50 protein-coding genes, 1 tRNA gene and 1 riboswitch (2 of these 52 cut by a window edge) are annotated in these 56,874 nt (G+C 63.7%); of the genes, 31 read left to right on the forward strand and 20 right to left on the reverse strand.

The features are described 5' to 3' along the window. Positions 1-314 carry the final stretch of a S24 family peptidase gene (locus QFZ88_RS16770; RefSeq protein WP_024925960.1) on the forward strand. Its footprint begins 337 nt before the window's first position, so 314 of the gene's 651 nt are visible here — the last part of the coding sequence; its start codon lies beyond the left edge, outside the window; the stop codon is at positions 312-314. Positions 315-322: 8 nt separating this feature from the next. Continuing rightward, positions 323-1,312 carry a thermonuclease family protein gene (locus QFZ88_RS16775; RefSeq protein ID WP_024925961.1) on the forward strand — a complete coding sequence of 330 codons (990 nt, stop codon included), beginning with the start codon at positions 323-325 and terminating at the stop codon, positions 1,310-1,312. Here QFZ88_RS16775 and QFZ88_RS16780 read toward each other — a convergent pair. Then, the gene (locus QFZ88_RS16780) at positions 1,275-2,927 is read right to left on the reverse strand and encodes a lysine--tRNA ligase (RefSeq protein WP_024925962.1); all 1,653 of its coding nucleotides are present in this window, start codon (positions 2,925-2,927) and stop codon (positions 1,275-1,277) included. The genes QFZ88_RS16775 and QFZ88_RS16780 overlap by 38 nt on opposite strands. A 156-nt stretch (positions 2,928-3,083) precedes the next feature. Between QFZ88_RS16780 and QFZ88_RS16785 the strand changes: the two genes are divergently transcribed. Further along, entirely contained in the window at positions 3,084-3,497 is a 414-nt protein-coding gene (locus QFZ88_RS16785) for a tellurite resistance TerB family protein (RefSeq protein ID WP_024925963.1), read from the forward strand. Between the two features lie 4 nt (positions 3,498-3,501). Here QFZ88_RS16785 and QFZ88_RS16790 read toward each other — a convergent pair whose 3' ends face one another. Further along, entirely contained in the window at positions 3,502-4,350 is an 849-nt protein-coding gene (locus QFZ88_RS16790; RefSeq protein ID WP_024925964.1) for a transporter substrate-binding domain-containing protein, read from the reverse strand. Positions 4,351-4,899: 549 nt separating this feature from the next. On the opposite strand from QFZ88_RS16790, the gene QFZ88_RS16795 reads away from it, so the two are divergent. Beyond that, positions 4,900-6,801 carry a glycosyltransferase family 2 protein gene (locus tag QFZ88_RS16795; protein WP_065998145.1) on the forward strand — a complete coding sequence of 634 codons (1,902 nt, stop codon included), beginning with the start codon at positions 4,900-4,902 and terminating at the stop codon, positions 6,799-6,801. Here QFZ88_RS16795 and ppk2 read toward each other — a convergent pair. Beyond that, positions 6,794-7,705, reverse strand: coding sequence for a polyphosphate kinase 2 (gene ppk2, locus QFZ88_RS16800; protein ID WP_024925966.1), 912 nt, complete (start codon positions 7,703-7,705; stop codon positions 6,794-6,796). The two genes, QFZ88_RS16795 and ppk2, sit on opposite strands and share 8 nt — an antisense overlap. 100 nt (positions 7,706-7,805) lie before the next feature. On the opposite strand from ppk2, the gene QFZ88_RS16805 reads away from it, so the two are divergent. From QFZ88_RS16805 to QFZ88_RS16815, 3 genes are all read left to right on the forward strand, one after another. After that, on the forward strand, positions 7,806-9,068 hold the full coding sequence (locus QFZ88_RS16805) for an ATP-binding protein (protein ID WP_024925967.1): 1,263 nt from the start codon (positions 7,806-7,808) through the stop codon (positions 9,066-9,068). 118 nt (positions 9,069-9,186) lie between these two features. Beyond that, positions 9,187-9,912: a phosphate signaling complex protein PhoU gene (phoU, locus tag QFZ88_RS16810; protein WP_024925968.1), complete on the forward strand. Its 726-nt coding sequence runs from the start codon at positions 9,187-9,189 to the stop codon at positions 9,910-9,912. A 92-nt stretch (positions 9,913-10,004) separates the two neighbouring features. Further along, positions 10,005-11,012 (forward strand): magnesium and cobalt transport protein CorA, encoded by a 1,008-nt coding sequence (locus QFZ88_RS16815; RefSeq protein WP_024925969.1) that lies wholly within the window; start codon positions 10,005-10,007, stop codon positions 11,010-11,012. Positions 11,013-11,102: 90 nt separating this feature from the next. On the opposite strand, the gene QFZ88_RS16820 is transcribed toward QFZ88_RS16815, so the two are convergent. Beyond that, a complete protein-coding gene (locus QFZ88_RS16820) occupies positions 11,103-11,624 on the reverse strand; it encodes a GcrA family cell cycle regulator (RefSeq protein ID WP_024925970.1) in 522 nt (173 codons plus the stop codon). A 354-nt stretch (positions 11,625-11,978) separates the two neighbouring features. Between QFZ88_RS16820 and QFZ88_RS16825 the strand changes: the two genes are divergently transcribed. The 3 genes from QFZ88_RS16825 (at position 11,979) to QFZ88_RS16835 (ending at position 15,204) form a co-directional block, all read left to right on the forward strand. Then, the gene (locus QFZ88_RS16825) at positions 11,979-13,175 is read left to right on the forward strand and encodes an aspartate aminotransferase family protein (RefSeq protein WP_024925971.1); all 1,197 of its coding nucleotides are present in this window, start codon (positions 11,979-11,981) and stop codon (positions 13,173-13,175) included. Between the two features lie 13 nt (positions 13,176-13,188). Then, on the forward strand, positions 13,189-14,100 hold the full coding sequence (gene argF / locus QFZ88_RS16830; RefSeq protein WP_024925972.1) for an ornithine carbamoyltransferase: 912 nt from the start codon (positions 13,189-13,191) through the stop codon (positions 14,098-14,100). Positions 14,101-14,202: 102 nt separating this feature from the next. Continuing rightward, positions 14,203-15,204 carry an Hsp33 family molecular chaperone gene (locus QFZ88_RS16835; protein ID WP_024925973.1) on the forward strand — a complete coding sequence of 334 codons (1,002 nt, stop codon included), beginning with the start codon at positions 14,203-14,205 and terminating at the stop codon, positions 15,202-15,204. A 317-nt stretch (positions 15,205-15,521) separates the two neighbouring features. Here the strand turns inward: QFZ88_RS16835 and QFZ88_RS16840 are convergent, their stop codons facing one another. Beyond that, positions 15,522-16,073, reverse strand: coding sequence for a TetR/AcrR family transcriptional regulator (locus tag QFZ88_RS16840; protein ID WP_024925974.1), 552 nt, complete (start codon positions 16,071-16,073; stop codon positions 15,522-15,524). Positions 16,074-16,163: 90 nt separating this feature from the next. Here QFZ88_RS16840 and QFZ88_RS16845 point away from each other — a divergent pair, with 90 nt between their 5' ends. After that, entirely contained in the window at positions 16,164-17,633 is a 1,470-nt protein-coding gene (locus tag QFZ88_RS16845) for an MFS transporter (RefSeq protein ID WP_024925975.1), read from the forward strand. A 162-nt stretch (positions 17,634-17,795) separates the two neighbouring features. Here the strand turns inward: QFZ88_RS16845 and apaG are convergent, their stop codons facing one another. Continuing rightward, complete coding sequence (gene apaG, locus QFZ88_RS16850) at positions 17,796-18,188, reverse strand: Co2+/Mg2+ efflux protein ApaG (RefSeq protein WP_024925976.1); 393 nt, start codon at positions 18,186-18,188, stop codon at positions 17,796-17,798. 178 nt (positions 18,189-18,366) lie between these two features. On the opposite strand from apaG, the gene QFZ88_RS16855 reads away from it, so the two are divergent. Together QFZ88_RS16855 and QFZ88_RS16860 are read left to right on the forward strand one after the other, a co-directional pair. Beyond that, a complete protein-coding gene (locus QFZ88_RS16855; protein ID WP_024925977.1) occupies positions 18,367-19,518 on the forward strand; it encodes a glycosyltransferase in 1,152 nt (383 codons plus the stop codon). 62 nt (positions 19,519-19,580) lie between these two features. Next, complete coding sequence (locus QFZ88_RS16860; protein ID WP_024925978.1) at positions 19,581-19,916, forward strand: MmcQ/YjbR family DNA-binding protein; 336 nt, start codon at positions 19,581-19,583, stop codon at positions 19,914-19,916. Between the two features lie 24 nt (positions 19,917-19,940). Here the strand turns inward: QFZ88_RS16860 and QFZ88_RS16865 are convergent, their stop codons facing one another. Beyond that, the gene (locus QFZ88_RS16865) at positions 19,941-21,128 is read right to left on the reverse strand and encodes an O-succinylhomoserine sulfhydrylase (protein ID WP_024925979.1); all 1,188 of its coding nucleotides are present in this window, start codon (positions 21,126-21,128) and stop codon (positions 19,941-19,943) included. Positions 21,129-21,183: 55 nt separating this feature from the next. After that, positions 21,184-21,260: riboswitch (SAM riboswitch) on the reverse strand. Between the two features lie 108 nt (positions 21,261-21,368). On the opposite strand from QFZ88_RS16865, the gene QFZ88_RS16870 reads away from it, so the two are divergent. The 3 genes from QFZ88_RS16870 (at position 21,369) to QFZ88_RS16880 (ending at position 24,304) form a co-directional block, all read left to right on the forward strand. After that, the gene (locus QFZ88_RS16870) at positions 21,369-22,463 is read left to right on the forward strand and encodes a 2'-deoxycytidine 5'-triphosphate deaminase (protein ID WP_024925980.1); all 1,095 of its coding nucleotides are present in this window, start codon (positions 21,369-21,371) and stop codon (positions 22,461-22,463) included. Positions 22,464-22,622: 159 nt separating this feature from the next. Next, positions 22,623-23,351, forward strand: a complete 729-nt coding sequence (locus QFZ88_RS16875; RefSeq protein WP_373426407.1) for an ABC transporter substrate-binding protein — start codon at positions 22,623-22,625, stop codon at positions 23,349-23,351. A gap of 182 nt (positions 23,352-23,533) precedes the next feature. Beyond that, positions 23,534-24,304, forward strand: coding sequence for a transporter substrate-binding domain-containing protein (locus QFZ88_RS16880; RefSeq protein ID WP_081766958.1), 771 nt, complete (start codon positions 23,534-23,536; stop codon positions 24,302-24,304). 75 nt (positions 24,305-24,379) lie between these two features. Here the strand turns inward: QFZ88_RS16880 and araD1 are convergent, their stop codons facing one another. The 4 genes from araD1 to chvE form a co-directional block, all read right to left on the reverse strand. Further along, complete coding sequence (gene araD1, locus QFZ88_RS16885; RefSeq protein ID WP_024925983.1) at positions 24,380-25,372, reverse strand: AraD1 family protein; 993 nt, start codon at positions 25,370-25,372, stop codon at positions 24,380-24,382. A gap of 199 nt (positions 25,373-25,571) precedes the next feature. Further along, positions 25,572-26,864, reverse strand: coding sequence for a multiple monosaccharide ABC transporter permease (gene mmsB, locus QFZ88_RS16890; protein WP_024925984.1), 1,293 nt, complete (start codon positions 26,862-26,864; stop codon positions 25,572-25,574). Next, positions 26,861-28,393, reverse strand: a complete 1,533-nt coding sequence (gene mmsA, locus QFZ88_RS16895) for a multiple monosaccharide ABC transporter ATP-binding protein (protein ID WP_024925985.1) — start codon at positions 28,391-28,393, stop codon at positions 26,861-26,863. The genes mmsB and mmsA overlap by 4 nt, the downstream gene beginning before the upstream one ends. A 122-nt stretch (positions 28,394-28,515) precedes the next feature. Continuing rightward, positions 28,516-29,586 carry a multiple monosaccharide ABC transporter substrate-binding protein gene (chvE, locus tag QFZ88_RS16900; RefSeq protein WP_024925986.1) on the reverse strand — a complete coding sequence of 357 codons (1,071 nt, stop codon included), beginning with the start codon at positions 29,584-29,586 and terminating at the stop codon, positions 28,516-28,518. Between the two features lie 278 nt (positions 29,587-29,864). Between chvE and QFZ88_RS16905 the strand changes: the two genes are divergently transcribed. Together QFZ88_RS16905 and QFZ88_RS16910 are read left to right on the forward strand one after the other, a co-directional pair. Then, a complete protein-coding gene (locus QFZ88_RS16905) occupies positions 29,865-30,854 on the forward strand; it encodes a LysR family transcriptional regulator (protein ID WP_024925987.1) in 990 nt (329 codons plus the stop codon). A 123-nt stretch (positions 30,855-30,977) separates the two neighbouring features. Then, positions 30,978-31,295, forward strand: coding sequence for a hypothetical protein (locus QFZ88_RS16910; RefSeq protein WP_139116506.1), 318 nt, complete (start codon positions 30,978-30,980; stop codon positions 31,293-31,295). 20 nt (positions 31,296-31,315) lie between these two features. On the opposite strand, the gene QFZ88_RS16915 is transcribed toward QFZ88_RS16910, so the two are convergent. Beyond that, entirely contained in the window at positions 31,316-31,978 is a 663-nt protein-coding gene (locus QFZ88_RS16915; protein WP_024925989.1) for an outer membrane protein, read from the reverse strand. A gap of 408 nt (positions 31,979-32,386) precedes the next feature. Between QFZ88_RS16915 and QFZ88_RS16920 the strand changes: the two genes are divergently transcribed. Next, entirely contained in the window at positions 32,387-33,094 is a 708-nt protein-coding gene (locus QFZ88_RS16920) for an outer membrane protein (protein ID WP_024925990.1), read from the forward strand. A gap of 220 nt (positions 33,095-33,314) precedes the next feature. On the opposite strand, the gene QFZ88_RS16925 is transcribed toward QFZ88_RS16920, so the two are convergent. Then, a tRNA-Gly gene (locus QFZ88_RS16925) sits at positions 33,315-33,388 on the reverse strand. Positions 33,389-33,499: 111 nt separating this feature from the next. Here QFZ88_RS16925 and QFZ88_RS16930 point away from each other — a divergent pair. Next, on the forward strand, positions 33,500-33,763 hold the full coding sequence (locus tag QFZ88_RS16930) for a DUF6460 domain-containing protein (RefSeq protein WP_024925991.1): 264 nt from the start codon (positions 33,500-33,502) through the stop codon (positions 33,761-33,763). A 3-nt stretch (positions 33,764-33,766) separates the two neighbouring features. Here the strand turns inward: QFZ88_RS16930 and QFZ88_RS16935 are convergent, their stop codons facing one another. Next, positions 33,767-34,669 carry a histone deacetylase gene (locus QFZ88_RS16935; protein ID WP_024925992.1) on the reverse strand — a complete coding sequence of 301 codons (903 nt, stop codon included), beginning with the start codon at positions 34,667-34,669 and terminating at the stop codon, positions 33,767-33,769. 125 nt (positions 34,670-34,794) lie between these two features. Between QFZ88_RS16935 and QFZ88_RS16940 the strand changes: the two genes are divergently transcribed. Further along, positions 34,795-36,132 (forward strand): MATE family efflux transporter, encoded by a 1,338-nt coding sequence (locus QFZ88_RS16940; protein WP_024925993.1) that lies wholly within the window; start codon positions 34,795-34,797, stop codon positions 36,130-36,132. On the opposite strand, the gene QFZ88_RS16945 is transcribed toward QFZ88_RS16940, so the two are convergent. Together QFZ88_RS16945 and QFZ88_RS16950 are read right to left on the reverse strand one after the other, a co-directional pair. Continuing rightward, positions 36,129-37,205, reverse strand: coding sequence for a quinone-dependent dihydroorotate dehydrogenase (locus tag QFZ88_RS16945; RefSeq protein WP_024925994.1), 1,077 nt, complete (start codon positions 37,203-37,205; stop codon positions 36,129-36,131). The genes QFZ88_RS16940 and QFZ88_RS16945 overlap by 4 nt on opposite strands. After that, positions 37,202-37,552, reverse strand: coding sequence for a DUF952 domain-containing protein (locus tag QFZ88_RS16950; protein ID WP_024925995.1), 351 nt, complete (start codon positions 37,550-37,552; stop codon positions 37,202-37,204). Before QFZ88_RS16950 ends, QFZ88_RS16945 begins: the two co-directional genes overlap by 4 nt. A 110-nt stretch (positions 37,553-37,662) precedes the next feature. Between QFZ88_RS16950 and QFZ88_RS16955 the strand changes: the two genes are divergently transcribed. Continuing rightward, positions 37,663-38,097, forward strand: a complete 435-nt coding sequence (locus QFZ88_RS16955) for a hypothetical protein (RefSeq protein ID WP_024925996.1) — start codon at positions 37,663-37,665, stop codon at positions 38,095-38,097. A gap of 163 nt (positions 38,098-38,260) precedes the next feature. Continuing rightward, positions 38,261-38,917 (forward strand): response regulator transcription factor, encoded by a 657-nt coding sequence (locus QFZ88_RS16960; protein WP_024925997.1) that lies wholly within the window; start codon positions 38,261-38,263, stop codon positions 38,915-38,917. A 1-nt stretch (position 38,918) separates the two neighbouring features. Here QFZ88_RS16960 and QFZ88_RS16965 read toward each other — a convergent pair whose 3' ends face one another. Continuing rightward, the gene (locus tag QFZ88_RS16965) at positions 38,919-42,413 is read right to left on the reverse strand and encodes a NahK/ErcS family hybrid sensor histidine kinase/response regulator (RefSeq protein ID WP_024925998.1); all 3,495 of its coding nucleotides are present in this window, start codon (positions 42,411-42,413) and stop codon (positions 38,919-38,921) included. Positions 42,414-42,659: 246 nt separating this feature from the next. On the opposite strand from QFZ88_RS16965, the gene mscL reads away from it, so the two are divergent. The 4 genes from mscL to QFZ88_RS16985 all read left to right on the forward strand — a co-directional run bounded on the left by mscL (position 42,660) and on the right by QFZ88_RS16985 (position 46,089). Next, positions 42,660-43,082 carry a large conductance mechanosensitive channel protein MscL gene (mscL, locus tag QFZ88_RS16970; RefSeq protein ID WP_024925999.1) on the forward strand — a complete coding sequence of 141 codons (423 nt, stop codon included), beginning with the start codon at positions 42,660-42,662 and terminating at the stop codon, positions 43,080-43,082. 109 nt (positions 43,083-43,191) lie between these two features. Then, positions 43,192-44,358, forward strand: a complete 1,167-nt coding sequence (locus QFZ88_RS16975) for a pyridoxal phosphate-dependent aminotransferase (protein WP_024926000.1) — start codon at positions 43,192-43,194, stop codon at positions 44,356-44,358. A gap of 80 nt (positions 44,359-44,438) precedes the next feature. After that, a complete protein-coding gene (locus QFZ88_RS16980; protein WP_024926001.1) occupies positions 44,439-45,518 on the forward strand; it encodes a branched-chain amino acid aminotransferase in 1,080 nt (359 codons plus the stop codon). Positions 45,519-45,600: 82 nt separating this feature from the next. Then, the gene (locus QFZ88_RS16985; RefSeq protein WP_024926002.1) at positions 45,601-46,089 is read left to right on the forward strand and encodes a molybdopterin-dependent oxidoreductase; all 489 of its coding nucleotides are present in this window, start codon (positions 45,601-45,603) and stop codon (positions 46,087-46,089) included. Positions 46,090-46,107: 18 nt separating this feature from the next. Here the strand turns inward: QFZ88_RS16985 and QFZ88_RS16990 are convergent, their stop codons facing one another. After that, on the reverse strand, positions 46,108-47,193 hold the full coding sequence (locus QFZ88_RS16990) for a SecDF P1 head subdomain-containing protein (protein ID WP_161777454.1): 1,086 nt from the start codon (positions 47,191-47,193) through the stop codon (positions 46,108-46,110). Between the two features lie 565 nt (positions 47,194-47,758). Beyond that, complete coding sequence (gene hemA, locus QFZ88_RS16995) at positions 47,759-49,036, reverse strand: 5-aminolevulinate synthase (RefSeq protein WP_024926004.1); 1,278 nt, start codon at positions 49,034-49,036, stop codon at positions 47,759-47,761. A gap of 260 nt (positions 49,037-49,296) precedes the next feature. Between hemA and galE the strand changes: the two genes are divergently transcribed. The 4 genes from galE (at position 49,297) to ggt (ending at position 54,983) form a co-directional block, all read left to right on the forward strand. Beyond that, positions 49,297-50,295 carry a UDP-glucose 4-epimerase GalE gene (gene galE / locus QFZ88_RS17000; RefSeq protein WP_024926005.1) on the forward strand — a complete coding sequence of 333 codons (999 nt, stop codon included), beginning with the start codon at positions 49,297-49,299 and terminating at the stop codon, positions 50,293-50,295. Positions 50,296-50,417: 122 nt separating this feature from the next. Next, on the forward strand, positions 50,418-51,668 hold the full coding sequence (locus tag QFZ88_RS17005) for a D-amino acid dehydrogenase (RefSeq protein WP_024926006.1): 1,251 nt from the start codon (positions 50,418-50,420) through the stop codon (positions 51,666-51,668). Between the two features lie 261 nt (positions 51,669-51,929). Next, the gene (locus QFZ88_RS17010) at positions 51,930-53,093 is read left to right on the forward strand and encodes a dipeptidase (protein ID WP_024926007.1); all 1,164 of its coding nucleotides are present in this window, start codon (positions 51,930-51,932) and stop codon (positions 53,091-53,093) included. 144 nt (positions 53,094-53,237) lie between these two features. Further along, positions 53,238-54,983, forward strand: coding sequence for a gamma-glutamyltransferase (gene ggt, locus QFZ88_RS17015; protein WP_024926008.1), 1,746 nt, complete (start codon positions 53,238-53,240; stop codon positions 54,981-54,983). Between the two features lie 35 nt (positions 54,984-55,018). Here ggt and QFZ88_RS17020 read toward each other — a convergent pair whose 3' ends face one another. Then, positions 55,019-56,874, reverse strand: the 3' portion of a protein-coding gene (locus tag QFZ88_RS17020; protein ID WP_024926009.1) for an efflux RND transporter permease subunit. 1,243 nt of this gene lie beyond the right edge of the window; only the last 1,856 of its 3,099 coding nucleotides appear in the window; its start codon lies beyond the right edge, outside the window — the gene reads right to left on this strand; it ends in the stop codon at positions 55,019-55,021.

Raw genomic sequence — 56,874 nt, forward strand, 5'->3', positions numbered from 1 at the left:
TCGGCCAGGGCTGGGACCTTGTCGAATTGCCGGCGCAATCGACCGATACGGCATACGCCCTGAAGGTCCAGGGCGATTCGATGCTGCCGCTTTACCGCAATGGCGACGTGCTGATCGTGGAACCGGGCGCCGTCGTGCGCCGGGGCGACCGCGTCGTTGTCAAGACCGGCTCCGGCGAGGTCATGGCCAAGGTTCTGGAGCGCCAGACGGCGGCGTTGATTTCGCTGCTCTCGCTCAATCCGGATCATCCCAACCGCGACATTGCCATGGTCGAGGTCGAGTGGGTGGCGCGGATCGTCTGGGCAAGCCAGTAGGCGCCGGCGTGAGGCTGATCCACGCCACCGCCGCCGTGCTTTTTCTGGGCGCAGCCGCGGCAGCTATCGTCGCAGGCGGGCGTATCGCCGACCATGGCACGAAGATCGCGATTTCATCGGAAGACATTCCGTCGCTCGATGCGTTGGGCGACGCGCCGACGGGCGATGGTAGTGCAGAAACCGGCGAACCCGTTGCCGAGACAAATCAGCAGCCCGCGGCCGCCGTCAAGGAAGGGAGTGGGCAGCAACCCGGCGAAGCCGCGGCTACACCACCTTCGCAACAGTCGGGACAGCCGGAAACATCGCCTCCGTCGCGTTCCATCGATCCGATGACGGCGCCGCCGCCGAGCGATACCGGGGCGCTGCAGCGGATCGAGCCGCGCGCGCCGCTGAGCAAGCTCTCGCTCGCGCTGCCACCCAAGCCCAAAATGCCGGACGAATGGAAAGGCACGCCGCTCTATCAGCCGGTTGCGCCGGCGGCCGGGCGCATCGACGCGAAAGGCTATTCGGTGGCGGTGTCGGGCATCGACATCGTCGCCGAGGACGAGACCTGCACCGACGAGGCCGGAAAGTCCTGGCCGTGCGGCTTGCGCGCGCGCTCGGCCTTCCGGGCGTTCCTCGGGCATCGCGCGGTGACCTGCACCGTACCGCCGGAAGGCGGGCGCGACCTGATCTCGGCCGATTGCCGCGTCGGCAAGGTTGATATCGGCCGGTGGCTGGTTTCGAACGGCTGGGCACGCGCCAGCGCCAGTGGTCGCTATGCGGAAGCCGGCAACAAGGCGCGAACCGAGAAGAAGGGCATTTTCGGCAAGGCACCGGATCTCGGCGGGTTGCCGCCGTCGCCGGCGCCGGTTTCAGCGCCGGCGACGGTACCGGACACGATCCTGGACGAAACCGGTGTCGCCGATCCGACGGCACCGGATGTTCGTCCTCCTGCCGGGCAGGTGCCCGGCGGCGATCCTACGCTGCGAGCTTTCCCGCCAGCGCCCGCGCAATGAGGTCGCGCGTCTCGGCGATGCCGTAGAGTTCGGCGAAGGAACCGAAGCGTGGGCCGCGCTCCTGGCCGATCAGCACCTGGTAGATCATCTGGAAGAAGGCGACCGACACGCCCGGCCCGCCTTCCGGGCTCTGCTTGGCATGATCCTGGTAGCGCTCGATGTGGCGCGCCACATTGAGGGTCGCGTTCTGGATCGCCTCGCCATTGGCGCCAGCCGGCAAGGCGCCGAGCGTATCCGACAGCTTGGCCAGCGCATCCTGTTCCACCTCGTCCGGCGCGCGGTAGACCTTGGTCGGTTTGACGAAGTCGTCGAAATAGCGGATCGCGTAGCCGGTCAGCCGGTCGAGCTCGGGATGGGTGGCGGCCGTCACACCCGGCGCATGGCGCGAGATGAAACCCCACAGCACATCCTTGTTCTGCGCGTTCGAGGCGCTGACCAGGTTGAGCAGCAGTGCGAAGGAGACCGGCATGTCGACGACAGGCGGGTTGCCGTCATGCATATGCCAGACCGGGTTGCCCAGCCGCTCCTTCCACTCCTGGCGCGGATAGGCGGCGAGGAAGGAATAGTACTCGTCCACCGCCTTCGGGATGACGTCGAAATAGAGCTTCTTGGCCTGGCGCGGGCGCTGGTACATATAGAGCCCGAGGCTCTCGGTCGGCGCATAGGTCAGCCATTCGTCGATGGTCAGCCCGTTGCCCTTCGACTTCGAGATCTTCTGGCCGTTCTCGTCCAGGAAGAGCTCGTACACGAAGTGCTCGGGCGCGCGGCCGCCGAGGATGTTGCAGATCTTGTCGTAGATGACGGCGTTGGTCTGGTGGTCCTTGCCGAACATCTCGAAATCGACGCCGAGTGCCGCCCAGCGCATGCCGAAATCCGGCTTCCACTGCAGCTTCACCTTGCCGCCGGTGATCGGCAGCGTCGTTTCCGTACCGTCCTCGTCGTTGAAGGTGATGGTGCCGGCCTTGGCGTCGACATGCTTCATCGGCACGTAGAGCACGCGGCCGCTGGTGGGCGAGATCGGCAGGAACGGGCTGTAGGTCGCCTGGCGTTCTTCGCCGAGCGTCGGCAGCATCACCTTCATGATGGCGTCGTATTTCTCCGCCGCGCGCAGCAGCACTTCGTCGAAGCGGCCGGACTTGTAGTAGTCCGTCGCGCTGGCGAACTCGTAGTCGAAGCCGAACGTGTCGAGGAAGCGGCGCAGCATCGCGTTGTTGTGATGGCCGAAGCTTTCGTAATCGCCGCCGAAGGGGTTCGGCACGACCGTCAACGGCATGTGCAGGTAGGGCTCGAGGGCTGCGCGGTCCGGCACGTTGTCCGGGATCTTGCGCATGCCGTCCATGTCGTCGGAGAAGCACAGCAGCTTGGTCTTGACCTTGCCTTGCGTCAGCACGTGGAAGGCGTGCCGCACCATGGTGGTGCGGGCCACCTCGCCGAACGTGCCGATATGCGGCAGGCCCGACGGGCCGTAGCCCGTCTCGAACAGCACTGTCTCGGGGAAGTCGCGGCCTTTATAACGCTCGACGATCTTTTTCGCTTCCTCGAACGGCCAGGCTTTGCTTTCGGCGGCCGCCGCGAGGAGTTCGGGATTGAGATCGATCGAGTTGGATATGGCCATTTCGTCTGCCTTGAAACAAGCCCGGCCACGCTGCCGGACGGCATGCTCTAGGCGCGCTGCACCGGAGCGTCAACGATTTCGGGCATTTTTCCTTGTTGCGGGCGGGTGGCGTTCCTAGCTTGGGAGGACCGACCCACCAACCCGAACGGAGAAACCATGCCCGGCCTGACCCCGCACGAAGCGCTGATCCATCTGATGGTGATCACCTCGGCTTCCGACCGCGACATGACCGACGTCGAGCTGGCACGGATTGGCGACGTCACCGGATCGTGGCCGGTGTTCGAGGACTTCAACCAGAGCCGCCTGATCTCGATCGCCCAACATTGCCAGCGCCTGTTGCACGAAAAGGACGGCTTGGACGGTGTTCTGGCCAAGGCCGCGGTGGCGCTGCCGGAAAGGCTGCACGACACCGCCTATGCCGCCGCCTTCGAGGTTGCGGCGGTCGATCTGGAAATGCGGCTGGAAGAGGTCCGTGTGTTGCAATTGATCCGCCGCGCGCTCGACCTCGACACGCTGACGGTTGCCGCCATCGAGCGTTCCGCCAAGGCGCGGCATCGGATGCTGACCTGATCGTCTAGTAGAAGCTGACCGGGAAATAGCGCAGGTAGAGTTCTGCGAAGGTGCCTTTGAGCGCGATCTGCTGCAGGGCGTAGTCGAGCGCTGTGGCAAGCGCCTGGTCTTCCGGCTTGACCGCGATGGCCAGCCCCGTGCCCAGATATTCAGGCGCCAGATAAGGCCCGCCGGCGAAGCGGCAGCAATCGGCAGCCTCCGATCCTGCCAGCCAGAAGCCGAGGCGCATGCCGTCGCCGAAGGCGGCATCGACCTTGCCGGCCTTGAGATCGGTGAGCAACGCTTCCTGGGTCGGGAAGGGGGCGATCGTCACCATGCCGAAATCTTCGCGCAGCATGCGTTCATGCGCCGAGCCCGTCACCACCCCGACACGCTTGCCCTTCAGTTTTTCATAGAGCGGCTCGGTGACGGTCTGCGCCTTGGGCATGATGAAGCGCGCCGGAAACTGCAGGTAGGAACGCGAGAACGCATATTGGCTGCGCGTCTCCTTGGTCACCGCGATACCGGCCATGATCGCTTCGCCATCGCCCTTGCGAAGGGCCGCGTCCAGTTCCGCCCAGGGCAGGGCCTGGATCTGGCATTTGTCGGCGACCGCAAGCTCGGCGCAGATGGCACGGGCGAGATCGACATGGAAACCGGAAAGCCGGCCGGCGGTGTCGAGGAAGTTGAACGGCGGAAAATCCGTGGTCGTCAGGAAGCGCAGGCGCGGCAACTGCGACAGATCCGGTTTCGGCAGGCGTTCATTGCCATCCCACAACATCGGCGGCTGCGGTTCGGCGGCGCGAACGGTGCCGGCGACGGGCAGCGTTGCCGTTACTAGCGCCAGTGCTGCGATCAGCCAGCGAAACGTCACGTCGGAACTCCCGGCAACAATGCTTGTCCGCTTTTCATATGAAACCGAGGCAACGACAATCCTTTTCCGCGAGGAATACGCTCATTTGAGTGCGCGCCGGCACGTCATTGGGCCGCCAGGCGGAAAAGATCGCGCTCGTCAGCTCCGCTCATCAAGACTCGAATACCGTCCGCAAGCACACAATTGCAACCATCAGTATAGTCTAATATGATCGGGTTGTGCCTCGGTTCGGTGCGTCTTGTGGTGTGCCCCATGTATCGTAGTCGGCTTTTCTTCCAGGAAGGAAGAAACCAGCGTCCTTTGGTCGACGCGATGGCGCGCCCGTCAGGCACTTTCGATTTTATTTCACGACAGCGATGCAGTCGCGCACAGCAAAGCGCGCGGCTGCCATCGGCACAATCTGCATAGGGGTGAACAAAGCAAATAATTCTGTTCGCGTTGATCGAACAGCAAGCTGGGGAGCTTGGGGGGAACATGCGGTCGATCGATTTCGAGGGCGGCGCTGCGGCGCCGTTCCCTGACGGGATGTTTGGGCAAACGGATGTCGCGATGGATCGCGATATTCATCTCGCCGAGGCCTTCTTTCCCGAACTCGCCGAATGGGGCGGCGTGTTGTCCAGATTGCGGATGCCGACCGATCTCGCCATCAGGATCGCCATCCGCGCCCGCCAAGAGGAAGGCGGCGATTTCGCCTCCGCGCTACTTGCTGCCGGCTTCTTTGAAGCGGGCATCATCGTGCAGGCGATCGCCGCGGAACTCGGCATCAAGGTGGCGACCGACATTGCCACGCAGCGGCTCGTCCTCAACGACGAACAGGCCCTGGCGCTGTTGCGACGCGACGATGCCCGCGCGGCGATCAGGCTGATCGAGCCCGACGGTGCCGTCTCCCTCCTGATCACGCCCCGGCACCTACGGCTCGAAGCCATGCGCAACTGGCTTTCCTTGCGGCCCACCTCCGCTGCCCGCCTGAAACTCGCCGATCCCCGGCTTTTGCGGGCTGCTGTTCTAGAAAGGGTCCGGCCCATCCTGACCAGGACCGCGGTCGCTGGCCTGTCCGACCGTTTCCCGGACATGTCCGCCCGCACGGTTTTGACCGGCTGGCAGGGCGTGGTTTTCGGTGGCGTCTCGATCGCGGTGCCGGTTGCTCTCATCCTGGCTTACGAACTTCTCCTGCTTGTCCTGCATATCCTGGCGACGATCTTCTTCTTCGGCTGCGTTTTGCTGCGGGTGACTGCGATGGCCGCCTTCAGGAAACCGGCCCCGGGCCGTTCGGATATCCCACGTCCCGGCGAGGACGCCCCAATCTTTTCGGTCCTTGTGGCGCTTTATGACGAGGCGGAAATGGTGCCCGATCTGCTGGCTGCCATGGATCGCCTCGAATGGCCGCGATCGCGCCTCGAAATCAAGCTGGTCTGCGAAGCCGACGATGTCGCGACACTGGCCGCGATCCGCCGGCATGGCCTGCCTGCCCATGTCGAAGTGGTCGAGGTGCCGCCGGTCGAGCCGCGCACGAAACCCAAGGCTCTGGCCTATGCTCTGCCGTTGTGCGCGGGTGAGTATGTCGCGCTCTACGATGCCGAGGACCAGCCACACCCAATGCAGCTCGCCGAAGCCTGGCAGCGGTTCCGCGCGGGCGGGCTGGATCTCGCCGTCGTCCAGGCTCCGCTGGAAATCTCGAACAAGGGTTCCGGCCCGATCGCCCTGATGTTCGGCTTCGAATATGCGGGCCTGTTTCGCGGCCTTCTGCCCTGGCTTGCAGGTTTGCGGGTGATGCTGCCGCTCGGCGGCACATCCAACCATTTCCGGCGGTCCGCGCTGGACGAAGTGGGCGGCTGGGACCCGTTCAACGTCACCGAGGATGCCGATCTCGGCTTGCGGCTGGCGCGCTTCGGTTATCGCGCGGAGACGATTTCCAGCCCGACCTACGAGGCGGCACCGCAATTATTCAGCGTCTGGCTGCCGCAGCGCAGCCGCTGGCTCAAGGGATGGGCGCATACCTGGCTGGTGCATATGCGCGAACCGATGGGACTGCTGCGTCAGGCAGGCCCTGCCTCCTTCCTGGTGGCGCAGGTGCTGTTTGCCGGCATGCTGATATCGGTGGTGATGCACCCCATACTTCTGGTCACGCTTCTCTGGAGCATGTTCCACATCCTGCAGGACAGTCCTGACAGTCCGTTGCGTTCGTTTCTGCTGACTGTCGACATCATCAACATCGTCGGCGGTTACCTGTCCTTCCTCCTGCTCGGCTGGCAGGCGTCGTCGCCACGCGAACGGAGCGATTTCTGGAAGGTGGTCCTGCTCACGCCGGTCTATTGGGTGATGATGTCGTGGGCCGGCTGGCGCGCGATTTGGAAGTTGTGGCGGCTGCCGCATCAATGGGAAAAGACCCATCACGAGCGGGCGGCCGCGCGGCAGTTCGCCGACGGCCAGCCCGCGCAAGCGTCTATTTGAGGCCGACGAAGGACGGACCTTCGCCAATGATCTTGCCGTCTTCCTTGCCGATCACGTCGAGGTCGCGGCCTTCATAGGGCAGTGCGCGCAGGATGCGGCGGATGACGGCCAGCCTGGCGCGGCGCTTGTCGTTGGCGCGCACGATGATCCAGGGTGCGTGGTTGGTGTGGGTGCGCCTGAACATTTCGTCACGCGCCTTGGTGTAGTCGTCCCACTTGTTCACGCCGGCGATGTCGATGGGCGAGAACTTCCAGTTCTTCAGCGGGCTGTGGCGGCGGTCGTAGAACCGGGCGAGCTGTGTCTCGCGTCCGATGTCGAGCCAGATCTTGAAGAAGTGGATGCCTTCATTGTGGATCATCTTCTCGAAATGCGGCACCTCGTCGAGGAAGTTCTCATGCTGCTCGGGCGTGCAGAACCCCATCACCGGCTCGACGCCGGCGCGGTTGTACCAGGAGCGGTCGAAGGAGGTGAGCGAACCGGCGGAGGGGAAATGGACGACATAGCGTTGGAAATACCATTGCCCCCTTTCGGTTTCGGTCGGTTTGGTCAAGGCCACGTTGTGGGCGCTGCGGGGATTGAGGAACTGGTGCAGCGCGAAGATCGTGCCGCCCTTGCCGGCGGCGTCGCGGCCCTCGAAAAGCGCCATCACGCGTTCGCCGCTCGCCTGCAGCCAGGCCTGCGCCTTCACCAGTTCGATCTGCAGGCTGACGAGCGTCTCGTCATACTCCTCGCTTTTGAGCTTCTTGTCATAAGGATAGCCGCCGGCGGTCAGCTTGTTGTCTTCGATCCAGGCGGGCAGCTGCGGGGCGTCGATGTCGAACACCCGTTCCTTGCCGCCCATCTTGACCTCCAGCGGTTCGGCGATCGGAATGCCGGCGGGCGGCGCAACCTTGTCTTTTTTCATCGATACGAACCTCTCCAACTTTCAAACTCATGCTATGGGGACGCATTAAAGGGGTCCAGCGGGAAGTTGGCATCGTGCCGCCCGGATGGATGGAGTGCATATGGCTGACGTGACGGGTGAGGATCGCCGTTCCGCGAATGGCGTTGTCGCAAGGTTCTGGGAGGGGCGCTGGCATCTTCTGGCCGGCCTGGCCGCGGTGCTGGTGGTTTATGATTTCGGCGGAGCCGCCTGGGCATTGCCGCTGGCCCTGGTGCTTGTGCTTGCCGCTGCCTTCGTGCCGACAATGCGCCCGCAGCGCGTGGCCGAAAAGGCGCGGGTGGTGGAGGCTGAGGGCTTGCAGCGGCTTTCAGGCGAATATCTGGCCGCGGCTGTCGCCGACCCGCTCATCATCTTCGACGGCGCCACCACCGTCGTGCATGCCAATGCGGCCGCCTTTGCAGCCTTTGGCGGCATGGCGCCCGGCCTGTCGCTGCCGCTGAAATTCCGCGCGCCGGAAATGCAGGCACTGCTCGACAGCGTCGTTTCCGGCAAGGTCGCCTCGGACGCCGTGGATTATGTCGAGAAGTTGCCGGTCGAACGCGTCTACCGGGTCAGCGCGTCCTCGGTCGGGCACGGCACCGAGCTTTACGTGCTGGTGTTCAAGGACCAGAGCGAGACGCGCCGCATCGACCGCATGCGCGCCGATTTCATCGCCAATGCCAGCCACGAGCTGCGCACCCCGCTGGCCTCGATCGCCGGCTTCATCGAGACGCTGCGCGGGCCTGCCCGCAATGACCCGGCGGCGCGCGAACAGTTTCTGCAGATCATGCAGAACCAGACCAGCCGCATGGCGCGCCTGATCGACGATCTCTTGTCCCTGTCGCGGCTGGAGATGAAGGCCTATCTGAAGCCGGGCGCGCGCGTCGATCTGCGCCAGACGCTGGAAAGCGTCATCGATTCCCTGGCGCCGCTGGCCAGGGACGGCGGGCTGGTCGTCGAACGCGACTTCGTCGAGGGCGCCCTCGATGTGCCGGGCGATCGCGACGAACTGTTCCAGGTGTTCGAGAACCTCCTGGAGAACGCCTGCAAATATGGCCAGTCGGGCGGACGGGTGCTGGTCACGGTAGCGCGCAGCACGGCGGGACCCGAGCCGACCGTCGACGTGACCATCCGGGATTTCGGGCCTGGCATCGCCGAGGAACACATTCCCCGCATCACCGAGCGCTTCTATCGTGTCGATGTCGAAACCAGTCGCGCCCAGAAGGGAACCGGCCTTGGTCTTTCCATCGTCAAGCACATCCTGACCCGCCATCACGCGCGCATCTCGATCCGCTCCGAGATCGGCAAAGGAGCGGCCTTCACGGTCCATTTGCCAGCAAACTAGATTTCGGCGGAAACGCATATTATGTCTGGGAAAAGCGTTTCGTCTTCCTGTCACATGGCTGGCGTATCAGCAGTCACTTGACGAGCGAATCGTCGCGTCGTTCCAGAAGGCCACGCCCATGCAGTCCGTGCACATTGTCAGCGCTTATGACGAGGAACTGAAGTTCCTGGCCAAGCGCATTGCCGCCATGGGCGGCCACGCGGAACGCATGGTGGAACAAGCCGTCGCCGCCCTGGTGAATGCCGATCCGGAACTCGCCCAGAAGGTGATCCGTGACGACATGGTGCTCGACGAAGGCCAGCGCGAGATCGACGACAAGGCCATCGTCATAATCGCCCGTCGCCAGCCGATGGCGACGGATTTGCGCGAGATCGTCGGCGCGATCCGCATCTCCGCCGATCTGGAGCGCGTGGGCGACCTCGGCAAGAACGTCGCCAAGCGGGTGATGGCGGTGACCGACGGGCGCGAGGCCACCAGCCTCTATCGCGGCCTGGAAGCGCTGGCCAATCTGGCGCTGACCCAGCTCAAGGAAGTGCTGGACGTCTATGCTTCGCGCGCCGTCGACAAAATCGGCTTCGTGCGCGACCGCGACGAGCAGATCGACGCCATGTACACCTCGCTGTTCCGCGAGCTTCTGACCTACATGATGGAAGATCCGCGCAACATCACGTCCTGCACGCATCTGTTGTTCTGCGCCAAGAATATCGAGCGCATCGGCGACCACGCCACCAACATCGCCGAGACCATCTATTATATCGTCACCGGCGAGCAGATGCCGGCAGAGCGGCCGAAGGAAGACAAGACCGATCGCGTCGTTATGCAGGCCGAACTCGCGCCGAAATGACGAATTCGCTCCGCGCGCGACACGCTTGCGTTGTGGCGGTCACGGGTTCACTCTGCTTCCAAGAATGAGGACTGGTCCCTTGGGAGGTGACGGTGGACCAAGTTCGCGCCTCCGCTGTTCAATCCCCCGCCGCCGGCATCGTCGCCTCGAGCGTCTACGTGGCCGGCAAGCGTGTGGCCGACATCCCGATCGAGGAAGCGGGCGAGTGGGCCCGCAAGGACGGCCATGTCGTCTGGATCGGCTTGCTCGAACCCGACCGTGAACTGCTCCGGCGCGTCCAGGCGCAGTTCAGCCTGCATGAATTGGCGATCGAGGACGCCGAGCACGCGCACCAGCGGCCGAAGCTGGAGCAATATGGCGACGCGCTGTTCATCGTCGCCCGCACGGCGCAACTGCTGGAGGGCCGCGTCACCTTCGGCGAGACGCATCTGTTCCTCGGCCAGGGTTATCTGGTCAGCGTGCGCCACGGCCCGTCAACCTCCTACGCCACCGTGCGCCAGCACTGGGAGAGTTGCCCGACCTCACTCGCCAAGGGTGAGGACTTCGTCCTCTACGCCATCCTCGACTTCATCGTGGACAATTATTTCCCCGTGCTGGAGCAGATCGAGGACGAGGTCGAGGCGATCGAGGATGGCGTGCTGGTCAAGCCGATGGACGCCAAGGCGATCGAGCGGCTCTATATGCTGCGGCGCGACCTGCTGCGCCTGCGCAACGCGGCGCTGCCGCTGGTGGAGGTCTGCCGCAGGCTGACCAGTTCCGAACTGCCGCAGATCCACACCTTCATGTATCCGCTGTTCCGCGACGTGACGGACCACATCCGCACCGTGCAGGAAAAGATCGACAGCCTGCGCGAAGTGCTGGCTTTCGCCTTCGAGGCCAGCCTGCTGGTCGGCCAGAGCCAGGAAACGGCGATCTCGAAGAAACTCGCCTCATGGGCCGCCATTCTGGCGGTGCCGACGGCATTTGCCGGCATTTACGGCATGAACTTCAACGACATGCCGGAACTGAAGATGCAATACGGCTATCCGGCCGTACTGGCAGCCATCGCCTCGATCTGCGCCTTTCTCTATTGGCGCTTCCGCAAGAATGGGTGGCTGTAAAAGAGGGCAGTAGGGAATAAGGGAATAAGGGAATAAGGGAATAAGGCAGTAGGGCAACAAATGAATGCCCTACTGCCTTATTCCCTAGATTTACCGCGGCCGCCGGCGTTCCGAAGCGGGCTGGAAGGCAACGCGGGAATGATAGGAGCAATAAGGACCGCTTTCGCCGGCGTCGTTGCCGCAGAAGTGGAACTCCTCGGTCAGCGGGTCACCGTTCGGCCATTTGCAGGTGCGCTCGGTCAATTCGACGAGCTGCAGGCGACGGGAGATCGGCACCACCACGTTTTCGACCGGGCGCAGATACTGCCGTGCCACCGGCTCGGCGTCGAACTGCACCTGCAGGGCGGTAGCGCCGATCGAGGCGGTCACATGACGATGCGTGCTGGCGGCCCGCACCGTCGACTTGGTGGCTGTCGCGCCGCTGGAGGCGGCCTTCTTCTGGCGAGCCGGCGCAGCCGTTGTGCGACCGCGACCCGACAGCTTCAGGCGATGCACCTTGCCGATGACCGCATTGCGGCTCACTCCGCCGAGTTGGGCCGCGATCTGGCTCGCGCTCAGACCTTCCGACCACAGTTTTCTCAAGAGTTCGACTCGCTCGTCAGTCCAGTTCATAAGACTGCGCTCCTCTAAACCGCCCGGCACTTTCGGAATCCAAAACCAGTCCGGCTCTCGCCGGGCAGGCACCACATATACTGGGGTGATTAGATCCGCCGCACGAAATCTAGTTATTTCTCATTCACAATTACCGATGCGCTGACTCGGTGACAAGAGTCCCGGCGGCAACACGAATCGGATTTCGCAGTTTTCCCCAACTTGGCTGCATGCGACGCAACAGGTTGGGCCACGAGGGTTTGACAGGGTATCCTGAAAGACCTTTTCGTTGACTTCATGACCGAAAAACAGGATAAGCCGCACAGGGCCGCCGCTTGGGCGGCTTTTATTTTTCCGGTTCCGGAGCAGCATATAATGAGCGGTTCGGCGCTTTACGAGACCTTTGCTCGTGCACCCTTGGCTTTCGAGCGTGGGGAGGGTTCTTGGCTGGTGACGGACAAGGGCGAGCGATATCTCGATTTTGCCGCCGGCATCGCCGTCAACTCGCTCGGTCATGGCCATCCGCATCTGGTTTCGGCGCTGAAGGACCAGGCCGACAAGCTGTGGCACGTTTCCAATCTTTATGAGATTCCGGGACAGCGCCGGCTGGGCGAACGCCTGGTCGACGCGACCTTCGCCGACAAGGTGTTCTTCACCAATTCCGGTGCCGAGGCGCTGGAATGCGCGATCAAGACCGTACGTCGCTATCATTTCGTGACCGGCCATCCCGAGCGTTACCGTGTCATCACCTTCGAGGGCGCGTTCCACGGGCGTACGCTGGCGACCATCGCCGCCGGCGGTCAGTATAAATATCTTGAGGGCTTCGGCCCCAAGGTCGACGGTTTCGACCAGGTTCCCTTCGACGACATCGACGCCGCCGAGAAGCTGATCGGGCCGGAGACGGCGGCGATCTTGCTGGAGCCGCTGCAGGGCGAAGGCGGCATCCGTTCCTTCCCCGTTCAGTCGCTGAAGCGGCTGCGCCAGCTGTGCGACAAGCACGGCCTGCTTTTGATCTTCGACGAGGTCCAGTGCGGCATCGGCCGGACTGGCCGGCTGTTCGCCCATGAATGGGCCGGCGTCACGCCGGACCTGATGGCGATCGCCAAGGGCATTGGCGGCGGCTTCCCGATGGGCGCCTGTCTCGCCACCGACGAGGCCGCGCGCGGCATGACCGCCGGTGTCCACGGCACCACCTTCGGCGGCAATCCGCTGGCCATGGCGGTCGGCAATGCCGTTCTCGATGTCGTGCTGGCCGAAGGCTTCCTGGAGGAAGTCGGCCGTAAGGCGCTCTTGTTCAAGCAGGGCCTGGCTGCGATCGCCGACGAATATCCGGAAGTCATCGAAGGCATTCGCGGCGACGGGCTGATGCTCGGCATCAAGTGCTCGATGCCCAATGGCACGGTCAATGGCGCGCTGCGTGACCAGCATCTTCTCGCGGTGCCGGCAGGCGACAACGTCATCCGTCTGCTGCCGCCGCTGACCGTCACCGAGCCCGACATCCAGGAAGGGCTGAAGCGTATTCGCGGCGCTGCCAAGGGCCTGTCGGAAGCCGTCGCCGCGGCGGCCAAGTGATGCGGGCGATGTGATGAGCGTCCGGCATTTCACCGACCTTTCCACCGTTTCCGAAACCGATCTGCGCGCCATGCTGGATGACGCGGCGGTCCGCAAGGCCCGCCTGAAGGCCGGCGAGCGCTCCAAGCCGCTCGACGGCAAGGTGCTGGCGATGATCTTCGACAAGCCGTCGACGCGCACGCGCATCTCCTTCGATGTCGGCATGCGTCAGCTGGGCGGCGAGACCATCATGCTGACCGGCACCGAGATGCAGCTCGGCCGCTCGGAATCCATCGCCGACACCGCCAAGGTTTTGTCGCGTTATGTCGACGCAATCATGATCCGCACCACCGCGCATGAGCGGCTGATCGAGCTGACCGAGAACGCCACCGTTCCCGTCATCAATGGGCTGACCGACGAAACCCATCCCTGCCAGCTGATGGCCGACATCATGACGTTCGAGGAACATCGCGGGCCGGTCGCCGGCAAGACCTTCGCGTGGACCGGCGACGGCAACAATGTGCTGCATTCGCTGATCGAGGCCTCCGCCCGTTTCTCGTTCGACCTGAACGTCGCCGTGCCGGAGGGCAGCGAGCCGGAACCGAAGTTCGTCGACTGGGCCAAGGGCAATGGCGGCAAGATCCGTTTCACCCGTTCGGCCGAGGAAGCCGTCAACCTGGCCGACTGCATCGTCACCGACACCTGGGTGTCGATGGGGCAGGAACACAGGGCGCGCGGCCACAACGTCTTCGTGCCCTATCAGGTCAACGCCGCGCTGATGGCCAAGGCCAAGCCGGATGCCTTGTTCATGCATTGCCTGCCGGCCCATCGCGGCGACGAAGTCACCGACGAGGTCATCGACGGCCCGCACTCGGTGGTCTTCGACGAGGCCGAGAATCGGCTGCACGCTCAGAAGGCGGTGCTCGCCTGGTGCCTGGGCGCTTGATACTGGACTGCGTGATGCCTATCTCCCCGGCATCACGCAAATCGTTGGCGTTGGAAGGCATGTTCCCGGCCGGGAAGCAGTGCCGCGCCGGGGAGTTTTATTATGTTGGAAACCACGCAGTTGACTGAACGCGAACCCAAACTTGGCGAATTCGGCCACGCCGGCGACGACCATGTCGTGCCGTTCGAGGTCGGCGCGCTCGATGTGCGCGGCCGCGCCGTGCAACTTGGCCCGATGCTGGACGCCATCCTGTCGCGCCACGATTATCCGGAACCCGTCGCACGATTGCTGGCCGAGGCCTGCCTCGTGACGGTTCTGCTCGGCACGTCGCTGAAGTTCGAGGGCAAGTTCATCCTGCAGACCCGCACCGACGGGCCGGTGGACATGCTGGTCGCCGATTTCTCGACGCCGCATGCATTGCGCGCCTATGCCCGTTATGACGCCGACAGGCTGGCCGCGCTGACGGCGGCCGGCGACGTGGCGCCCGAAACCCTGCTGGGTTCCGGCGTGCTGGCACTGACCATCGACCAGGGTGAGTATACGCAGCGCTACCAGGGCATCGTCCAGCTCGACAACATCTCGCTGGAGGAAGCCGCGCGCACCTATTTCCGGCAGTCGGAACAGATCCCGACCGACCTCAGGCTCGCGGTGGCCAAGCAGATCCTGCCCGGCGGTCGTCAGCAGTGGCGCGCCGGCGGCGTGCTGGCGCAGTTCCTGCCCGAGGCACCGGAGCGCATGCGCGTGCCGGACCTTCCGGGCGGTGACGGCGATGTTGCCGAAGCCGTTCTGCAGCCGGTCGACAATTCGTGGCAGGAACTTCTGGCGCTTCTGGCGACGGTCGAGCCTGCCGAACTGATCGACCCGATGGTTGGAACCGAGCGGCTGCTCTACCGGCTGTTCCACGAGCATGGCGTGCGTGTGTTCGATGAGATCCACGTTGCCGACGATTGCTCGTGCTCGCCGGATAAGATCCGCGGCATTCTTGGCGGTTTTTCCGCCGAGGAGATCAAGGACAGCACCGAGGACGGCAGAATCCGCGTCGATTGCGAGTTCTGCTCGAAGCGCTACGACTTCGACCCGGCTGAGTTTGTCGCCGGGCAATAACACGAAGGACGGGGCGGGATTTCCCGCCCCGTTCCAGTTCGTCCTTCCGCTGGCTCGCTGACCGCCAAGCAGGAGACGTCCGGTTCCAGCCGCGAGCAGAAGCTGCGCGTCGTCGCGCGCAAATCCGGTAAGGGCGACCGCATCGATCTGGTGTTCATGGTGGGCCGGCCAGAAGGCGCCACGCGCAACGCCATCTGCCGCGTCATCGAAGATGCCGCGAGCTAGGCGCAAGCCAAAAAACAGTTCTCTTTGTTTTTCCAACACCCCGGAGACCGCCAGGTTTCCGGTTTTTTCGCAACGCGCCGAGGCTTGGAGCATCATTTCTCGTCGGTGTGGGTCTGCTTCAGCATATCCGCGAACAGGGCGTCCCATTCGGCCTCGTTCAGGCCGATCAGGCCGAGCGACCTGAGCAGGAACGCACCTTCGCCGGCCAGGAAGGCCAGGGCGATCTTCCTGTCCGCCGGTTTTGCCAGATCGAGGCCGGCGAGAAGGCTGTTGTACCAGTCACGGGTCTCGGCCACGCGCTCGGGCGCCTCCAAAAGGGCCGTCATCATGACGGCGGATCGCGAGTGCTCCGCCTCGTCCTCGTGTCTGGTGACCGAAAGATGAGCACGAATCCGCGAAGTCGGTGACGGTTCAGGCCCTGCTTCCTGCGTGACCTTGCTTTCGAACGCGTCAGCCCAGCGGGCGATCATCGCGCGGATCAGATTGTCCTTGGTGCCGAAGCAATATTGCACGCCGCTCTTGGTGATGCCCGCGGCTTTCGCCACGGCATCGAAGCTCAGCCCCGACGCTCCCATCTCGGTCACAATCGCTTCGGCGGCGTCAAGGACCTTGTCGCGGTCGATGCTGCGTGGTCGTCCGGACATCTTACCTCTTCCATTTCAATACGAACGTATTTATATAGCGGCACGCGGCGGGGCAAGCCCGCCAAGGTGAGTAGATTGAAGGAAGGTATCATGTCCCCGAGCAACCGCTGGCTGGTTCTCGCCATCGTGTCGAGCGCGCTGTTCCTGATCGTCATCGACATGACGGTGCTTTACACCGCGCTCCCCACGCTGACGCATGAGCTGAGGGCGACGGCGACCGAGAAACTCTGGATCATCAACGCTTATCCCCTTGTCGTCGCCGGTCTCCTGCCGGGCGTCGGTACTTTGGGCGATCGGCTCGGCCACAAGCGCATGTTCATGGCGGGACTTGTCGTGTTCGGCCTGGCTTCGCTGGGCGCCGCGTTCTCCCCGACGCCAGCCTGGCTGATCGCGGCGCGGGCGCTGCTCGCGGTCGGCGCTGCCATGATGATGCCCGCCACCCTGTCGCTGATCCGGCTGACTTTCATCGACGAGAAGGAACGGGCTTTCGCGATCGGCGTCTGGGCGGCCGTGGCCTCCGGCGGAGCCGCGTTCGGCCCGGTGGTCGGCGGCGCGCTGCTGGAGCATTTCTGGTGGGGATCGGTCTTCCTGATCAATGTGCCGGTGGTGATCGTCGCTCTGCTCGCCGGCGCGACCTTGCTGCCCAGCCGGCCGGGCAACAGCGATCACCCCTGGGATCTCGTCGGCTCCATTCAGGTGATGGTCGGGCTGGTGGGCCTGACCTACGCCATCAAGGAACTCGCCAAGCGCGATCCGTCATGGCTTGCCGCCGGCCTGGCTTTCGCCGTCGGTCTCCTCGCCATGGTCGTCTTCGTTCGCCGCCAACTCGCCAGCCGCTCGCCGCTGATCGACTTTTCGCTCTTCGCCAATCCGCGCTTTTCCGCCGGTGTCGCGACAGCCATGGTGGCGTCGGCGGCATTGATCGGCGTCGAGCTGGTGTTCAGCCAGCGCCTTCAGCTCGTGCTCGGCCTCTCGCCGCTGCAAGCCGGCCTCGTCATCCTGCCTATCCCTCTCGCGGCCTTCATCGCCGGTCCTGTCACCGGTCTGGCGCTACCCCGGATTGGCGCGGTGCGCGTGCTTTGGTCCTCGCTGCTTTTGGCCGGCGCAACACTCGCCGCCTATCTCATGGTGTATCGAGGTGAAACCTGGCTGTGGCTCACGGCGCTGTCGGCGATGGGCTTTGGCTTCGGCGCGGCAATGACGGCCGCATCCAGCGTCATCATGCTGTCGGCCCCCGAGGAGAGGGCCGGCATGGCGGCCTCCATCGAGGAAGTGTCCTTTGAACTTGGCGGCGCGCTCGGCATCGCCTTTCTCGGCAGCCTGATGTCGGCGCTCTACACATACGCGCTGGTGTTGCCCAACGGGATCGCCGCGCAGGCAGCCGACAGTCTGGACGAGGCACTGCTGATCGCCGAGAGGCTGGGGCCGACCGAAGCGACCGAACTCACACGGCTCGCGGGTGCCGCATTCGACCAGGCTTTTGTCGGCGTGATCGCCGCGGCAGCGGCGCTGCTGATCCTTGTCAGCCTGGTTATCTGGCGTCGGACCGCCACGGCGTGATGAGCGCTGCATCGAAGCTGCCTTTCTCTCCCCGTTTACGGGGAGAGATGCCCGGCAGGGCAGTGAGGGGCAGAGCCGGCTCCTGCCCGCTTGGTGCCGCCCCTCATCCGGCCCTTCGGGCCACCTTCTCCCCATGAACGGGGAGAAGGGGAAGCCGCTCTCCTAATTCACGACGCGCCTGGCATTCGGCAGGTCCAGCGAAAAGGCTGGGATGGCGATGTCGAACCGCTCGCCGCGCGCATTGCGCATGGTATAGTGCCCGACCATGATGCCGGACGGCGTCGAAAGCGGGCAACCGGACGTGTATTGATAGCTGTCGCCGGGGTTCAGCTCTGGCTGTTCGCCGACAACGCCGGCGCCGCGCACCTCTTCCACATGCCCGGTGCCGTCGGTGATATGCCAGTAGCGCGACAGTAATTGCACGAACTCGTCCGAACGGTTGTCGATCGTCACGCGGTAGCCCCAGAAATAGCGGCCCTCGGCCGGATCCGACCGGTCTTCAAGGTAGAACGGTTCCACCTCGACTCTGATATCTCGGGTAACGGCACTGTACATGGGCGACTCGCAGGACAACCAAGGCAAGTTTCCGTCCTCGATCCATCATGGTCAACCTTCTGTCATGTGCGCGACATGAAACGGTGATGGTGTGCCCCCGATGGCGGCCGGCCCGAGGATGATTCACGGACGCCTGACAAAGGGCTTCAGGCCGCGTTTCCGGGAGTGACCTGACTTCATGGACCTGACAACCGCAGCCGCCTCGCTCTCCGCCTTTCTGCTTCTCGTCAACTTGGTTTCCATTGCGCTCGCCTGGTCGCAACTGGAGCGTCGCCGCACGTTGCGACCGCCCGGTGAACAGGCGCCGCCGGTTTCGATCGTGGTGCCGGCGCGCGGCGTCGAGCCGTTCACCGCCGAGACGCTCGAACGCGCCTTCCGGCTCGACTGGCCCAGCTATGAATTGATTTTCTGCGTTGCCCATTCGGACGACGCCGTCGTGCCGGCGATCCGCGCCGCCATGGCGCGATTTCCGCATATACCGACGCGGCTACTCACCGGCGACGACCGCATCAGCGGCAATCCCAAACTCAACAATTGCGTCAAGGGCTGGGAGGCTGCGCATCACGACTGGGTGATCCTGGCGGATTCCAACGTGCTGATGCCGCGCGACTATATCCAGCAGATGATGGGTGCATGGCGCGCCGACAGCGGCCTCGTCTGCTCGACGCCGGTCGGCTCGCGCCCCGACGGTTTCTGGGCCGAGGTCGAATGCGCCTTCCTGAACACCTTGCAGGCGCGCTGGCAATACACCGGTGCCGCCGCCGGCCTTGGCTTCGCGCAGGGCAAGAGCATGCTGTGGTCGAAGCCGTTGCTTGATGCCAATGGCGGCATTTACGCGCTGGCCGCCGAGATCGCCGAGGACGCCGCCGCGACCAAGCTGGTCAACGGGCTCGGCCTCAAGGTCCATCTGGTCGCCTCGCCCTTCGAACAGCCGCTTGGCTATCGCACCCGTGAAGCCGTGTGGTCGCGCCAGGCCCGTTGGGCGCGGCTGCGGCGGGTCACCTTCCCGTTCTTTTTCGCGCCGGAAATCTGCGTCGGCGCGGCCATTCCGCTGCTGCTGGCACTGATCGCGGCGGCAAGCGCCGAGGTCAGCCTGTTCTGGACGACGCTCGCGGTGCTCGCGGCGGTCTATTTGCCCGAATATGCGCTGGCCGTGGCCAAGGGCTGGTATGCCTCGCCGCGGCTGATCCCCGCGATGATGGTTCGCGATGTCATGCTGCCGGCGGTGTGGCTGCGCGGCTGGGTCGGTGGCGCCATCGACTGGCGCGGCAACACCATGAACATCAGCACCAAATCCGACGAGCCCGAAGAGGTGCTCTCGGGCGCCTGATCTTCGCCGCCGTATCGTTCGCGTCCGCTTTGCGGCATGATCGGCTGCGAGGGAGGTGGGCGATGCTGACTGAGGAACGGTTCTGCAAGCTTGCGCTCGGCTTTCCCGAAGCCGTCCAAAGTGGTCATTTCGACGTGACGGATTTCCGCGTGCGCGGCAAGATATTCGCCACGCTGCGGCCGAAGGACGGCCGCGCCGTCGTCAAGCTCTCGCCCGACGAGCAACGCCTCCTGATGGAAACGGCCGCCGGCCAGTTCGAGCCGATCCCAGGCTCCTGGGGCCAGAGGGGCTGGACGCGCGTCGTTCTCGACATGGCGGACGAGGCAAGCGTCCGCCATGCCATGGCGATGGGCTGGCGCTCGGTCGCGCCGAAAACGTTGCTCCAGGCCGCCCCTTAACGAGGCGGCCCGAGCCAGCGCGGATCACGCCTTCGCCAGCGCCTGTTCGATGTCTTCCAGCAGGTCGTCGGTATCTTCCAGGCCGAGCGACAGCCGCAGCGTACCTTCGCCGATGCCGAGTTCGGCGCGCGCCTCGTCGGTGAGGTTCTTGTGCGTGGTTGTCGCCGGGTGCGTGATCAGGCTCTTGGCGTCGCCCAGATTGTTGGAGATCAGCACCACGTCGAGCGCGTTCTCGAAGGCGAAGGCCGACTTCTTGCCGCCCTTCAGGTCGAAGCAGATCAGCGTCGAGCCGCCCGTCATCTGCTTCTTGATGATGTCGGCCTGCGGGTGGTCGGCGCGGCCGGGATAGATCAGACGTCCGATCTTGGGGTGGCCGGCGAGGAAATCGGCGATCTTGCCGGCGGCTTCCGTCTGCTGGCGCACGCGCAGCGGCAGCGTCTCCAGGCCCTTCAGCAGCACCCAGGCATTGAAGGGCGAGAGGCTGGGGCCGGTGTGGCGGAAATAGTCGTGCAGGTTCTCGTCGATCCACTTCTTGTCGGACAACACGATGCCGCCGAGGCACCGGCCCTGGCCGTCGATGTGCTTGGTGGCCGAATAGACGACGATATGCGCGCCGAGCTCCAGCGGCTTCTGCTGCAGCGGCGTGGCAAAGACGTTGTCGACCACAAGCCGGGCGCCGATGGAATTGGCGAGCCTGGCGACGGCGGCGATGTCGACGACTTCCAGAGTCGGATTGGTCGGGCTTTCCAGGAAGAACAGCTTGGTGTTCGGACGGACCGCGGCTTCCCAATTCTTGATGTCGGTGCCGTCGACCAGCGTCGCCTCGATGCCGTATTTCGGCGCCAGCGTCTCGACCACCCAGCGACAGGAGCCGAACAGCGCGCGCGCCGCCACGATGTGGTCGCCGGCCTTAAGCCCGCACAGCACTGCTGCTGTTACTGCCGCCATGCCGGAAGCCGTCGCCCGGGCATCTTCCGCGCCTTCCAGCGCGCACATACGCTTTTCGAACATGTCGACGGTGGGATTGGCATAGCGCGAATAGATGAAGCCCGGCTCTTCGCCCTTGAAGCGGGCTTCGGCGCGCTCGGCGCTGTCATAGTGATAGCCTTGGGTGAGGAACATCGCCTCCGACATTTCGCCGAAGCCTGATCGCAGGGTGCCAGCGTGGACGAGCTGGGTGGCGGGTTTCCAGTTGCGCTTCTTTTCGGTCATGGCTCCGTTCCAACACAAAAAAACCGGCCGCGAAGTCGCAACCGGTCCATATGGCCTTTCATGGCCCACGGTCCTTTAGCGACTTGTTTTACGTGGCTGCAAGCCGACCGGCAAATCACCACGGGATAAAGCCCCTTTAGACCCGGGCGCGGCTTGCGTCAATTGCCGGCTTCATTAAGAGCTTGGGTTGCTGGCATGATAGCCGCACCCGGGCATGGGCCAGCCGCCGCGGAGTTGAGATTGCGCAAGACAGGCATTCTTCCCGATCAGGACATTGCCGCGCTGTTCCAGGCAGGCGCGCTGAAGTCGCCGCGTCCGCTCGATGGCGACCAGATTCAGCCGGCCAGCCTCGACCTTCGCCTCGGCGAAAAGGCCTATCGCGTCCGCGCCTCGTTCCTGCCCGGCCCCAACAGCACCGTGGCTGCCAAGCTGGAGCGGCTGAAGCTGCATGAGATCGACCTCGCCGATGGTGCGGTGCTGGAGACTGGTTGCGTCTACATCGTGCCATTGCTCGAAAGCCTGGCATTGCCGGCCGACATCTCCGCCTCGACGAACCCGAAGAGCTCGACCGGCCGCCTCGACATCTTCACCCGCGTCATGACCGATCACGGCCAGGAATTCGACAAGGTCGCCGCCGGCTATCGCGGTCAGCTCTATCTCGAAGTCAGTCCGCGTACCTTCCCGATCGTTGTGCGCACCGGTTCGCGCCTGTCGCAAATCCGCTTCCGCACCGGCAAAGCCTTGTTATCGGAAGACGAACTGCACGCGCTGCACTGCGCCGAGACGCTGGTGGCAATCGACCCGCCCAATATTTCCGGCGGCGGCATCGCGCTGTCGATCGACCTCGCCGGCGACAAGGACGGCCTGGTCGGCTATCGCGGCAAGCATCACACCGGGCTGGTCGACGTCGACAAGCGCGCCGCACAGAATGTCGTCGACTTCTGGGAGCCGCTCTATCGCAGCGGCGCCGGCGAACTGGTGCTCGATCCCGACGAGTTCTACATCCTGGTCAGCCAGGAGGCGGTGCATGTGCCGCCGCTCTTTGCCGCCGAGATGACGCCGTTCGATCCGCTGGTGGGTGAGTTCCGCGTCCACTATGCCGGTTTCTTCGATCCCGGCTTCGGCCATTCCGGTGCCGGCGGCACCGGCAGCCGCGCGGTGCTTGAGGTGCGCAGCCACGAGGTGCCGTTCATCCTCGATCACGGCCAGATCGTCGGCCGGCTGGTTTACGAGCACATGCTGAAGCGGCCGAACGCGCTCTACGGCACCGATCTCGGCTCCAATTATCAGGCGCAGGGCCTGAAGCTTTCCAAGCATTTCCGCGCTGCACGCTGAATGGCCCAGCCGCGCTGAATGGCAAGTGCAGGTCGCATGGCGCGCTTGCCTGGGTCTCTTGGCCGTGCTTGGCTGTCAGACAAGGCCGTTGGGGCCGCAAACCCGAGGGGGAAAACAATGAAGATGTCCAGGTGGATCGTTTCGGCTGCGGCCGTGGCGATGTTGGCGGCCGGCGCAAGCACTGCCTTTGCGGCCGAAAAGATCAAGATCGGCACCGAAGGCGCCTATCCGCCCTTCAACACCATCACCTCCGACGGTAAGCTCGAAGGTTTCGACATCGATATCGCCAATGCACTCTGTGCCCAGATGAAGGCCGAGTGCGAGATCGTCACTCAGGATTGGGACGGCATGATCCCGGCGCTGCAGGCCAAGAAGTTCGACGCCATCATCGCCTCGATGAGCATCACCGAGGAACGCAAGCAGAAGGTCGCCTTCACCAACAAATATTACACCACGCCGCTGGCGGTGGTGGCGCTGAAGGATAGTTCGCTGGGCGGTACCGATGGCGCCGCCGTCGCCGGCAAGACGGTGGGTGCGCAGGCCTCCACCACCCAGGCCAACTATGCCCAGGACGTCTACGCCAAGGCCGGTGCTGACGTGAAACTCTATCCGACGCAGGAAGAGGCCGTGACCGATCTCGTCAACGGCCGCCTCGACGCCGTGCTCTCCGACAAGTTCGTGCTGGTCGACTGGATGAAGCACGGCTCGGCCAAGGACTGCTGCAAGATGATCGGCGACGTCAAGGGAACCGAAACCCAGGCCGGTATCGCCGTGCGCAAGGAAGACAACGAACTGCGCGAGAAGCTCAATGCCGCCATCGACGCGATCGTCGCCGACGGCACCTACAAGAAGATCCAGGCGAAATATTTCGATTTCGACATCTATTGATCGGTTGAACGGGGCGGTGGCCCCGACCGGCCGTGTTTATGAAACGGGCGCCATCCGGCGCCCGTTTTTCATTTGGACGCTCCGAGTGCCAATCCGAAGCCCTCAGCTGGCGCTTCCTCGTTCCGGCTCGTCATGTTTGGCAGGGTGACGGCCGTTTTGGCCGGAGTTGGAGGAATTCAGGAATGCATATTTCGAAATGGCTGGTTTCGGCCGCTGCAGCGGCGATGCTCGTGATGGGCGGCGGTGCGGCATTTGCCGCCGAAAAGCTGAAGATCGCGACCGAGGGTGCCGCGCCGCCGTTCAGCACCGTGCTGGCCGACGGCACGCTGGCGGGCTTCGACGTCGACATTGCCAAGGCGCTGTGCGCCCAGATGAAGATCGAATGCGAGATCGTCGCGCAGGATTGGGACGGCATGATCCCGGCGCTGCAGGCCAAGAAGTTCGACGCCATCATCGCTTCGATGACCATCACCGAGGAGCGCAAGAAGCAGGTCGCCTTCACCAACAAATATTATGCGACGCCGCTAGCGCTTGCCGCCTTGAAGGATACGACCTTGACCGGCACCGAGCCGACGGCCCTGGCCGGAAAGACGCTGGGTGCGCAGGCCTCGACCACCCAGGCGACCTACGCCCAGGACGTCTACGCCAAGTCCGGTGCCGAGGTAAAACTCTACCCGACGCATGAGGACGCGGTGGCCGATCTGGTCAACGGCCGGCTCGATGCCATCATCACCGACAAGTTCGTTCTGGTCGACTGGGTCAAGAATGGCGGCGGCAAGGATTGCTGCAAGCTTGTGGGAGACGTGAAGGGCACCGAAGCGCAGATCGGCATCGCGATCCGCCAGGGCGAGGACGCGTTGCGTGAGCGGTTCAATGCGGCCATCGACGCGATCGTTGCCGACGGCGCCTACAAGAAGGTGCAGGCGAAGTATTTCGATTTCGACATCTATTGATGGTCACGGCTGCTGCTGTTAGTCGGCCTCGACCACGGGGAACGGGCGCCGCTGGCGCCCGTTTTCGTTTTCGCCCTAGAGCGCTTTCACCGTCACGTTCACCGGTTGCTCGATCTCCAGCGGATTGCGCAGCGGCAGGCCGAATTCCGGCGCCTCGATTTCGAAGACGTCGCCGTCCCGCGTCCTGATGCCGTCCGCGAAGGACAGGGTGGCGGTGCCGAACATGTGCACATGCACGTCGCCCGGGCGGCGGAACAGCGCGTATTTGAAGTGATGGTGTTCAAGATTGGCGATGGTGTGCGACATGTTCGTTTCGCCCGACAGGAACGGCTTTTCCCACAGAGGCTTGCCGTCGCGCAGGATGCGCGAGGCACCACGGATGTCGACCGGCAGGTCGCCGATCAGGATTTCCGGGCCGAAAGACGCGTTCCTGAGTTTCGAATGGGCAAGATAGAGATAGTTGACCCGTTCGGTGACATGGTCGGAAAACTCGTTCGACAGGGCGAACCCGACACGGAACGGCATGCCGTCGTCGCCGATGATGTAGATGCCGGCAACTTCCGGTTCCTCGCCGGCGTCCTCGGCGAAGGCTGGCGACAACAGTGCGGTGCCGGGCGCCACGGCCATGGTGCCATTGCCCTTGTAGAACCATTCCGGCTGCACGCCCGCCTGTCCGGCGCCCGGCTTGCCGCCGTCGAGCCCCATGCGAAACATCTTCATGGAATCGGTCAGCTGTTCCTCGCCCTCGGCGTTGAGTTTCTTGTGCATGGCGTCGCGCGCCGCCGCTGAACCGAGATGTGTCAGGCCCGTGCCGGTGAGATGCAGATGCGCCGGGTCGGGATGGTTGATCGGCGATAGCAGCCGTCCCTTGCGGTAGAGCGCTTCAAGGTCGACCACATCGGCAAAGCCTTTCCGCTCGATCAGCGCTTCCAGGCCGGAGCCGGTGCGCGCCGCTTCCGTCGCCAGCGAGTAGACGCTGCGCGCGCCATTGACCACGCGGGCCTTGCCGCCGTCGCGGGCGACGACGCGGATGGTGTCGCCTTCATCGAGGAACTGGGAGATCAACATGACGATCCTCTTTGCCTTGCCTGTCGCGGGGCATCGCGCCCGCAAATCTTTCCCCTCGCGGCTCCCGCATGGGCGCCGCGTTGAACCTTCTCATCCGGGTTTGGCCCGCGGTCAGCCTTGCTTGCCGAACTGTCCGGCAGGGGCTTCCGGCTTTCGGCCCGCGAGCGACATACCTGTCTTTCGCCTTGCCGCGGCGGTTTCAGGCCTTGTTCTTGTTGTAGACGTCGAAGACGACGGCGCCGAGCAGCACCAGCCCCTTCACCACCTGCTGCCAGTCGACATTGACGCCCATGATCGACATGCCGTTGTTCATCACACCCATGATGAAGCCGCCGACCACCGAGCCCATCACCTGGCCGACGCCGCCCATCGCCGAGGCACCGCCGATAAACACCGCCGCGATCACGTCGAGCTCGCTACCCAGGCCCGCCGCCGGCACGGCCTGGCCGAGGCGCGCGGCGATGATCAGTCCGCCGAGTGCCGACAGAACGCCCATATTGATGAACACCATCAGGGTCAGCCGGTCGGTCTTGATGCCGGAGAGCTGGGCTGCCTTGGCGTTGCCGCCCATCGCATAGATGCGGCGGCCGATCGTCATCTTCTTGGTGACGAAGATGAACAGCGCGATCAGCACGGCCATCACCATCAGCACGATGGGCAGGCCCCTGTAGGTGGCGAACTGGAAGACGAGGAACAGCACCAGCGCGCTCACCACCAGGGTCTTGATCGCGAACAGCGCGAAGGGTTCCGCCTCATAGCCGTGCCGCTCGCGCGTGCGCCGCGCCGCCAGGCCGAAATAGGCGTAGGCCACGACGGCGATGATGCCAATCACCATGGTCGTCATGTGCAGGCTCAGGCCGCTGCCAACCACGGTCTTGCCGGCCGCGTTCACGATCGGCTCGACCAGGGTCAGCGGGCCGATAATGTCGGGAATGAAGCCGGAAGAAAGCGCCTTGAAGCTGTCGGGCAACGGCCCCACCGACGAGCCGCCGCCGAGCAGCGCCTGGCACATGCCGCGAAACATTAGCATGCCGGCCAGCGTGACGATGAAGGACGGTATTCGGTGATAGGCTATCCAATAGCCCTGCGCCGCGCCGATGGCGCCGCCGATCAGCAGGCAGACCAGTGAGACCGCCAGCGGATTGCTGAGCAGGCCGAGCTGCCAGGTCACCATCATATTGGCGGCCAGCGCCCCGATGAAGCCGGCGACGGAGCCGACGCTGAGGTCAATATGGCCGGCGACGATGACGAGCAGCATGCCCAGCGCCATCACGATGATGAAGGAATTCTGCTGCACCAGATTGCTGAGATTGACCGGCTTGAACAGCGTGCCGGAGGTGGTGAACTGGAAGAAGATCATGATGGCGATCAACGCCAGCACCAGCCCGTAGTCGCGCAGGTTGTTGACAAGCGCGGAGACAGCGACGCGCTGACCCGGCTGTACGTCTTCGGCGACGGTGCTCTTCGGTGCGGGGGCGCTGTCGGTGCTCATGATGCTTTTCCTTCTCCCCGTACGATCGCGCGCATGATCTTTTCCTGGCTGGCGTCGCTCGCCGCCATTTCGCCGACCATGCGCCCTTCGTTCATGACGTAGATGCGGTCGGTGATGCCGAGCAGTTCGGGCATCTCCGACGAGATGACGATGATCGCCTTACCCTCGGCGGCCAGCCGCGCGATGATCGTGTAGATTTCGTATTTGGCGCCGACGTCGATGCCGCGCGTCGGCTCGTCAAGGATCAGAACTTCGGGATTGGCGAACAGCCATTTCGACAGCACAACCTTCTGCTGGTTGCCGCCCGACAGGTTGCCCGTCATCTGATAGACGCTCGATGCCCGGATGTTGGTCTTGCCGCGATAGTCGTTGGCGACCGAAAGCTCGCGCAGGTCGTTGATGACGCCCTTTTTCGACACGCCGTCGAGATGGGCGAGCGTGATGTTGTGCTTGATGTGGTCGATCAGGTTGAGCCCGTAGGTCTTGCGATCCTCGGTGACATAGGCAATGCCCTGTTCCACGGCACGGCCCACCGAGGAAAGATCGACCGGCTTGCCGCGCAGCGACACCTCGCCGGTGATGCGCCGCCCATAGGAGCGGCCGAACAGGCTCATGGCGAATTCGGTGCGCCCGGCGCCCATCAGTCCGGCAATGCCCACCACTTCGCCCTTGCGGACATTGAGGTCGATGCCCTTGATCACTTGCCGCTCGGCGTGGAGCGGATGGTAGACCGACCAGTTCTTGACCTCGAAGATGACCTCGCCGACCTGCGGTTCGCGCGGCGGATAGCGATCGTCGAGCGAGCGGCCCACCATCGAGGTGATGATACGGTCTTCGCTGATGTCCTGCCGCGACAGCGTCTCGATGGTGCGCCCGTCGCGAATGATGGTGACATGGTCGGCGACCCGGTTCACCTCGTTGAGCTTGTGCGAGATGAGGATCGAGGTGATGCCTTGTCGCTTGAACTCGAGCAGCAGGTCGAGCAGCGCCTGGCTGTCCTTCTCCGACAGGCTGGCCGTCGGCTCGTCGAGGATCAGCAGTCGCACTTCCTTGCTGAGCGCCTTGGCGATTTCCACCAATTGCTGCTTGCCGACGCCGATATTGGTGATGAGGGTCTTGGGGTCCTCGGTGAGACCGACCTTCTTCAGCAAGGCGCGGGTGCGCGCTTCGTTGGCATTCCAGTCGATGATGCCGTAGCGGGCGTGTTCGTTGCCGAGAAAGATGTTTTCGGCGATCGACAGCATCGGCACCAGCGCAAGCTCCTGGTGGATGATGACGATGCCGAGGTTTTCGCTGTCGTGGATGCCTTTGAAATGGCACTCCTGGCCGCGATAGATGATCTTGCCGTCATAGGAGCCGGTTGGATAGACGCCGGACAGAACCTTCATCAGCGTCGACTTGCCGGCGCCGTTCTCGCCGACCACCGCGTGGATCTCGCCTTCCTCGACGCGCAGGTTGACGTTCGACAGCGCCTTGACGCCCGGGAACGTTTTGGTGATGTCGCGCATCTCCAGAATGGTCTGTGCCATCACGAAAACCTGGTTTGCCAGCGGGCGAAGCCGGGCGTGCCGCCTCTGCCGCATGATACCGAAGGGTGGAGTGTCTAAAAAGGGGGCTCCGCGCCTGGCGCGGAGCCCGAGGCAAGGACGAATTACTTCAGTTCTTCGGCCTTGATGTAGCCGGACTCGACGACCAGCTTCTCGTAGTTCGCCTTGTCGACCTCATGCGGCGTCAACAGGATCGAGGGAACGACCTTGACGTCGTTGTTGTAGGTCTTGGTGTCGAGGCCGTCCGGCTTGCCGCCCGACAGCACCTTGTCGACGAGCTGCACCGTCGACTTGGCCAATTCGCGCGTGTCCTTGAACACGGTCGAATACTGTTCGCCCGAGATGATCAGCTTGACCGAGGCGGTCTCGGCGTCCTGGCCGCTGACGATCGGCCAGGGCTGAGCGGCAGTGCCGTAGCCGACGGCGCGGAGCGAGGCGGTGATGCCGCGCGACAGGCCGTCATAGGGAGACAATACGCCGTCGACGCGGCTGCCGTCCGAGTAGTTGGCGGAGAGCAGGTTGTCCATGCGGGCCTGCGCGGTGGCGGCCAGCCAGCGCAGCGTGCCGACCTTGTCCATGCCCATCTGGCCCGACTTGACCTTGACAGTGCCGTTGTCGATCAGCGGCTGCAGCACCGACATGGCGCCGTTGTAGAAGAAGAAGGCATTGTTGTCGTCCGGCGAGCCGCCGAACAGCTCGACATTCCAGGGCTTGGTGTTGGGGAAACGCTCCTTGAGGCCCTTCACCAGCGAGTCGGCCTGGATCACGCCGACGCCGAAATTGTCGAAGGTGGTGTAGTAGTCGACATTCGGCGTCTTCTTGATCAGGCGGTCATAAGCGATGACGACAACGCCGGCGTCGTTGGCCTTCTGCAGTGCGTCACCCATGGTGGTGCCGTCGATCGAGGCGATGATCAGCGCTTTCGGACCCTTGGTGATTTCGTTTTCCAGCTGGCTCAGCTGGTTTGGAATGTCGTCCTGCGCATATTGCAGGTCGACGGTGTAGCCGAGCGCCTCGAGCTGCGACTTGACGGCATCGCCATCGTTGATCCAGCGCTGCGAGGTCTTGGTCGGCATCAGCACGCCGACAAGGCCCTTTTCCGCGGCCTGCGCCGAATAGCTCATGGCCGCGATGCCGACCGCGAGCGCGGCGACGAACGTCTTGATGATCTTCACGGTACTCTCTCCCTAGTTGATGAAAGCGGCGCCCGGCCTGTTTCGCCCGGCCACTCTCGCCGGGCGCATCGCGCCGACGAGCATATCGATCCTGCTAACCTCCCAATCGATCCTCGCCGTCCGGTTCCAACCGGCCCCGGTGGGTCGGTGAAGGTCGCGGCAGGCGTGGCGCGCGAAGGTTGTGTCTCTTTGCCATAACTGTCAAATTCGATCTTCGATGTTTGGTATATCGAATCTGATATGCGTACGGCCTTCGGGCCGTGCAGATGGGGTAGGACATGGTCGAGATCGGCAAGGCGTCAGTGGACACCCAGCGCAACAATGGCGAGCGCGGCGACGGTACCGCGCTTCTGCACAGTGGGCTCAGCTTGCGTCACATGCGCATGATCGTGGCGCTCGACGATCACGGCCGGGTCAGCGCGGCGGCGCAGGTCATGAACATTTCCCAGCCGGCCGCCTCGCGCATGATCGCCGAGATGGAGGCCATTCTCAACGTTCCCTTGTGCGAGCGCCTGCCGCGTGGCGTGGCGTTGACGCCTTATGGCAAGGCGCTGGTGCGGCGCGCGCGCATCATCCTGATCGAGATGCGCGAGACGGACCGGGAGATCGCCGAGCTCAAGGCCGGCAAGGGCGGCTCGGTGTTCCTCGGAGCAGTGACGGCGCCGGCGATCGAACTGGCCGTTCCGGCGATCCGCGAAATTCGCAAACTCTATCCGCGCATCGAGATCACCATGCAGGTCGAGACCAGCAACGTGCTGGCGCGGGAACTGATCGCCATGCGGCACGATTTCATCATCGCCCGCATCCCCGACGACCTCAATCCGCGCCTGTTCGAAAGTCGCGTCATCGGCATCGAAAAGGCTTGCCTGATCGTCCGGCGCGGTCATCCGCTGATGGGCAGGAAAGCGGTTCGCCTGGAAGAGACCGCCGGCTATGATTGGGTGTTCCAGTCCGGCAGCTCGCCGTTGCGGCAGGTGATGGAGGCGAATTTCCTCAACCGCAACATCCCGCTGCCCGAGCATATCTTCAACACCAGCTCGCTGCTTTTGACGCTGGTGATGGTTTCGCAGTCGGAGGCCATCGCACCGGTATCGGTCCAGGTGGCGAAGTTCATCCAGGGGGCGGACGGTCTCGCCGGCGCCATCGATGTCGTGCCGACCGATTTCGACATCGAGGTTAGGCCCTATTCGCTGATCACCATGAAGCAGCGCGTGCTCTCTCCCGCCGCCAAGATGCTCTACGATTTCATCCTCAAGGAAGTGAGCTGAAAGGTCTCGGCCCAAAGGGGCGCGAGCAGCCTGCCGCGACAAGCCGGTCGCCTTGTTGCATCGGGCGAGCATAGCTGGCATGAAAACGGGATGCGCGCTCATGCCCTTTGGATCATTGCCGTGATGTCGCTGGCCGCCTGTGCCGGCGGCCCGAAGCCGTCGGCGCCGGCAGGTGCCGATATCGCGATCATGGATGATCTGCCGATCAACGGCATCATCATGAGCCGGGTTTCCGCCGTCGTTTGCGCCAAGGGTCCCTTCGATACCGCGCCGCCGTCAACCGATGCGCTGAATGCCTTGAAGCAGCAGGCTGCGGCAATTAACGCCAATGGCATCTATCGCGTGAAATACGTCACGACAGGCTTGGTGGATCGCTGCATGGTACTGCCAGGGACCGGCGCGACTGGCATCGCCTATCGAAACGGACCCGCCGCCCAATAGGCCTGCAAGCCTGAAATCGCTCAGAATTTGTAAGCGAAGCCGATGGCAAGCGTGTTGGTGTTGACCTCGACCGAGCCATCGCCCGCGGGAGCGGAATAACCGACCTTGCCGAAGTCGGTGTATTTATATTCCGCGCGACCGACCCAATTGTTCGAGAACGCATATTCAGCGCCGGCGCCAAGCGTCCAGCCCGCACGGGTTTCGCTGGCGCTGGCAAAGGTGCCGCCGGCGTTGGAGACATTCACCTTGATGCCGCCAAGCGCCAGGCCGCCGGCACCGTAGATGAGCAGATTGTCCATTGCGTAGCCGACGCGCCCGCGTATGTCGCCGGTCCAGGTCACCTTGGTGTTGAGCGATTCCCCGGTTGCCGCATTGGTGGACGTGCCCTTGATCCCTGAATAGTTGATGTCGGCATCGATGCCGCCGACGAAATTGCCGTTCTGGATGTTCCAGCCGCCATAAAGGCCGCCAAATCCGCCATCGACGCTGCCGCTGATTTCGGCTGCGGGATTGGAAGGAAACGAATTGTCGGCGCGGCCCCAGCCATATCCGGCCTGGCCGCCGAGATAGGCGCCATTCCAGTCGAAAGTCGAGGCGACAGGAAGGTCCACAACCGCGTCAGCAGCAAACGCTCCGCTGATCGGCGTGGCGAGCAAGGCGAAAGCAATGAAGTAGCGCTTCATCGGATGCCCCTGTGCAGACGAGCGCATCCTACGTGCAACCATGCCGATTGGAAATAGCGGCGGCTTGCCGGATCACGCGGATTTCAACGCGGTGTTGCGCGGATACGACGGGAAGCACGGCGGAGACGTTCACCCTTCCCGGCGCCGAAACCACGAAATGAGCTGGAGCGGGGTAGCGGGCGCAGAGCCGAAATTCTTGTACCGTAAAATCAATGGCTAAGCACCGTTGGCCATGAGTTTGATGTCATGGATTGTGGCGCAAATCGTGTCACGAAATGACGTGGTCAACATAGCAAGCCTGCCCTCTCCGGAGTGCTTCAATGAAGGCTCTAGACATTAAGTTTGTTTATGTTATTACATTACATAATTTTAACGCGGATAGCGTCTAGGGAAAGGGGCTACATCTCCATGAGGGTATTTCTGCTCACCGTATTTTCTTTAACCGCACCTATGGTGCCCGCCGCAGCCGCGGATATTTCTGCTTCCAGCGCCGGAGCTGCACCCAATACGGAGATCACCATAGGCCGCGATTGGAGCGGTTTTTATGCCGGCATCAACGGCGGGTGGGGCCAAAGTCACGATAATCGATCTGTGATCGGAGTGGGAACTGCCGCTGATTATGATGGAAATGGCGGGACCGTCGGCGGCCAGGTTGGCTACCGCTGGCAGATGGATGGCTGGGTGTCTGGGCTGGAAGGACAAGGCAACTGGGCTGACCTGTCGGGTAGTAGCGACAACCTCCTTGTTCCCGGCGGTATCGTTCGTTCCAAGACAAAGGCTTTTGGCTTGTTTACCGGACAGGTCGGTTACGCATGGAATGATTTCCTAGTCTATGTGAAAGGCGGTGCAGCTATCACGCGTCGCAACTATCAGTTTTTGGCTCCAGGCGGTGTTTTAGCCTCCGAAACAGGGGTCAAAACCCGTTTTGGCGGAACTGTGGGCGTTGGCACAGAATACGCGCTTAGCCAAAACTGGTCGCTTGGCGTCGAATACAATCGGATCTTTGAAACAGAGCGTGATGTGTCCTTCACGGTTCCCAAGGGTCCCAGCGTGCAAGGCTTCAAAACAGGCGGAGATACAGACCTTGTTCTGGCGCGGTTGAATTATAAATTCTGAAGTAAGCGGACATCGAAACAGTGCTGTTGCCTCCCGATTTACGTCTAAGCGTCGTAAATCGGGATTCGATTTGGCAAGGGTAGATGGTCGCAATATTGGGTCACATGTTGTGGCACAAATCGCGTCACAGGATGAGTTTTCATAAACCGCGCCTGGCCGTTGTATATGCGTTCGGCCTTGCCGCAGGCTCTGCCGGATCAATTATTTAGCTTTGATGATTTGGAGCGGGTAGCGGGAATCGAACCCGCGCGTTCAGCTTGGGAAGCTGACAGGCTACCATTACATCATACCCGCGCGCCGCCCAGTTAGCATGGCCGCCTCGGCTCGGGCAATCAGAAAGCGGCGGCTTGAAGCAAGTGCCGCGAGCGCGTATCTCACGCTCAGGGACTGCAACGGAGAAGAGCCTTGTCTGCACTGACCCGCTTTCTCGGCGACACGCCGCTCAAGATCCTGCTCAAGCTTGTCGTGGTGTCGTTCCTGGTCGGCATTGTCATGAGCGCCTTCGGCTGGTCGCCGTTCGACGTGCTCTATGGCATCCAAAATTTCTTCCTCGACCTGTGGCACATGGGCTTCCGCGCCATCGACCGTTTCGTCGGCTATATCCTTTTGGGTGCCGCGATCGTCGTGCCGGCCTTCATCATCCTGCGGCTGGCGAGCTATCGCAAATAACGCTCAGGCTACGGCCGCCGCTTCCTCGAACAGGATGGCGTGGCGGCCGGCCAACGCCGGCACGTCGGTGGAATAGCCGCCGCCGATGACACCGCACAGCGGTATGCCGCGCCGGCGGAAATGGCCGATCACTGCCCGTTCGCGCGCACGAATGCCGTCATCGCTGAGCGAGAGCCGGCCGAGCCGATCCTCGGCGTGCACGTCGACGCCGGCATTGTAGAAGACAAGGTCCCAGGGTCGCTGGCCGGAGATGACCGGCAGCAGGCCGTCCAGCCGGTCCAGATAGTCGCGGTCGCCGGTTCCGTCGGGCAAGGCGATGTCGAGGTCGGAAGCGATCTTGCGAACCGGGTAGTTGCGCTCGCCATGCACGGACAGGGTGAACACGCGCGGCTCGTCGCGCAGGATGTCGGCGGTGCCATCGCCCTGATGCACGTCGAGGTCGACCACTAGAACGTTGCCGACCCGGCCTTCGTCCAGCAATGTCAGCGCCGCCACCGCGACGTCGTTGAAGGTGCAGAAACCGGCGCCTTGCGCGCGGCGCGCATGATGGCTGCCGCCGGCGGCATTGCAGGCTATGCCATGTTCGAGCGCCAGCCGTGCGGCCAGAACGGTGCCAGCGGCCGCAAGCTGGGCACGCAACGACACCCGCGGGCCGACAGGAAAGCCGATCTCGCGTTCGATTTTCGCCGGCACCGCGCAGTCGATGACCTGATCGACATAGGTTGCGTCATGCGCGCATTTCAACCAGTTGGCTGACGCGGGCCGGGGCTGATGCAAGGCGCCCGGTAGAGCCAATCCACGCGCCGACAACGTCTCCATCAAAAGCGGATATTTGCTCATCGGGAAGCGGTGATTGACGGCGAAGCCGGCATCGTAGTCCGGATGGTGGACGATCTGCAGTGGCAAGCGGCGTATCCATAAACATGCGCCAGAGCGGGAATTTCGGTTGCCCGGTCCGGAATGTCAGTTGCGCGGTACAGCGAAATTGGGCCACATCGGCGACCCGTTCAAGAGGCCGCTGGGAGGCACCACTGGACCAGGCATCGTCAGCGACCGCGAGCCGGTCGTTCGTCGTCACCAACCGCTCGGTGCTCGCCATCGCGGTGCCGATGACGCTCGCCTATCTGACAACGCCTCTGCTCGGCTTGGTCGACACGGCGGTGGTCGGTCAGTTCGGCGATGCCGCCTTGCTTGGCGGCCTCGCCGCCGGCGCGCTGGTGTTCGACGTCGTCTTCACCACCTTCAATTTCCTGCGTTCCGGCACCACCGGTCTGGTCGCGCAGGCTTTCGGTCGCGGCGACACTGCCGAGGAGCAGGCGGTTTTCTGGCGTTCGGTGCTGATCGCCATCGTCGCCGGCGTCGTGCTGGCGGCACTTGCCCCGGTCGCCTCCGTTCTCGGCCAGAAATTCATGGGGGCTGAGCAGCGGGTCAACGAGGCGATGGATCTCTACATCCGCATCCGCCTGCTTGCCGCGCCCTTCTCGCTCGTCAACTACGCCATCCTCGGCTACGTGCTGGGCCGTGGCGAAGGCAATCTCGGCCTGTTCCTGCAGATCGTTCTCAACGGCATCAACATCGCGCTTTGCATCGTGCTCGGCCTGGAGCTCGGCTGGGGCGTGGCCGGCGTTGCCTGGGCGACGCTGACCGGCGAGTTTTGCGCGATGTTGCTGGGATTGGCGATTGTGCTGAGGCGCTTTTCCCGTGCGCCCCGCTTGCCGATGAGCCGCATCCTCGACTGGTCGGCCTTCAAGCACATGATGTCGCTGAACCGCGACATCATGATCCGCTCCTTCTCGCTTCTGGCCGCATTCGCTCTGTTCACGCGCCAGGGCGCGCAGTTCGGCACGGTCACGCTCGCCGCCAATGCCGTGCTGATGAACTTCTTTCTCATCGCAGGCTATTTCCTCGACGGTTTCGCCACAGCTGCCGAGCAGCTGGCGGGACGCGCCATCGGCGCCCGCGCCGAACGTTCGTTCCGGCGCGCGGTGCGGCTGACGCTTCTGTGGGGTTATGGCCTCGCCGGTGTCGCGACGCTGGTGCTGCTCTTTGGCGGTGCCGCCCTGGTCGGTGTCGTCACCACCTCCGATGCCGTGCGCACGGTGGCCGACACCTATCTGCCCTGGGCCGCGTTCACAGCGCTGAGCGGCGTGCTCGCCTTCCAGATGGATGGCGTGTTCATCGGCGCCACCTGGTCGCGCGACATGCGCAACATGATGCTGTTGTCGTTCTGCGTGTTCCTGGCAGCGTTGCTGACACTGACACCAGCCTTCGGCAATCACGGCCTGTGGGCGGCGCTGCACGTCTTCCTGCTGGTGCGCGGCATCAGCCTGTTCTCGATCATGCAGCGGCGGGTGCGCGAAGCCTTTTAGATCGGTTTCGCCAGCCAGTCGGCGAGCTTGCTGTCGCGAAGCTCGCGGATGGACTTCAGTCCCTCGCGGTCGGCGAGACTGGACATGCCGGCGACGATGCGTCCCGGCAAGGATGGTCCGGCATAGATCATGCCGGTATAAAGCTGCACGAGATCGGCGCCGGCGCGGATTTTCTCCAATGCGGTCTCTGCCGAATCGACGCCACCGACCCCGATGATCGCGCGATCCGCACCAAGCAGCTTGCGCATCCTGGCCAGCACGGCGGTCGAGCGCTCGAACAGCGGCTTGCCCGAAAGGCCGCCGGTTTCGCCGGCATGGCTGGTGCTCTTGAGCGCCGGCCGGGCGATCGTCGTGTTGGAAACGATGACACCGTCCACCGCGTTTTCGGTGACTTCCGCGGCGATGTCCTCGAGTTCGGCCTCGATGAGGTCCGGTGCGATCTTCAGAAACACTGGTGGCCTGGCGGCGGCGGCTTCACGCGCGGCCATGACGCGCGAAAGAAGCTCGGCCAGTTGCTCGCGCGCCTGCATGGTGCGCAGGCCAGGCGTATTGGGCGACGAGATGTTGACCGTGAGGTAAGAGGCAAGCGGTGCGAAACGCGCGATACCCTTCTCATAGTCGTCGATGCGGTCGGCGCTGTCCTTGTTGGCGCCGATGTTGACGCCGATGATGCCGCCACGCTGCCTGCGGGCAGCAAGCCGTCTTTCGGCGGCGTCGTGGCCTTCATTGTTGAAGCCCAGCCGATTGATGACGGCGTCGTCGCGCGTCAGCCTGAAGATGCGCGGCTTCGGATTGCCCGTCTGCGGCAGCGGCGTCACCGTGCCGACCTCGGCGAAACCGAAGCCGAGCGAGAGCAGCGCGTCCGGCACTTCCGCATTCTTGTCGTAGCCGGCCGCCATGCCGAGCGGGTTCGGGAAATCGAGCCCGCACAGGCTTACTTTCAACCGCTCGTCGCGTGGCGGGCGTGTCGCCACGGGCAAGCCGCAGCGCAAGGCGGCGATCGTGAGCCCATGCGCGGTTTCGGGATCGAAGCTGAACAGAACCTGCTGGCCGATGCGGTCGATCAGGCTCATTCGGCCTCCAGTTCCGGAAAGACATGGCTGCTGTCGGGGCCGAGCGGCAGAGATCTCACCCAGGCAACGGCGTCGAATTCGAGGGGGGCGTAGAGGTGGGGGAACAGCGCGCCGCCGCGCGAAACTTCATATTTCAGCGCTTCGCCGAGCTTGGTCCCGTCGATCGCGGCCAGCAAAAGGTCGTTCTGGCCGGCGAAGTAGCGAGCCGCGGTTTCCTGGACCTGTGTGGCGGTCGAGAAATGGATGTAGCCGTCGGCGAAATCGATCGGAGCGCCGTCGAAGCGGCCTGCAAGTTCAGCTTCGCGCCACAGGGCCTGCGGCACGATCTTGTAGATAAATCGTGACATGGTTGCGCTATAGTCTGATTGTGACGGCCGGAAAAGAGCGCAGAAGCGGCTCTCCCCATTTCCGGCGCAAAGCGCAGACAGATTGCGCGCAACGGCTGAAGGAGGAAACCATGCGTTTCGAACACCTCATCGTTCCCGCTACGCTGGCCGCGCTGTTTGCCGCGCCCGCATTGGCCGAGGATGCCGGCCGCTACCGGCTGGAAAAGACTGACCAGGGCTATGTCCGCATGGACACCCAGACTGGGGCCATGTCGGTCTGCAACGAACGCGACGGGCAATTAGTGTGCCGCGTCGCCGCCGACGAACGCGCTGCCTTCCAGGACGAGATCGACCGTCTGCAAGGCACGGTCAAGGCCCTGGACGGTCGTGTCACCAAGCTCGAGAATTCGTTGTCGGCCAAGCTGGAATCCAAGCTGCCCAGCGAGGAGGATTTCAACAAGACGATGAGCTACATGGAGCGCTTCGTGCGCGGCTTCATGGGCATCGTGAAGGACATGGACAAGGAAAACGGCGACCCGACCAAGCCAAGTCTGCAGAAGACCTGAGCTTTCTGGGCGCCACCCGGATCGGATCGAAGTGATCCTGATCCAGGCTAGCTTGTTGGGAACCTTCCGACTGTCGTCTTTGCTGCTTGAAAACGACGTCCGCCACCGCATAATCCAATCGCTTGATCCTGCGGGAAGAGAACAGGGATCGGGGAGGGACATCTTGCCGGCAGGCTACAGCTTCGTCATCGCCGACGATCACCCCCTTTTTCGCGGGGCGCTCAAGGCGGCGCTTACCGGCGTCGGCGATGTGGCCGTCATTCATGAGGCCGGTGACTTCGACAGCGTCAAGGCGCTGGTCACCGCCAATGAGGACATCGATCTCCTGCTGCTCGACCTGTCCATGCCCGGCGCCAGCGGGCTGTCGGGCCTGATCTCGCTGCGCGGCATCCATCCGTCGGTGCCGATGGTGGTGGTCTCGGCGCATGACGACCCGGTCACCATCCGCCGCGCGCTCGAACTGGGCGCTTCCGGCTTCATCTCCAAGTCGGCCAGCATGGAAGACATCCGCGAGGCGGTGAAGGCCGTGCTCGCCGGCGATATCGCCGTCCCCGCCGGCATCGATCTCGGCATCGAGCGCGATCAGGAAATCTCCGATCTCATCAAGCGCCTGCAGACCCTGACGCCGCAGCAGACGCGGGTGCTTGGCATGTTGGGCGAAGGATTGCTCAACAAGCAGATCGCCTATGAACTCGGCGTCTCGGAAGCAACCATCAAGGCGCATGTCTCGGCGATCCTGCAGAAGCTCGATGTCGACAGCCGCACCCAGGCGGTGATCCAACTCGCCAAGATCGGCGGCGACCCGCTGCAGAACGGCTGATCTATTCCGCCGCAGGTGCCAGCGGCTTCACCCTTGCCATCATCGTGCGCAGCGCCGCCGGCTTCACCGGCTTGTTGATCACTGGCACGTCGAGTTCGGCGGCCGCCATGCGCACCTCGCTGGTGCGGTCGGCCGTCACCAGAACCGCCGGTATCGCCTCGCGATAGTGCCGGCGCAGATGGGCGACGACATCCAGGCCCGTTTCCCCATCAAGGTGATAGTCGGCGAGGATCAGGTCGGGTTGCGCCAGCGCGCTGGCCCTTGCCTTGAAATCGGCGGAGCCCTGCAAGGTCGTTGCCGTGCATCCCCAACCCTCGATCAGCAGCCGCATGCCTTCCAGGATGCGGGTGTCGTTGTCGATGCAGACGACTGAGAGGCCGGCAAGTGTCGAACCGAGACGCGCCGCCATGCGGGGCCTGGCTTCGGGTGCCGCTTCCGCGGCTGCGGCCACCGGCATGACGACGGAGAATCGCGTGCCTCTGCCCTGGTTGGAAAAAAGCCTGATCTCCAGCCTGAGCACGCGGGCGATGCGGTCGACGATGGACAGCCCGAGGCCGAGCCCCTGCGCCTCGCGCGCGCCTTCGTCCAGCCGGGTGAATTCGTGGAAGACGGTGTTCAATTTGTCGCCGGCAATGCCGATGCCGGTGTCGATCACCTGCAGCTCGAGCAACTCGCCGCGCCGCCGCACGCCGACCAGTATGTGGCCCTTGCGCGTGTATTTGATGGCGTTCGACACCAGGTTCTGGATGAGCCGCCTGAGCAGGTTGCGGTCGGTCGTCACCGACAGCGACGAGGGCACGATGGTCAGTTTCAGGCGTTTTTCTGCGGCGAGCGGTTTGAAGTCTGTGCCGACCTGTCGAAGCAGGCCGTCGAGGCGGAAGGTCGTCTCTTCCGGCTTCATGGCGCCGGCATCCAGCCGCGAGATGTCGAGCACGGCGCCCAGAATGGTCTCCACCGATTCCAGCGAGGATTCGATGTTGATCGCCGCTTGTCCGCTTGCGCCCTTGCCGGCCTTCTCGATCAGCGAAGCGCAATAGAGGCGGGCGGCATTGAGCGGCTGCAGGATGTCGTGGCCGGCGGCGGCCAGGAACCGTGTCTTGCCGAGATTGGCCTCCTCGGCCAGCATCTGCGCCTGCGCCAGTTCTTCGTTGACCCGGGTAAGTTCGGCAGTGCGGCTTTTAACGCGCTGTTCCAGCGATTCATTGGCGCGTTTGAGCGCCAGATCCGCCTCGACGCGCGCGGATATGTCGGCATAGGTGGCGACCAGGCCGCCATCCGGCATCGGGTTCGACCGCAGCTCCAGGATGCGGCCGCTGGTTTTGAGTTCGAGCTGCCACGGGCCGACAAAACTGGCCAGCCGGTCGAGCACGGCAAGCCCGGTTTCGGGCGAAATATCGCCCCGTTCGGCCAGATGACCGAGGATACGGTCGAGCGACACGCCAACCTGGCCCATGTCGTCGGGCAGATCGAACAGGGACCGATACTGGCGGTTCCAGCAGATCAGCCGGAAGTCCCGGTCGAAGACGGTGATGCCCTGTTCCATCTGGTCCAGCGCGATCTGCAGAAGGTCGCGGTTGTGTTGCAGGGCCTCGGTGGCATCGTCGAGCAGCCGGAAGGCATCGCGGGACTCGCGGTCGTTGCGGCGGAACAGCAGCGACAGCACCAGCCTGGCCGAGGACGAACCGACGGCGCTGGCCAGAAGCTGCTCGGAAAAACGGATCGTCTCCATGCTGGCCTGTTCGTTGCCATGCAGGGAAATGCCCTGGTCCCGTTCGAAGGTCTGGAACGAACGTTCGGTGCGTTCGACCCCGAGGTAACGGCCGATCGTGTCCTTCAGGTCGTTGACGGTGGTGGCGGTGCGAAAGCGACGCAGGCTGGGCTTCGGGCTCGTGTCGCGCGGCACGAAGATCGCGGCCTGGATGCGCTCAAGCGGAACCGAGGCGCGCGACAGCGAGCCGAACACGAAGAACAGGGCATTGATGGCCAGGCTCCACATGACGCCGTGGTTGAGCGGTTCGGCAATCGTGCCGAACAGCGCCTGCGGTCGCAGCGCCTGGATGCCGAACAGGCCCTGCGCGACGATGGTGTTGTCGGGTGCCGCGATCGAGGGAAACAAGAGCGTGAAGGCCCATATGGCAATGCCCGCCACCATGCCGAGCGCGGCACCCCGTCCGTTGGCGCGGCGCCATATCAAACCTCCGATCAAAGCCGGCGCGAATTGCGCGATCGCCGCGAAGGACATCAGGCCGATGGAGGAGAGCCGCGCGCTGTCGGTGGAGGCGCGATAGTAGAGGAAGGCGATGAACAGCACGATGAAGATCGAGGCGCGGCGCACATTGAGGATCAGCGTCGACCAGTCCTCGTTTTCCGAGGCACTGTTCTTCAGCACGCGGCGCACGAACAGTGGGATGACGAGATCGTTGGAGATCATGATCGCCAGCGCGACGCATTCCACGATGACCATGGCGGTGGCGGCCGAGAGCCCGCCGATGAAGGCGGCCATCGCCAACCCGTCATGACCGCTGAGCAGCGGCAGCGACAAAACGTAGAGGTCGCTTGAGGTGCGGCCGCCGACAAAGCTCAGCCCGGCAAAGGCGATCGGCAGCACGAACAGGTTGATGGCGATCAGGTAGAGCGGGAAGACCCATGTCGCCGTGCGCAGTTCGCGCTCGCTGCGGTTCTCGACGATCATCACATAGAACTGGCGCGGCAGCATGACGATGGCGAAGGCGCTGAGACCGGTCAGCACCAGCCATGTGGCCAGCGACGTGCCGTAGCCCATGGCATCCTTGACCTTCGGCGTCGCCGCGAACTGGCTGAACATGTCTCCCGGTCCACCGAAGATCAGGAAGGTGACCATCAGGCCGATCGCCAGGAAAGCGGCGAGCTTGACCACCGATTCCACCGCCACGGCCAGCACCAGCCCGTCCTGATGTTCGGTGGCGTCGGCGTGGCGGGTGCCGAACAGCACGGCGAACACCGCCAGAAGCATCGCCACGATCAGCGAGATGTCTGAAACGAAGGGGTCGAAGGAGAGCGGCGAGCCGGAATAATGCTCGACCATCAGGTTGACCGAACCGGAGATCGCCTTTAGCTGCAGGGCGATATAGGGCACGGCTCCGACTGTCGCGATCAGCGTGGCGATGGCAGCGACGGTGAAACTCTTGCCATAGCGCGCGCCAAGGAAGTCAGCCACCGAGGTGATCTTCTCGGCCTTGGCCAGGCGCACGATGCGCGACAGGAGCGGAAACCCGAAGACGAAAAGCAGGATCGGGCCGATATAGATGCCGAGGAATTCCAGCCCCCGTTCCGACGACAGGCCGACCGAGCCGAAGAAGGTCCAGGACGTGCAGTAGATGGCGAGGCTGAGCGCATAGATGAACGGCCGCGGCCGCCCCGGGCCCGCCGCGATCGAGCGCCGGTCGCCGAGGCTGGCGATCCCGAACAGGAGCGTCACATAGGCAAGCGCTATGATGACGATGAACCAGCCCTGCACGCCGGGTCCTCCTCCCATATTGCGTTGCTCTTCCCGATCGAGGCAATCACAGCTTCCAGGCCAAGTCCATCACGACATTGGGCGCAGCCGGGAAGCCGTGGAGATGCCGACGGCCGCGCAGTGCGGTGCGCGTCACTTCGCGTTTTTCGCCTGTGCAACCTGAGGTTTTTGCTGTTGTATGCTCGAATCGGGACAGGGGACCGATAGTCCGCTGTGGAAGCAGCCTGCGCGACGAAGAGGGAAAAGATGCTGAAAGAGTTTCAGGAATTTATCTCCAAAGGCAATGTGATGGATCTGGCGGTCGGCGTCATCATCGGCGCTGCCTTCGGTAAGATCGTCGACTCGTTGGTCAACGACATCATCATGCCGATCGTCGGTGCCATCTTCGGTGGCCTCGATTTCAACAACTACTTCTTCGGTCTGTCGTCGGCGGTTACCGCGGTGACGTTGGCCGAAGCCAAGAAACAGGGCGCCGTGTTTGCCTACGGCTCCTTCATCACCGTGGTGCTCAATTTCCTGATCCTGGCCTGGATCATCTTCATCATGGTCAAGGCCGTGAACAATATGCGCAAGCGCCTGGAAAAGGAAAAGCCGGCCCCGGCTCCGGCTGCACCGCCGGCCGATGTGGCATTGCTCACCGAAATTCGCGACCTGCTCGCCAAGAAGTAGCTTTTCGCCCATCTGGACCAAGAACCCGGTCGCTTGCGGCCGGGTTTTTCTGTTTTCGGCCTTTGGGAAACGCGATAGCACTCGCCGGCAGGAAAACACGGAACCTGCCATGGACATGGTCGAGAATTTGCGCGCCGAGGCGCGCGCCGCTCCCGAAAGCGGCATTGTCGCGGTGATGAACCACGGGCGCGGTCGCGACGGGATGATCCCGCTCTGGGCCGGCGAGGGCGACCAGCCGACACCGGCCTTCATTTCCGAGGCGGCCAGCCGCGCGCTTGTCGGCGGCGAGACCTTCTACACCTGGCAGAAGGGCATACCGGAGGTTCGGCAGGCGCTGTCCCGCTATTACGGGCGCCATTTCGGCAAGAGCTTCACGCCGGAGGAATTCATCCTGACCGGATCCGGCATGCATGCCATCCAGCTTGCTCTCGACGCTGTTGCCGGCGCCGGCGACGAAGTGATCTATCTGTCGCCCGCCTGGCCGAATTTTGCCGCCGCCGCGGGTATCGGCGGCGCCGTGCCGGTGCCGGTCGTGCTCGACCTCACCGACAATGGCTGGGTCTGCGATGTCGACAAGATCGCGGCGGCGATCACGCCGCGCACCAGGGCGCTGTTCGTCAACACGCCGTCCAACCCGACCGGCTGGACCGCCGACCGCGAGACCTTGCAGGCGATCCTCGACCTGGCCCGTGCCAGGAACCTGTGGATCGTCGCCGACGAGATCTATTCGCAGTTCCATTATGACGGCGGCCGGGCCGCCTCCTTCATCGACATCATGGCCGATGAGGACCGCATCCTGTTCGTCAACAGCTTCTCCAAGAACTGGTCGATGACCGGCTGGCGCGTCGGCTGGATCAAGACGCATCCGTCGTTGCAGCAGGTGTTCGAGAACCTGATCCAGTATTCGACCTCGGGCGTGGCGCAATTCATGCAGCGCGGAGCCGTCGCCGCCCTCGACGAGGGCGACGCCTTTGTCGCCGGTCAGGTCGCGCATGCGCGCCAGGCACGCGATCTCGTCTGCGGCATCCTCGGCCGGTCGGGCCGGGCGCGTTTCGCCGTGCCGCCAGGCGCCTTCTATCTGCTCTTTTCCATCGACGGCCTTGTCGATTCGCGCGCCGCCGCCTTCGACATCGTCGACCATGCCAATGTCGGTCTGGCGCCGGGCACCGCCTTCGGTCCGGGCGGCGAACAGTTCCTCAGATTGTGCTTCCTGCGCCGTCTCGACCAGCTCGAGGAGGCTGCAACGCGCGTCGCGGACTGGATGCAGCGCTTGTAATTTCGCGCAAGATTGTTACGAGCCTGTGAGAAGGTGATATTTGCCGCTCCTGACCGGACGGCTTGAGGAAAGTACGCCAGATGACAGTAAAGCCGCGCATTGCTTTGATCCCGCATGCATCGCCGACATCGCCGGCCGCCCGTGCCGCGCTGATGGAGAATCCAGGTTTCGGCAAGGTGTTCTCCGACCACATGGTCACCATCACCTGGAGCGTCGAGCGCGGCTGGCACGATGGCGCGGTCAAGGCGCGGGCGCCTTTCGCCATCGATCCGGCGGCGGCCGTGCTGCACTACGCCCAGGAAATCTTCGAGGGCATGAAGGCCTACCGCACCAAGGACGGGTTGGCGCTTTTCCGCCCCGAGGAGAATGCACGCCGCCTGAACCTGTCGGCCGAGCGCATGGCGATGCCGCCTATCCCGGAAGACCTGTTCATCGAGGCCGTCGAGACGCTGGTGCGCATCGACGCCGACTGGGTGCCCGAGGGCGATGGCAGCCTCTATCTGCGGCCCTTCATGTTCGCCAGCGAGGCATTCCTCGGCGTTCGCCCGGCCAGCGAATACATCTTCTGCGTCATCGCCTCGCCGGTCGGCGCCTATTTCAAGGGTGGCTACAAGGCAGTGACGGTCTGGGTGTCGGACGACTACACCCGCGCCGCGCCGGGTGGTACAGGTGCCGCCAAATGCGGCGGCAACTATGCCGCCAGCCTGATCGCCCAGGCCGAGGCCACCCGCAATGGCTGCGACCAGGTCGTCTTCCTCGACGCCGCCGAGCGCCGCTGGATCGAGGAACTCGGCGGCATGAACGTCTTCTTCGTCATGGACGACAAGCGTATCGTCACACCGCCATTGGGCACGATCCTGCCCGGCATCACGCGCGCCTCCATCATGAAGCTCGCCGCAGAGGCCGGCTACACGGTCGAGGAGCGCCTCTACGGCTTCGACGAATGGCAGGCCGACGCCAAGAGCGGCAAGCTGCGCGAAGCGTTTGCTTGCGGCACCGCGGCCGTCATCGCCGGCATCGGCACCGTGAAGTTCAGGGACGGCTCGTTTGCCATCGGCAACAGCGGCGACGGCGAGGTCACCTCGCAGTTGCGCGCCAAGCTGGTCGGCGTGCAGCGCGGCACCGTCAAGGACGACCACGGCTGGGTGCGCAAGATCTAGGGTTCCCGCGCCGGCGGCTCGTTGCCGTTGCCTTTCCCTTGAGGCTCCGTAATATCCAGGTGGATATGACGGAGCCTTTTGCATGAGATCTGCCCGCGCTTTTCTGGCCTTCCTCATCGTGCTGGCCGTGCCATCCTGGGCACGTGCGGGAGATGGTGGCATCGCCATTTCGGGCGTCGGTATCACCTCCGCCACACTGACCCCGGCCGATCTCGCGAAATTTCCGGCGACGGAAATGGACGTCTCGTTCATGACCAAGAACGGGGTGGAGAAAGGGCACTACAAGGGCGTGCTTTTGTGGTCCTTGCTGCAGGAAAAGGGCCTGTCCAAGCTCAGCCAGAACCACCACGAAGACCTGCAACATACGTTCCTGGTGACCGCCGAAGACGGCTACCGCATCGCTTTCTCGATCGGTGAGATCGCGCCGGATTTCGGCAATCGGGCGATCCTGATCGCCACCGAGCGCGACGGCAAGCCGCTGGCGCCGGACGAAGGGCTTCGGCTGGTCGTGCCGGGCGATGCGCGTGGCGCCAGAAGCGTCAAGAGCGTGGTCTCGATCGAGGTGAAGTAGGCGGGGCGCAGTGCCTCGTCAGGGCGCCAGGCGCACGGTGATCGTAGCGCCGGGGGCTGACAGTTGTCGCGCCAGCGACTGCGCCTCGGTTGCAGTGTCGACGCTGATCATGACGCTGCCGCCCATGATCGGCTCTCTTATGACCGGCTCCGAGATCACCTTGCCGTCGACGACGAGCTGCGTTTGCCGTCCGACTGAGGCGGTCGTGAAATCCCGGAAAGCACCGGCGCTGTCCGGTGTCATATCGATTTTGACTGCGGCTCCGTAGCTGACTGAGTCCGTCACCACTTCGGCTTTCGCGATCTTGAGCGAGACCGGAGCAACGGCTTTGGCCGGCTCGGCTGCGCTTTGTTGTTCGGCCGGCGCAGCGGGCTTTGCCTCGCTGCCGGTTTTTTCCAGATCGGAAGGCCGGGACGCGGGTTGTTCCAACGGACTGATCGCTTGGGCCGACACGCTCTTGGCATTCCATGCCGGCGGCTCGGGCAGGGTCGGCGATTGGTCGTCGCGCCAGATATGCGTGACGATGGTGAGCTTCGTGCCGCCTGTGTCCACGGTCACGCTATCCAGCGCCTCCACGGTCGAACCGTCTTGCAGCGACATGACGAGCGTCAGGTCGCGCGATTTTTGGGAGCTTTGCACCCGCGCCATCTGTTCGTCCGTCAGCTGCTTTGATCGTTCGGCGAAGGCGGCGATCATCTTTTCGATCCGCGCTTTCATGGCCGAATGCAGGGCCGTCGCATCGAAACTCTGTTTCATGCTGAAAGTGGCCGTGCGCCTTGCGCTGTCGGTCGTTTCGAACTTCCACGCCGATGTCGCGGGAACGAGTGTGTCTCCCATGCTTTCGTCGCTTTTCGCGGTCCAGGTGCTGCCGACCTCGGTGGTGCCCTCCTGCGTGGCCTGTCCCAGGCTGAGAACGATGACCTCGGGGAGAAGGACGTCAACGACCTTCAGCGGATTGTCCTTGACCGCCTGAAGCATCTGGCTGGCAACGCTGTCGGCCGGCAGTGTCGTGCCGGCTGCCCCCGGAGCGGCGATGAGGCTTTCCATATGGGCGATGATCTGGTCGGCTCCCGTCAACGCGGTCGGATAGCCGGTCAGATCCATGTCGAGATCCAGCTGCTGCACGCCATAGGCAGCCAGCGAATTCCGAAGCTGGGTATTCATCGCATAGGAATCCGCCGCGCCCGCAGTTCCCGGCGGCAGATCGGCGGAAAGGCTCCATCGGACGCGCATCGCCTTGTCGTCGCGCGAGAGAACGACCAGCTGATGGCGGAAGTCTCCGCGCATCACCACCGAAGACGCTTCCGGTTTGTCGAACCAGAGCGACATGTCGGTCTCGGTCGTCTTCTGAATACGGTAGCCATGCTCGGCACCGACCGCCGGCTGATATGCGGGGATCGTGACGCTTTCCGCTGCCCGTATCGGGCCAACGGGGGTGAGGCCGAAGCAGCAGGCCAGCGCAAGAGTGAACGGGCTGGGCAAGCCGAATCCGGATTTGCGGCGTCGATGAATGGCGCGGACTGGCATGCGATATATCCGGTCAAAAGCCCCGGTCGAGACCTGACACGTCAATCTCCGGCTGTCCACACCGCATGCGGGAATGAACGAAAACTATTTCCGGCTAGCACCTGCACACAGCCGGGGTCGTCGCTTAAGGAAGAAGCTGCCGTCAGCCGCCGGACTTGGGCACCAGCAGCGAAACGATGCGCTCGTTTTCGGTGACGGACGGACGGCCAGCGGCGCCGTAGGGGATGCCGAGGGCATCCCAGGTCTCGACCAGCGCTGCTTGCAGTTCCGCGATCAGCTCGTCCGAATGGAACGGCGTCGGCGTGATGCGCAGCCGCTCGGTGCCGCGCGGCACGGTCGGGTAGTTGATCGGCTGGATGTAGATGCCATGCACGCCGAGCAGGCGGTCGCTGGCCATCTTGCAGAGTTCCGGATCGCCGACCAGGACCGGCACGATATGGGTGGCGGAGTTCATTACCGGCAGGCCGGCATCGGCCAGCACCTGCTTGGTGCGCTCGGCCTGACGCTTCTGCGCGTCGCGTTCGGTCTGCGAATTCTTCAGATGGCGGATGGATGTCGTGGTGGCCGCCGCGAGCGCCGGCGGTAGCGCGGTGGTGAAGATGAAGCCCGGCGCGTAGGAGCGCACGGCATCGATGACCGCCTTGTTGCCGCTGATGTAGCCGCCCAGCGTGCCGAACGCCTTGGCCAACGTGCCCTCGATGATGTCGATGCGGTCGGCCAGGCCCTCGCGCTCGGTGATGCCGCCGCCGCGCGGACCGTACATGCCCACGGCATGGACCTCGTCGATATAGGTCATGGCGTTGTATTTGTCGGCGAGGTCGGCGATCGCTTCGATCGGCGCGATGTCGCCGTCCATCGAATAAACGCTTTCGAAGACGATCAGCTTGGCGCGTTCGCGCCCGGCCGCCTGCAGCAGGCTCTCCAGATGCGCGACGTCGTTGTGGCGGAAGATCTTCTTTTCTGCGCCGGAGCGACGCACGCCCTCGATCATCGAGGCATGGTTGAGCTCGTCCGAGATGATCAGGCAGTTCGGCAGCAGCCGCGCGATGGTCGAGATCGACGCCTCGTTGGACACGAAACCGGAGGTGAAGACCAGCGCCGCCTCCTTGGCGTGCAGGTCGGCGAGTTCAAGCTCGAGCTCGACCAGCGGGTGATTGGTGCCGGAAATGTTGCGGGTGCCGCCGGCGCCCGAGCCCATGCGGCCGGCCGCTTCCTGGAAGGAGGCGATCACGTCGGGATGCTGGCCCATGCCGAGATAGTCGTTCGAGCACCATACGGTGATTTCCTCGGCGCGGCCGTTGGAGCGCCAGATAGCGCGCGGAAATTTGCCGGCGATGCGCTCCAGGTCGGCGAAAACCCGGTAGCGGCGCTCCGCGTGGAGCTGGTCGATCGCTTCCTCGAAGAACCGCTGATAGTTCATCTTTGCTTCCCAATTTGCGTCCGGATCATAGTCATCGGCCCGTCTGACGTCCATGGACCAGCTTTGGTCAAAATGCCACGCCCTGAACCAAGTCCAACGAACACAAAGCGTTGCCTATTCCCTTGATGTGGATCAATATTGCGGTGAGGCGAAACCAAGCATCTACGATCATCCAGATTGCTTTTTAAGGCTTTCCCGTTAGCGTCGGCAACGATGCCGCACATGAGACTGTTTCGCGCAATCTTGAAGGGAGTGGCCGAATGGCGGTGTTGGTGACCGGTGGCGCCGGCTACATCGGCAGCCACATGGTGTGGGAGCTGCTGGATTCCGGCGAGGAAGACGTCGTCGTCATCGACCGCCTGTCCACCGGTTTCGACTGGGCGGTGGCCCCGGAGGCGAAATTTGTCGTCGGCGACGTTGCCGACAAGGAACTGGTCGGTGCGCTGATCCGCGAGCATGGCATTGACGCCATCATCCATTTCGCCGGCTCCATCGTGGTTCCGGAATCGGTCGCCGATCCGCTGGCCTATTATGAGAACAACACCTCCAAGACACGCACGCTGATCGAAACGGCGGTGCGGGCCGGCGTGTCCAACTTCATCTTCTCGTCCACGGCGGCCGTCTATGGCAGCGCCGGGCTGGAGCCGGTGGTCGAGGATGCGGGCACCGTACCGGAATCGCCCTATGGCCGCTCCAAGCTGATGAGCGAGTGGATGTTGCGCGATGCCGCCGCCGCCCATGGCTTGCGCTACACGGCACTGCGTTACTTCAACGTCGCCGGCGCCGATCCCAAGGGCCGCACCGGCCAGTCGACGCCGGGCGCCACCCACCTCATCAAGGTCGCCAGCGAGACGGCACTCGGCAAACGCGCCGCCATGCAGGTGTTCGGAACCGACTATCCGACGCCCGACGGCACCTGCATGCGCGACTATATCCATGTCAGCGATCTGGCCGCCGCGCACCGGCTGGCGCTGCAAAGGCTGCGCGCCGGCGGCGGCAATCTGGTCGCCAATTGCGGTTACGGCCACGGCTATTCCGTGCTTGAGGTGATCGATGCCGTGCGCCGCGCCTGCGGGCACGATTTCGCCGTCAATCTCGGCCCGCGTAGGCCCGGCGACGCCGCCGCGATTGTCGCCAATTCCGACCGGGCTCGTGGCGAGCTCGGTTGGGTGCCACGTCGCGACGATCTCGACCTGATCGTTGGCGATGCGCTGGAGTGGGAACGCATTCTCGCCAGGAAAAACTCCGCGCGCGGCTGAAGTTCGCCATTCTCCGGCCTGGCCCAGCGTATCGAGGCTCGAAACGCCAGCCGATTGCGGTTATGAGAACGCCGACGCGGCTGGGGGCTGGTCGCATTCGTCATCGCGTTGAGGGGGCGGCATTGAAGATTTTGGTTCTCGGCGCGGGCGTCGTCGGCACGGCGGCGGCCTATTCTCTCGCCAAGGATGGGCATGAAGTGACGGTCGTCGAACGCCACGAGATCGCGGCGCGGGGCACCAGCTATTCCAATGCCGGCCTGGTTTCGCCGGGCGATGCCACCGCCTGGGCCTCCCCGACGGCGCTGAGGACGTTCCTGCGCGCGCTGTACAACCATGATCTCGGCATCAAGGTCAGGCTGCGCTTCGATCCCTATTTCCTGGCCTGGAGCATGCGTTTCCTCAGGCAGTGCACGCAGGAGCGCCTGCGCGCCAACACGGCGGTCAAGCTCAGGCTCGCGCTCTATTCGCGCGACTGCATCAACGCCATTTCGGACGAGACCGGCATCGGCTACGACGAGCGCCGCAAGGGCATTCTCTATTTCTTCCGCTCGCAGCAGAGCCTCGATACAGGCACCGACAATTACCGATTCCTCGCCGAGCACGGCCTGCCGATCGAGATCGTCGATCGCAATAGGCTCGTCGAGCTTGAGCCCGGGCTTGCCGGCGCCAAGGACAAGATCGCCGGCGGCGTCTATTCGCCGATCGACCAGACCGGCGATTCCAGGCAGTTCGTCGAGCGGCTCGCCGCCTATTGCGCTGAAAAGCTCGGCGTGACGTTCCGCTATGGCACTGCCGTTGAGGGACTGGACATCGAGGGCGACGCCGTGCGCCGGGTGATGACGTCGGCCGGCCCGCTTTCGGCCGATGCCGTCGTCATCTCGATGGGCCCGGAGAGCGGCCTGCTCGGCCGTCGCTACGGCATCGATCTGCCCGTCTACCCGGTCAAGGGTTACACCGCGACATTGCCGCTGGAGGACGAGAACAAGGGGCCGACCATGGGCGGTGCCGACGAGGATCAGCTGATCGCCTATTCGCGCCTCGGCAACCGGCTGCGGCTCGCCTCGACGGCCGAGTTCACCGGTTTCGACCGTTCCTATCGCCCCAGCGACTATGCCGCCATGTTCAGGACGGCGAAGGACCTGTTCCCTGGCGCCTTCGACGAGAAGAAGGCCGAGTTGTGGGCCGGCCTGCGGCCGATGATGCCGAACTCAGTCCCGGTCATCGGTCGTGCGAAATACCGCAACCTTTATCTCGACACCGGTCATGGCCATGTCGGCTGGACCATGGCCTGCGGCTCGGGCCGCTTCCTGGCCGATCTGGTTGCCGGCCGCAAACCCGAGATCGACCCGCAGGGGCTTGTCTACAAGGGCTAGGCGGGAACGGTGCTGCGAGCGCGGGCATCGCGATGCGGAGCCACCTGGCGGAAGAGTTCGCCATCCAAACCGGTTGAGAACTCATGGATTGCCCAGCCTTCACCTCGACTTCCCGGTTTTGCCGGGAAATGATCGCTGCCTGAGCAGTTTCAGCAAAGGCGCGCGGCGATTTTGCGTCCGGAATTGTGCGAAAACAAAGCGCTCGAGCGCTTCGAGGGAAGCCGAGAGGCTCTGACGGTTGGGGGTATGATGCGGCGCTTCTTGAAGTTCATTCTCCCGGCATTGGTGGTGCTGCTCGCCGTCGGGCTCGGCTTTTTCTTCTTCGTGCTGCCGGCCCGCGTCGAACAGGCGATGAACCGCGTCATCAACCCGCCGCCCTATGCGGCTTCGGACAAGGCCAAGGCGCTGCATGAGACGCTCATCATCGCCGATCTGCACGCGGACCCGCTGCTGTGGGGGCGCGATCTGCTGGCGCGTGGCACACGCGGTCAGGTCGATATACCGAGGCTGGAGGACGGCAACGTTGCCCTGCAGGTGTTCGCCGTGGTCAGCAAGTCGCCGCGTGGCCAGAACATCGAGCACAATGACGGCTCGACCGACAACATCACGCTGCTTGCGATAGGCCAGCGCTGGCCGCTTTCGGCTATCCTCAGCCTCAAGCAGCGCGCGCTTTACCAGGCCGCCAGGCTGAACGACATGGCGGCACGCTCCGACGGCCACTTCGTCGTCATCAGGACGAAGCGCGACCTGCGCCGTTTCCTGGAACGACGCAAGGTCGAGCGCGGTATCGTCGCCGGTCTGCTCGCTATCGAGGGCGCGCAGGTGCTGGAAGGCGATCCGGCCAATGTCGACGCGCTCTTCGATGCCGGGTTCCGCATGATGTCGCCTGCGCATTTCTTCGACAGCGAGATGGGTGGTTCCGCGCATGGCGTCGACAAGGGCGGCCTGACCGACAAGGGTCGCGAGATGGTCCGCCGCATGGAGGAAAAGGGCATGATCCTCGATCTCGCCCACGCCTCGTCCGCCACCATCGACGATGCGCTCGCTGTCTCGACGCGTCCCGTCGTCATCTCGCACACCGGAGTGAAGGGCACCTGCGACAACAACCGCAACCTGTCCGACGACCAACTGAAGGCGCTGGCGGCCAAGGGAGGACTGATCGGCATCGGCTACTGGGAAACCGCCGTCTGCGGCAAGGATGCAGCCGCCGTTGCCAGGGCGATCCAGCATGCAGCCGGTGTCGCCGGCATCGATCATGTCGCGCTCGGCTCGGATTTCGACGGCGCCGTCGCGATGCCGTTCGACACCACCGGACTTGTCCAGATCACCGACGCGCTGCAGTCCGCCGGTTTCAGCGACGCGGATACCGGCAAGGCGATGGGTGGCAACGAAATCCGCTTCCTGCTCGAAAATCTGCCGGACTGAGGTTCACGGCTTTCGCCGCAAACGCCTGATCGTTGTGCCGATTATTTCCCGAATATGGCGCCTTGCATCGCAGCGGTTTTGAGGCGAGTCATTGGCCCCGTCGTGAATCACCACTCTGGGGCGGGGGATCTCTGGAGAACGGTCATGCAACGAATCCGCCACGCGCTGATTTCCGTCAACCTTGTTCTTGCGCTTGCCTGCGCGCCGATAGCGCCGGCGATAGCTGCGTCGCCGGAGCCGGCGAAGGGCGAAAACGGCATGGTCGTCACGGCGCAACGCCTGGCCACCCAGGCCGGCGTGGACGTTCTGAAGAAAGGCGGCAACGCCGTCGATGCCGCGGTTGCCGTCGGCTACGCACTGGCCGTTACCTATCCGACCGCGGGCAATATCGGCGGCGGCGGCTTCATGACCATTCGTTTCAAGGACGGCAAGACGACCTTCCTCGATTTCCGCGAGCGCGCGCCGCTTGCCGCCACCAAGACCATGTATCTCGACAAGGACGGCAACCCGGTCAAGGGCGCCAGCCTCGACGGTTATCTGGCGGTCGGCGTGCCGGGTTCGGTTGCCGGTTTCGAATATGCACGCGAGAAATACGGAACCTTGCAGCGCGCGGACCTGATGGCGCCGGCAATTCGCCTGGCCGGTGACGGTTTCACGCTTGAACAGGGCGATGCCGCCTCGCTCGCCGGTGGCGCGGAAAGGCTGGCCAAGGACCCGGCCGCGGCCGCCATCTTCCTGAAACCGGACGGCAAGCCGTTCGGTGTCGGCGAAAAGCTGGTCCAGCCGAACCTCGCCGCGACCCTTTCGACTATTTCCGACAAGGGCGCCGACGCGTTCTATAAGGGCGGTATCGCCGACGCCATCGTCGCCGCCAGCAGCGGCAAGGGCGGCATCCTCGCCAAGGCCGACTTCGAGCAGTACAAGGTGCGCGAACTCGCCCCGGTGACCTGCAACTACCGTGGCTACGAGATCGTTTCCTCGCCGCCGCCAAGCTCGGGCGGCGTCATCATCTGCGAGATCCTCAACGTTCTCGAGGGCTATCCGCTTTCCTATCTCGGCCCGGGATCGGCGGATACCGCGCATCTGATGATCGAGGCGATGCGCTACGCCTATGTCGACCGCAATTCGGCGTTGGGCGACCCGGACTTTGTCCAGAACCCGGTATCGAAGCTGCTGGACAAGAACTATGCCGCCGAAATCCGCGCCAAGATCGATCCGTTCCGTGCGGGCGTCTCCAAGGACCTGATGCCGAAAGGGTTCGGCGAGAGCAAGGAGACCACGCACTATTCGATCATCGACAAGGACGGCAACGCGGTTGCGGTCACCTATACGCTGAACGGCAGTTTCGGTGCCGGCGTGGTGGCCGACGGCACCGGCATCCTGCTCAACAACGAGATGGACGATTTCACCCAGAAGCCCGGCGTGCCCAACCTCTACGGGTTGGTTCAGGGCGAGGCGAACGCCATCCAGCCGAAGAAGACGCCGCTGTCTTCGATGAGCCCGACCGTGATCGCCAAGGACGGCAAGCCGTTCATGGTCATCGGCAGTCCCGGCGGCTCGCGCATCATCACTATCACGCTCGAGGCCATTATCAACGTCATCGACCACGGCATGAACATCCAGGAGGCGATCGATGCGCCGCGCATCCACCATCAGTGGCTGCCGGACACGGTCTATGTCGAGCAGGACGGCCTGTCGCCGGATACGCTGAAGCTGCTTGCCGGCATGGGTTACAAGCTGGATGTCGCCGAGGAAGGCGAGACTTGGGGCAAAGCTGCCGGTATCCTGATCGGCGGGCGCAGCCTGGGCGAAATCCGGAAGGGTGGCGGTGCACGCTACAACGGCGCCATCGACAGCCGCGCCACGGCTGGCGAGGCGCTGGGGTATTGACGTCCCCCAGCGCCTCCACCGGGCTCAGCTGGGGGTTAAGAGCCCGGCATTTCGGCTTGCCGCCTAGCAAGCAGTTCTCCCTGGAGCCGGTCGGCTTCCGTCACCGAGGTGAGTGGCTTTAGCCTGCGGGCCAGCCAGTTCTTCAGGTCGTCCATGACGGTGAACATCACCGGCACGAAGACGAGCGACAGAAGCGTCGAGGTGATCAGGCCGCCGATGACGGCGATCGCCATCGGGGCGCGGAAGCCGGCGTCAGCACCGACGCCGATCGCGGCGGGCACCATGCCGGCCACCATGGCGATGGTGGTCATGATGATCGGCCGCGCCCGCGTCGTTCCGGCCTTCAACAAGGCGGCGCGTCGGTCGAGGCCTTCGCGCCGCGCCTCGATCGCGTAGTCGACTAGCAGGATCGAGTTCTTGCCGACGATGCCCATCAGCATCAGGATGCCGATGGTCGAAGACAGGTCGAGCGCCGAACCGGCCAGCAGCAATGCCAGTGCCGCGCCGCCAAGCGACAGCGGCAGCGCGATGAGGATGGTCACCGGCTGCAGGAAGTCCTTGAACAGGAGCATCAGCACCGCCGCCACCATCAGCACGCCGCCCAGCACAGCGAGCGCGAAGTTGCGGAACATCTCGGCCATGTATTCGGCGTCGCCATATTCGGCCAGCGTGACGCCCGCCGGTAATTGCTTGTAGGCCGGCAGCTCGGCAATCGCGGCCATCGCGGTGCCCAGCGTCACGCCGTTGAGATTGGCTTCGATGGCCACCAGCCGCTTGCGATTCAGCCTTTCGGCCTGGCCTTCCTCGGCTCCGAACGAGATGTCGGCAACCGAGGTCAAGGGTACCATCTTGCCTCTCGACGTGCTGACGCGCAGCTTGCGCAGCGTCTCCAGATCGGCCCTGGCCGATGTGTCCAGCATCACGCGGATCGGCACCTGGCGGTTGCCGAGATTGAACTGCGCCGAATTGGCGTCGGTCTCGCCCAATGTGGCGATGCGGGCGACGGTGCCGAGCGTTGCCGAGGAGACGCCCAGACGGGCGGCTTCGTCGGGGCGGGGTTTTACTATCAGCTCCGGCGCGAGCGGGGGCTCGGTGGACAGCACGTTCGCCAATTGCGGCAGCCCGCGCATCTCCATTTCCAGTTTCCGCGCCGCGTCGGAAAGTTGCACCGCGTCCTCGCCGACGAGATAGATCGAGACCTCCTTGCCGCCGCCGTCGGACAGGAAGGTGAATTGGATGTCGGGTGTCGCGGCCAAGATCGGCCGCACCTCCATCTCGAACGATTTGCGGTTAAGCTTGCGTTCGCTGCGCGGTGTCAGCCGGATGAGCAGGTTTGCCTCGTTGACGCTTTCCGAGGTGGCGAGAACGGCCTCTACCTCGGGTCGTGTCATGAGTTGCTTGACGATGCCATCGGTCACGCTCTCCGTCTCGGGCAGCCTGGTTCCGGGCGGCAGGGTCACTTTGACCTGCGAGAGATTGCCGTCGCTGGTTGGCAGGAAGCCGGTCGGCAAAAGGGTCAAAAGCCCAAGGGAGCCGGCGAAGATCACCGCGACGATGCCCAGAGCGGTCTTGCGATGGTCGAGCGTCCAGCCGAGCAGCTTGAGATAGCCTGCGGAAAAGGTGGACGGCGCAGCGTCGGCGTGGGTGGGGTGCGCCGCCGGCTGCATCAGGTAGGCGGCCATCAACGGTGTCAGCAAGCGGGCAACGAGCAGCGAGAACAGCACGGCGATAGCGACCGTCAGGCCGAATTGCTTGAAATACTGACCGACCGCACCACCGATGAAACTGACGGGCGCGAAAACAGCAACGATGGTGAGCGTGGTGGCGACCACCGCCAGGCCGATCGCATCGGCCGCCTCGATCGAAGCGATATAGGGCCGCTTGCCCATAT

Source organism: Mesorhizobium sp. YL-MeA3-2017 (assembly GCF_030814575.1).
Classification (GTDB): domain Bacteria; phylum Pseudomonadota; class Alphaproteobacteria; order Rhizobiales; family Rhizobiaceae; genus Mesorhizobium; species Mesorhizobium terrae.

Excerpts from the sequence above, each read along its gene's own strand:
- QFZ88_RS16835 (WP_024925973.1), top strand. The coding sequence starts at position 14,203 with ATGTTGGAAACCACGCAGTTGACTGAACGCGAACCCAAACTTGGCGAA.
- phoU (WP_024925968.1), top strand. The coding sequence starts at position 9,187 with ATGCAGTCCGTGCACATTGTCAGCGCTTATGACGAGGAACTGAAGTTC.
- QFZ88_RS16875 (WP_373426407.1), top strand. The coding sequence starts at position 22,623 with ATGTTGGCGGCCGGCGCAAGCACTGCCTTTGCGGCCGAAAAGATCAAG.
- QFZ88_RS16780 (WP_024925962.1), bottom strand. The coding sequence starts at position 2,927 with ATGGCCATATCCAACTCGATCGATCTCAATCCCGAACTCCTCGCGGCG.
- QFZ88_RS16955 (WP_024925996.1), top strand. The coding sequence starts at position 37,663 with ATGCGTTTCGAACACCTCATCGTTCCCGCTACGCTGGCCGCGCTGTTT.
- mmsA (WP_024925985.1), bottom strand. The coding sequence starts at position 28,393 with ATGGCACAGACCATTCTGGAGATGCGCGACATCACCAAAACGTTCCCG.
- QFZ88_RS16825 (WP_024925971.1), top strand. The coding sequence starts at position 11,979 with ATGAGCGGTTCGGCGCTTTACGAGACCTTTGCTCGTGCACCCTTGGCT.
- galE (WP_024926005.1), top strand. The coding sequence starts at position 49,297 with ATGGCGGTGTTGGTGACCGGTGGCGCCGGCTACATCGGCAGCCACATG.
- ggt (WP_024926008.1), top strand. The coding sequence starts at position 53,238 with ATGCAACGAATCCGCCACGCGCTGATTTCCGTCAACCTTGTTCTTGCG.
- QFZ88_RS16820 (WP_024925970.1), bottom strand. The coding sequence starts at position 11,624 with ATGAACTGGACTGACGAGCGAGTCGAACTCTTGAGAAAACTGTGGTCG.
- QFZ88_RS16840 (WP_024925974.1), bottom strand. The coding sequence starts at position 16,073 with ATGTCCGGACGACCACGCAGCATCGACCGCGACAAGGTCCTTGACGCC.
- QFZ88_RS16975 (WP_024926000.1), top strand. The coding sequence starts at position 43,192 with ATGGACATGGTCGAGAATTTGCGCGCCGAGGCGCGCGCCGCTCCCGAA.
- QFZ88_RS16785 (WP_024925963.1), top strand. The coding sequence starts at position 3,084 with ATGCCCGGCCTGACCCCGCACGAAGCGCTGATCCATCTGATGGTGATC.
- mscL (WP_024925999.1), top strand. The coding sequence starts at position 42,660 with ATGCTGAAAGAGTTTCAGGAATTTATCTCCAAAGGCAATGTGATGGAT.
- apaG (WP_024925976.1), bottom strand. The coding sequence starts at position 18,188 with ATGTACAGTGCCGTTACCCGAGATATCAGAGTCGAGGTGGAACCGTTC.
- QFZ88_RS16950 (WP_024925995.1), bottom strand. The coding sequence starts at position 37,552 with ATGTCACGATTTATCTACAAGATCGTGCCGCAGGCCCTGTGGCGCGAA.
- QFZ88_RS16860 (WP_024925978.1), top strand. The coding sequence starts at position 19,581 with ATGCTGACTGAGGAACGGTTCTGCAAGCTTGCGCTCGGCTTTCCCGAA.
- hemA (WP_024926004.1), bottom strand. The coding sequence starts at position 49,036 with ATGAACTATCAGCGGTTCTTCGAGGAAGCGATCGACCAGCTCCACGCG.
- QFZ88_RS16920 (WP_024925990.1), top strand. The coding sequence starts at position 32,387 with ATGAGGGTATTTCTGCTCACCGTATTTTCTTTAACCGCACCTATGGTG.
- argF (WP_024925972.1), top strand. The coding sequence starts at position 13,189 with ATGAGCGTCCGGCATTTCACCGACCTTTCCACCGTTTCCGAAACCGAT.
- QFZ88_RS16855 (WP_024925977.1), top strand. The coding sequence starts at position 18,367 with ATGGACCTGACAACCGCAGCCGCCTCGCTCTCCGCCTTTCTGCTTCTC.
- QFZ88_RS16945 (WP_024925994.1), bottom strand. The coding sequence starts at position 37,205 with ATGAGCCTGATCGACCGCATCGGCCAGCAGGTTCTGTTCAGCTTCGAT.
- ppk2 (WP_024925966.1), bottom strand. The coding sequence starts at position 7,705 with ATGAAAAAAGACAAGGTTGCGCCGCCCGCCGGCATTCCGATCGCCGAA.
- mmsB (WP_024925984.1), bottom strand. The coding sequence starts at position 26,864 with ATGAGCACCGACAGCGCCCCCGCACCGAAGAGCACCGTCGCCGAAGAC.
- QFZ88_RS16990 (WP_161777454.1), bottom strand. The coding sequence starts at position 47,193 with ATGGATCTGACCGGCTATCCGACCGCGTTGACGGGAGCCGACCAGATC.
- QFZ88_RS16880 (WP_081766958.1), top strand. The coding sequence starts at position 23,534 with ATGCATATTTCGAAATGGCTGGTTTCGGCCGCTGCAGCGGCGATGCTC.
- QFZ88_RS16985 (WP_024926002.1), top strand. The coding sequence starts at position 45,601 with ATGAGATCTGCCCGCGCTTTTCTGGCCTTCCTCATCGTGCTGGCCGTG.
- QFZ88_RS16980 (WP_024926001.1), top strand. The coding sequence starts at position 44,439 with ATGACAGTAAAGCCGCGCATTGCTTTGATCCCGCATGCATCGCCGACA.
- QFZ88_RS16905 (WP_024925987.1), top strand. The coding sequence starts at position 29,865 with ATGGTCGAGATCGGCAAGGCGTCAGTGGACACCCAGCGCAACAATGGC.
- QFZ88_RS16915 (WP_024925989.1), bottom strand. The coding sequence starts at position 31,978 with ATGAAGCGCTACTTCATTGCTTTCGCCTTGCTCGCCACGCCGATCAGC.
- QFZ88_RS16845 (WP_024925975.1), top strand. The coding sequence starts at position 16,164 with ATGTCCCCGAGCAACCGCTGGCTGGTTCTCGCCATCGTGTCGAGCGCG.
- QFZ88_RS16805 (WP_024925967.1), top strand. The coding sequence starts at position 7,806 with ATGGCTGACGTGACGGGTGAGGATCGCCGTTCCGCGAATGGCGTTGTC.
- araD1 (WP_024925983.1), bottom strand. The coding sequence starts at position 25,372 with ATGTTGATCTCCCAGTTCCTCGATGAAGGCGACACCATCCGCGTCGTC.
- QFZ88_RS16910 (WP_139116506.1), top strand. The coding sequence starts at position 30,978 with ATGTCGCTGGCCGCCTGTGCCGGCGGCCCGAAGCCGTCGGCGCCGGCA.
- QFZ88_RS16795 (WP_065998145.1), top strand. The coding sequence starts at position 4,900 with ATGGATCGCGATATTCATCTCGCCGAGGCCTTCTTTCCCGAACTCGCC.
- QFZ88_RS16865 (WP_024925979.1), bottom strand. The coding sequence starts at position 21,128 with ATGACCGAAAAGAAGCGCAACTGGAAACCCGCCACCCAGCTCGTCCAC.